The following is a 56,069-nucleotide window of genomic DNA, read 5'->3' on the forward strand; positions in this document are numbered from 1 at the left end:
ACAATCCGGGTGGTCAGAACTATCGGGAGGAGTGGGCCCACGGGATCATGCTTGATTACCGTTCCGGCTATACCCAGGGCACTGTGGGCTTGGGAGTCGACGCCTACGCGCAGTTGGGGCTCAAGCTCGATAGCGGCAGGGGCCGTACCGGCACCGGATTATTGCCGGTCGATTCCGATGGGCGCGCCGAGGATGAGTATTCCGAAGCGGGTGGTGCACTCAAGGCGCGGATCTCGAAGACCGAACTCAAATACGGCAACTTGACACCGCTCAACCCGGTGTTCGGCACCGGCTCGGCGCGCCTGTTCACGACCTACGCCAATGGTTTCCAGCTGACCAGCAGCGAGTTGAAAGGACTGCAACTCGATGTCGGGCACTTCACCTCGGGCAATGACAGTGCTTCGACCAACGACGATGGCGCCCTCAAGGCGCTGTATGCCGGGATGGAAACCCGTAGCGTCGATTATCTGGGCGGCAGTTATGCCCTGAGCGATCAATTGAGCGTCAGCCTGTACGGTTCGCAGTTCGCTGATATCTGGCGGCAGTACTACGCCAACGCCAACTACAGCTATGCCCTGAGCGAAAGCCAGTCACTGAACCTGGATTTCAACCTCTATCGCACCAACGACTCTGGCCAGAGCCTGGCCGGCAAGATCGACAACACCACCTGGTCGCTGGCCGCCGCTTATAAGGTGGGTGCGCACCGCTTGACCCTGGCTTACCAACGGGTCGATGGCAATGAACCGTTCGATTATCTCGGCTTCGATCAGCAGCCGGGCACCTCGATATTCCTTGCTAACTCGGTACAGATCCTCGATTTCAACGCGCCCAATGAACGCTCCTGGCAGCTGCGTTATGACCTGGACATGGCGCCTTTCGGCGTGCCGGGCCTGAGCTTCATGTCGCGCTATGTGAGCGGTGACCATATTGACGACAGCCACTACGACGGCGGCCCCAATGCTGCCTATGGACGTTACGGCAGTGACGGCAAGCGCTGGGAGCGCGACCTTGAAGCGCGCTACGTGGTGCAGGAGGGCAAGGCCAAGGACCTGTCGATACGTGTGCGTCAGGCCAGTGTGCGCTCCACCGGCCAGGTCGCCCGAGCGGACACCACCGACAACAATGAAGTCCGGGTGATCGTCGAGTATCCGCTGAATATTTTCTAATCCGGTAACCCCCAAAAGATTTGCTCTCTTCAAGAAAGACAATATTCAGAGGACAGAAAAATGACCGATAACGCCGGTTTTGAAAACATCTCCAAGCGTGAGCAGGGCCTCAGGCGCCAGCTCACCTCGGGTCAAATGAGCATGATCGCTATTGGCGGTGCGATTGGCACCGGGCTGTTCATGGGCAGTGCCTACGCCATTGGTTATGCAGGGCCGAGCGTGCTGCTCAGCTACGCCATTGGCGCGATCATCACCCTGCTGTTGATGGGCTGTCTGGCGGAAATGACGGTGGCCCATTCGACCTCCGGCTCGTTCGGCGCCTATGCCGAATTCTATGTCAGCCCATTGGCCGGGTTCCTGGTGCGCTATGCCTATTGGGCGGCGATTGTGCTGGCAGTGGGCACGGAAGTGACGGCGGTGGCGATGTACATGAAGTACTGGTTCGCCAACGTGCCTGAATGGATCTGGATTGTTTCGTTCTCGAGCATGTTGATCGTGCTCAACGCCATCAGCGTGAAAACCTTCGGCACCTTCGAGTACTGGTTCTCGACCATCAAGATCGGTGCGATTGTCGGCTTCATCATCCTCGCGGTGTATGTGGTGTTCGGTTCCGGCAACGCGGATTACGGCGTGCACAATTACACCGCCCACGGCGGCTTTTTTCCCAATGGTCTGCAAGGGATGTGGATTGCGGTGATCGTCTCTATCTTCAGTTATCTGAGCGTGGAAATGATCGCAGTGGCTGCCGGCGAGGCGCAGGACCCGGAGCGGGCGGTGAAGAAGGCCTTTCGCGCGACCATCGTGCGGCTGGTGGTGTTCTACCTGCTGACCCTGGCCCTGATGTTGGCGATTGTACCGTGGGTCCAGGCCGGTCAAGCGCAGAGCCCGTTCGTCACCGTCATGCAGACCATCGGTATTCCCGGCGCAACTGGCGTGATGAACTTCGTGATCCTGATTGCGGCGTTGTCGGCGATGAACAGTCAGCTCTACATCACCACCCGAATGATGTTCAGCCTGTCCCGCGGCGGTTACGCACCCAAGTCCATGGGGTTGTTGAGTAAGACCGGGATCCCGCTGAATGCCTTGTTGCTGTCGAGCTCGGGCATTGCCCTGGCAACGTTGCTCAATGTGCTGTACCCGGAAAGCTCCTTCACCTTGATGATGGCGATCTCGATGTTCGGCGCGATCTTCACCTGGTTCATGATCTTCCTGACCCACTACTGCTTCCGTCGCTACCACGAGCGCAACGGCGAACGGAAACTGTCTTTCCGCATGCGCCTGTTCCCGTACACCACGCTATTGGGGCTGCTGCTGATGGGCGCGGTGATGATCACCACCTACTTCACCGATGCCTTCAAAATGACCTTGGTATTCGGTGTGCCTTTCCTGCTGATCCTCACGGTTGTCTACTGGATCTTCTTCAGAAAACCCAGGGCAGCCGTGGCGTTGAATCCGCTGCCGAAGGTTTAGAGGGCGCAAACATGCAATCCCGACCGGCAGTTTTCATAGACTGCCGAGTCGGCATTGATCCTGGGCCGCTATCAGTCCAACTCACACCCCTTAAGCACCAACCGGATAATCGTCTGCGCCGCCGCTTCATAGTCGGCCTCATCCAGTTTGGCCTTGCCGGTAACCGCAGTGATCTGCCAGTCAAAGTCGGCGTAGGTCTGGGTCCCGGCCCAGATGCTGAACATCAGGTGGTTGGGGTCGATGGGGGCGATCTGGCCGCGGTCGATCCAGGTCTGGATGCAGTCGATGTTGTGCCGGGCCTGGCCGTTGAGCTGCTCGACCAGGTCGGGGCTCAGGTGCGGGGCGCCGTGCATGATTTCGCTGGCGAACACTTTGGAGGCGAAGGGCAGGTCACGGGAGATGCGGATTTTCGAGCGAATGTAGCCGCTCAGCACTTCGCTGGGCACGCCATCGGCGTTGAATGGCGTCGAGGCCTGCAGGATGGGCTCGATGATGCTTTCCAGAACCTCGCGGTAGAGATTTTCCTTGGATTTGAAGTAATAGTAGACGTTAGGCTTGGGGAGCCCGGCCTTGGCCGCGATGTCACTGGTTTTGGTCGCAGCGAAGCCCTTGTCGGCAAATTCTTCACTGGCGGCACGCAGGATCAGTTCTTTGTTGCGCTCGCGGATGGTGCTCATAAACCAAGGAGTTCCTTGCCTGTTCTGGCGGTTGCGCATGGTAGCACCGGCCTCGCGCGGCGCTCAAGAATGCCCCGTCTGGCCTCGGGTCGCGCTATGCTGCGCACCATTCATTCAAGAAGGAAACCTGATTCATGGCGGGAAGCAGTTTGCTGGTGCTGATCGACGACATCGCCACCGTACTGGACGATGTGGCGTTGATGACCAAAATGGCCGCGAAGAAGACCGCCGGCGTGCTTGGCGACGATCTGGCGCTCAACGCCCAGCAGGTTTCCGGCGTGCGTGCCGAACGGGAAATCCCGGTGGTGTGGGCGGTGGCCAAGGGTTCGTTCCTCAACAAACTGATCCTGGTGCCCTCGGCCTTGGCCATCAGTGCGTTCATTCCGTGGCTGGTCACGCCGTTGTTGATGGTCGGTGGCGCTTACCTGTGCTTTGAAGGCTTCGAGAAACTCGCCCACAAATTCCTCCACAGCAAAGCTGAAGATCAGGCCGAACACGCAGAACTGGTCGAGGCTGTGGCCAACCCGGCGGTCGATCTGGTGGCATTCGAAAAGGACAAGATCAAGGGCGCGATCCGTACCGACTTCATTCTCTCGGCAGAAATCATTGCCATCACCCTGGGCACCGTGGCTGACGCTTCGCTGACCCAGCAAGTGATCGTGCTCTCGGGCATCGCCATCGTCATGACCATCGGCGTCTACGGCCTGGTGGCCGGCATCGTCAAACTCGACGACCTCGGTCAGTGGCTGGCCCTCAAGCCCGGGCAAATGGCCAAAAGCATCGGCGGCGGAATTCTGCGTGCGGCACCGTACATGATGAAAAGCCTGTCGGTGATCGGCACCGCGGCGATGTTTTTGGTCGGCGGCGGGATTCTGACCCATGGCGTGCCGGTGGTTCATCACTGGATCGAGAGTGTCAGCGCGGGGGCTGGCAGTGGCGGGTTTATCGTGCCGACGTTGCTCAATGCCGTGGCCGGGATTGTGGCGGGTGCGGCGGTGTTGGTTGGGGTTATGCTCGTGAGCAAAATCTGGAAAACGCTGAAAAGATAAGAAACTCTCTGCGCCCACATCCCTATCAGACTGTTCCTACAGGAGTTTCTTGGGCGCTCTCGTAAAATCCGCTCCGCTATTTGGCCGGTAATGGTCCAAATAGATTTCTGGTCGCTAAAGGATTTTGGGATGAAGTGGTATTTGTACGCATTGAAAAAGTATGCAACGTTCAAGGGGCGTGCCAGCAGAAAAGAGTTCTGGATGTTTTTTCTTGTGGAAACTTGTTTCCAAGTTCTATTTTTCGCAGTAGGTTTCGCCACCGAATTGAACAAAGAACCCTATTTTTTACTGATACTTCCAATCTATGGAGTTCTGACCGCTTGCCCTCGGTTAGCGCTGATTTGGCGCAGGTATCACGACATGAACAAAAGCGGGGTTAATTTCTTCTGGGTGGCTGTACCCCTTGTTGGACCGTTCGTTCTTCTTATCATGTTGGCGGCTAGCGGCACCAAAGGAGAAAATGACTACGGCCCGGATCCATTGGAGTCGCAGGTTGTTCATGCTTGATCGTTTTTTAACGTGTAGCTGATGAGCGACAAAGAAAAAAAGGCCATTCGACCCAAATCGAATGGCCTTTTTTGTTGCCGTTGGAATTACTCGGCGACCTGCAGCTTGCGCGATTCGGTGTATACGTAACGCACTTTTTCATACTCGAACGGTGTGTTCAGCTGGCCGTAGCGGAAGCTGTTCTGATAGCGCCTGTCGATGGTGCGCAGTGCCAGGACTTCCGGATGGTTGGAGCTGACTTCGGCTACGTTCAGGAAGTTGATCGCCGACTCGCCGGTGTAATCCACCACCAGGCCTGCAGTGTCGCGCAGGTTCGATGGACCGAGGATCGGCAGCACGAAATAGGCGCCACCCGGTACGCCATAGAAGCCCAATGTCTGACCGAAGTCTTCGCTCTGGCGCGGCAGCCCCATGGCGGTAGCCGGATCCCACAGGCCGGCAACCCCGATGGTGGTGTTGAGCAACAGGCGCGCGGTGGTTTCCATCGAACGCTGCCCTTTGAATTGCAGCAGGCTGTTCATCAGGTTTGGCACATCGCCAACGTTGTTGAAGAAGTTGCTGACGCCGGTGCGCAGGAAGCTTGGGGTAATGTAGCGATAGCCGTTGACCACGGGCAGGAATACCCATTGATCGAAACGGTAGTTGAAGTGGTAGACGCGGCGGTTCCACTCTTCCAGCGGGTCGTAAACGTTCAATGCGTTGAGCGTCGAACGTTCGAACTCCCGTTGATCCAGCCCCGGGTTGAATTTGAGTTTGCTCAGCGGTTGCTTGAAGCCGTCACTATCGACCACCACAGGTGCATTGGCTTTGCTGTTGTCGGCGTTGGCGACGCCTGCACAGAGTAACGCTGCGATCAGCAGAAGGTATTTAGCCACGGAAAAACTCCAGCATGGCATCGCTGTTGACGCGATAGTTGAGGTTGCCGCAATGGCCGCCCAATGGATAAACAGTCAAACGGTCGCCGAAGGTGCGACGCAGAAACCCCAGGTCGCCAGGGCCGAGAATCACGTCGTCGGCATTGTGCATGACGGAGATTTTCGGGCTGTCGTGCAGATAATCCTTGAGTGCATACAGACTGACTTGATCAATCAGTTGCAGCAGGCTGCCGCCATCGGTGCGGGCGCGCCACATCGGGATGACCTGTTCGGTGAGGTAGCAATCGAAGTCGCATTGCAGTGCGCGTTTTAGGAACGGCGTAAGCGTGGTGCCTTCGGTGATCGGGTATTTCGGTGGCGTGATCAGGCCACGACGGTTGATCAGGTCCGAGGTGAAGGCGATGTCGGCCGCCGAGAAACGGAACGAAGTGCCAATCAGCATGGCCATCTGCTCGTTGCTCAAGTGCTGCTTGGACTGCTGGAAGTCATAGAGCAGGGCATCGTTGAGGTCGATGTAACCCTTCTGTTGGAAGTAGCGGGTCAGTTTGTCCAGCACCAGTTCATAGAAAGTGGTGGTGTTGGTGATGCCTTTCACCTCTGTCTGTACCAGCTTGTCCAGGTTGGTGACCGAGGTGTAAAGGTTGACCGGTGGGTTGAGCAGCAAGACTTTCTTGAAATTGAAACTGCGGCGGGTTTCATCCAGGTGCGCCACAAAAGCCGCATCCAGAGCACCGAGGCTGTAGCCGCTCAGGTAATACTCGGTGATCGGCAGTTTCGGGTTTTGCGCCCGCACCGCCTGCATCACCCGATACATGTCTTCGGCATCTTCCTTGGTCACGCCGGGGGTGGCGAAGCGCGAGGCGGCGGTCATGAAATCGAAGCTGGTGGGCGACGACAACTGGACCACGTGATAGCCGGCCTTGTAATAGAGCTTTTTCAGGTACTCATTGAGAGTGCTGTCATAGCGCGCACCTGTGCCGGAGATCAGGAAAATCAGTGGTGCGGGTTGATCCTGCGTGGCGATGCGGTAGGTGAGTTTCTTTACCGGCCAGAAGTTGTCCGGCAGGCTGAACTCACGCTCGGGGCGCAACGTGACGCTGCGATCCTCCTGATTGATGTCGTCGTCCAGCGGCAGTTCCGGGCGTAACTCCGGCGGTGTCGTGGCGATGGTTGCCTCGAACGGGTTGGTCAGGGGGTAGCCGTAACTGGCGGCATCAATGTCGGCCGCCAGGGCGGACGCACTTAAAATCAAGCCGCCAAACAAGGCGGCGCAGCGCAAGGAACGGAGCATGACTAGATCCCTTAGAGGAAGGTGCCGGATGAAGTTCGCAGGCTATGACCATCGGATGTGCGTCAAAGTGCCATGCGTCGGCACCAAACAGGCCTGATTTCGGAGCAATGGTAGCTGGACGATACACTTTGCAGCCATCCGATGAACAGTTATCTGTTGATGTCATTGATGACGGTTGATGTCACTTGCTTACTGCGGGCAGGGGATTAAGCTGGCCGCCGATTTCATTGATTGGAGTGCTTCATGTCCCGCCGTTTGCCTGTGATGCTGTTGCTCGTTCTTCTGCCATTGTGGCTGGCTGCCAGTTATGGCGCGCGTTATGGCTTCATGGAGGATGCGCAATGGGTCGGCATCTGCGCTGATGAAGCCAGTCGCTGGGAATGCGTGGTGCGCTCAAACCTCGGGCTGATGATTCATTTCAAGGTACTGGGCTGGACAGCGCTCGGCGCGGCGCTGATCGGCTTCATCCTGCCGGGACGGGCAGGGTGGTGGCTGGCGGTACTGGCGCTGGTGTTCGGGTTGCCGGCGCTGGCGTTGTACAACACTACCTTGGCGGTATTTGCGGTGGTGATTGCGGCTTTGCGTTTGGTCCGGGCATCTCGTAGCGCCTGATCGGCAGCCTTCGCGGGCAAGCCTTGCTCCTACAGTTTAGAGTCGTTCGCAACTATCACGGTCGACATCAATCTGTAGGAGCGAGGCTTGCCCGCGAAGAGACCGCAAGCACGCTGAAGATCAGCCCTTGCGAACCCGCAAGCTGCGCCACAACGCCGCCACCATCAACACACTCACCAGCGCCCAACCCCAGGCCTGCTGGTTGTGCACACCTTCTTGATACAGTTGCGGCGCAATGCCGGCGCCGATGATGAAGGTCAGCAGGGCAATTTCCCGGCGCGGCACACTGACCGGACGGCACAGGTACACCAACGCAGGCAGGATGAACGCGACACTCGGGAAGCTGCGATAACGCGGGTCGAACACCATTTCCAGCATCATCACCGCCGCGGCAAAACCTGCCGTTGCCAGCCACCAGCCGGCGCGACGCTCCAGTGCATTGAAGGCACGTCCACGCCAGCCGGTCCGGGCGCTCAAGGTCAGCGCGGCATGGGCCAGCACCAACAGATTCAACCCCGTCAGCAAAGCGACCCATAGCCATTCACTGGCGAACCGTGTGGTCACGCGCGCCAGATCTCCCCAGGCACCCATCGAACAGGCGGCCAGTGCGCCGAGCAGCGGCAACACCAGCGCCGCGCGGGTGCTGCGAACGCGACCGCCGAGGATCAGCGTACCGATGAAGATCAAGCCACCCACCGCCAGCCATTGCGGCCAGTACGGCACGTTCGAGACCGGCCCGGCAAGTACGCCTTTATCCTGGCGATCGGCGTCGAACAATCCCCAATAACCCCCGACCGCACCTTCGCTGGCGCGTTTCCAGGGCTGGTCGAACGCCTCGATCAGGTTGTAATGCCAGCCTTGCTGTTCGGCCATGCTCACAAAGCTGCGAATGAACCTGGCTTCGTTGACCCGGCTCGGCAAAGCGGTTTCGCGCTGACGGCCTTCGCTCGGCCAACCGGTTTCGCCAATCATTACGTCTTTGGGGGCGAATTTGTTGCCGAACACCTGACGCACTTCGGCCACATGCTGCAGCGCGGCGTCGATGTTCGACGGATCGTCTTCCCAGTACGGCAGCAAATGGATGGTCAGGAAGTCCACCGCCGGAGCGATTTCGGGATGCTGGAGCCAGAACTCCCAGACGTCGGCGTAGGTCACCGGTTGTTTAACCTGGCTTTTGACCTTGTTAATCAGCGTCGCCAACTGTGCCCCGGTGACTTCCTTGCGCAGCAGGGTTTCGTTACCTACGATCACTGAGGTCACTACATCGGCGTTGGCATTGGCCGAGGCGATCAGCAGGTCAACCTCTTTTGCGGTGTCCATCGGGTTGCTGTTGACCCAGGCGCCGATCATCAGCTTCAAGCCGTGCTTGCGTGCAAGGTCAGGCAGGGCTTCCAGGCCGGTCATGGAATAGGTGCGGATGCATTCGAAACGGGTTGCCAGCAAGGCGAGATCGGCGTCCATGCGCTCGGGGCGCAGTTTGAACGGCACATCGAACGGCGATTGGTCTTTGTCGAACGGGGTGTAGGAGGCGCATTGCAGCTTGTGCGTCGCGCTGGCCACGTCCGGCAGAGTCACCGGTTTGCCAAGTCCATACCAGAAGCCACCGAGGGCAAAAAGCCCCAGCAGGCAAGCAAATAAATAAGCAAAAAAAGGAAAGCGGGATGTCGCGGGCATGGTCAGGCCGTCTGGGAACAAAGCCGCGCATGTTACCTGCATTTGTTCCGCGCTTGGTGGCCCGCATAATTTTGACATGCAAAGTTCAGGCGGGTTGGCGGACGGATTTGCGCCGGTTGCAGTTAATGGCCTTCTGATGTCGTTTCTCGATGCCTTGAGGTCGCTGGCAGAGCAGGTCGCAGTGGGCGGGGGGTTGATTATCGACGCGTCAGTGCTCTCATATAAAATCGCGCTGATGGTCGGACGGTTTGCGGTGAGGCGTGATGGGGCGCTGTGCACCATAACAATACGTTGAGCGGCTCGGCATCCGTCGAGCGCAGCACTTTCGGGGAAGTAACGATGAAGATGCGACGACTCTTGGGCGCAGGTGCCGCTTTGGTGCTGGCGATCAGTTCTACGATGGCCAGTGCTGAAGGCAAGGCAGTGACGATCGGTTATGTAGACGGCTGGTCGGACAGCGTCGCCACGACCAACGTGGCCGCGGAAGTGATCAGACAGAAACTCGGTTATGACGTGAAGCTGCAAGCGGTTGCCACCGGGATCATGTGGCAAGGTGTAGCCACTGGCAAACTCGACGCCATGCTGTCGGCGTGGCTGCCCGTGACTCACGGTGAATACTGGACCAAGAACAAGGATCAGGTCGTCGATTACGGCCCGAACTTCAAGGATGCAAAAATCGGCCTGATCGTGCCGGAGTACGTCAAGGCCAAGTCTATTGCCGATCTGAAAACCGACGACAGCTTCAAAAATCGTATCGTCGGTATCGATGCCGGTTCAGGCGTCATGCTCAAAACCGATCAGGCCATCAAGGACTACGGTCTGGACAACTACACCCTCAAGGCCAGTTCTGGTGCCGGCATGATTGCCGAGTTGACCCGTGCCGAGAAGAAAAACGAATCCATTGCCGTCACTGGTTGGGTGCCACACTGGATGTTCGCCAAGTGGAAACTGCGTTTCCTGGAAGATCCGAAAGGCGTTTACGGTGCGGCTGAAACCGTCAATAACATCGGTAGCAAGGGCCTGGAAGCCAAGGCGCCTGAAGTCGCGAAGTTCCTGAAGAACTTCCAGTGGTCTTCGAAAGACGAAATCGGCGAAGTCATGCTGGCGATTCAGGAAGGTGCCAAGCCTGAAGCCGCAGCGAAGGATTGGGTAGCCAAACACCCGGATCGCGTTGCCGACTGGGTCAAATGATTTGATCTGAAACGTCTAGTCAGCACCTCCCAAGGCCCCTTGGCATTTTTGCCAAGGGGCCTTTTGCTTTTTCATGTGTTTGATACATGCAGGAGAAATGAAGACTCGGTCATGTCGTTCTAATACTAAGGTCGTCTGGAACCTGTCCGGCAGCCGCATAAAGTGGATCACGTTCCAACTTAATCTGTGCTGCGAGGATAAAAACAATGAACGACAGCATTTACCTCTCGATTCAAAACAGCTCGCGTTTCAAAGAGCTGGTCAGCAAGAGAGAACGATTCGCCTGGATTCTTTCAGCGATCATGCTTGGGCTGTACTCCGGATTCATTCTTTTGATTGCTTACGGACCGCATATCCTGGGCGCAAAAATCAGCCCCGAGTCCTCAATTACCTGGGGCATTCCAATCGGGGTCGGGCTGATCGTTTCGGCCTTTATCCTGACAGGCATCTACGTGCGACGTGCCAACGGCGAATTCGACGACTTGAACAATGCAATTCTCAAGGAGGCTCAGCAATGATCCGGCGTCTAATGGCTCTATTGAGCATCGCAGCCTTTGCACCTGGCGCCTGGGCGGCTGAAGCCCTGACGGGTGCGGTACAGAAACAACCCCTCAACGTTTCCGCGATCCTGATGTTCGTGGCATTCGTGGGTGCAACCCTGTGCATCACTTATTGGGCATCCAAGCGTAACAACTCGGCGGCCGACTACTATGCGGCGGGCGGCAAGATCACCGGTTTCCAGAACGGCTTGGCGATCGCCGGTGACTACATGTCCGCGGCGTCCTTCCTGGGTATTTCCGCGCTGGTGTTCACCTCCGGCTACGACGGCCTGATCTACTCGATCGGCTTCCTGGTGGGCTGGCCGATCATTCTGTTTCTGATCGCCGAGCGCCTGCGTAACCTGGGCAAGTACACCTTTGCCGACGTGGCGTCCTACCGCCTGGGGCAAACACAGATCCGCTCGCTGTCGGCCTGTGGTTCGCTGGTGGTGGTGGCGTTCTACCTGATTGCGCAAATGGTGGGTGCCGGCAAGCTGATTCAGCTGCTGTTTGGCCTGGACTACCACGTTGCGGTGATCCTGGTGGGGATCCTGATGTGCGCCTACGTGCTGTTCGGCGGCATGCTGGCGACCACCTGGGTACAGATCATCAAGGCGGTGCTGTTGCTGTCCGGTGCCTCGTTCATGGCGCTGATGGTAATGAAGCACGTCAACTTCGACTTCAATGCGCTGTTCTCCGAGGCGATCAAGGTTCACCCTAAAGGTGAGGCGATCATGAGCCCGGGCGGCTTGGTGAAGGATCCGATCTCGGCGTTCTCCCTCGGCCTGGCGCTGATGTTCGGTACCGCTGGCCTGCCGCACATCCTGATGCGCTTCTTCACCGTGAGCGACGCCAAAGAAGCGCGTAAAAGCGTGCTGTATGCAACTGGCTTCATTGGCTACTTCTACATCCTGACCTTCATCATCGGTTTCGGCGCGATCCTGCTGGTCAGCACCAACCCGGCCTTTAAAGATGCGGCTGGCGCGCTGATGGGCGGCAACAACATGGCGGCGGTGCACTTGGCCAACGCGGTGGGTGGCAGTGTGTTCCTGGGCTTCATCTCGGCGGTGGCGTTCGCAACCATCCTGGCGGTGGTGGCGGGTCTGACCCTGGCGGGTGCTTCGGCGGTGTCCCATGACCTGTACGCCAGTGTGATAAAGAAGGGCAAGGCCAATGAGAAGGACGAGATCCGCGTCTCGAAAATCACCACCATCGCTCTGGCGGTGCTGGCGATCGGCCTGGGCATTCTGTTCGAGAAGCAGAACATCGCGTTCATGGTGGGCCTGGCGTTCTCCATCGCGGCGAGCTGCAACTTCCCGGTGCTGCTGCTTTCCATGTACTGGAAGAAGCTGACGACGCGTGGTGCGATGGTCGGCGGCTGGCTGGGGCTGGTCAGTGCCGTTGGCTTGATGGTGTTGGGGCCAACCATCTGGGTGCAGATCCTGGGTCACGAGAAGGCGATCTTCCCGTATGAATACCCGGCGCTGTTTTCGATGATCATTGCCTTTGTCGGTATCTGGTTCTTCTCGATCACCGATAAGTCGGCCGAGGGTGTGAATGAACGCGCGCTGTTCTTCCCGCAGTTTGTCCGTTCGCAGACCGGGTTGGGGGCGAGCGGGGCGGTTTCGCACTAAGGCTTTGAGTTTCTATATATAAGCTGAGCCACACAAAATGCCCCGGTCGAGAGATTGGGGCATTTTTTATTGGGGGGGTATCGGGTTCTGATCGTGTACATATCCGTTTCTGCGGTAGCGCCGGCCGGCGGTTATCGCCCGCCCTTGTAGGAGCGAGGCTTGCCCGCGAAGGCGGCCTGATAGTCGACCAGGGTCTTTGATTGTGTACATACCCGTTTCTGCGGTAGCGACGGCTGGCGGTTTCGCTTTTACAGCGAGTCACTTTCGAAAAGCCTGCGCGGCCCGGCGGAAAGTAACCAAAGCGCTTTTGCCCCGCCATTCGGTGCCTCGCTTAGGCTCGGCATGCCCTCACTCCGGCATCCTTGCCGCGGTGCCCCCTGCGCGACGCCTGCGTTCGGCCTCTGGGAAAGGGGCAACAGATCAAAAGCCAAAGCCAAAGCCAAAGCCAAAGCCAAAGCCAAAGCAAGATCAAAAGCTTCGCGAGCAAGCCCGCTCCCACAGGGGGGGGCATCTGCAAGAGACTGGTCGGCTGTCAGGCCGCCTTCGCAGCGATGCGGCGACCCGACAAGCCAGTTCCCACAAAAAATCAGAGCGCATCCGCTGTGCTTTTCACCACTCAACAGGCCGAGCGTTAGCTCGCCTGCAGCTTTTGATGTTGACGCACCGCCCCCTCGAGAGGCCGAGTGGAGGTTCTGCGCAGTGGGCAACCCGGCATGGATGCCGGGTTAGCCGCGCACGGCCATGGATGGCCGATCGCGGCGGGCCCACGGAGCAGGACCGGAGCGAGGGCATGCCGAGCCTGGGCGAGGCACCGAACGAAAGGGGCAAGAGCGTTTTGGTTACTTTGGCGCTTTTCCAAAGTGACCCGCTGTAAGAGCGGAACCCTAAGCAGTCGTTACCGCAGAAAAGGATATGTACCCGACCAAAGAGCCAGTCGGCCCTCAGGCCGCTGCGTATACAACGTCAGGCACAAACAAAAACGGCCCCTATCCAATAGAGGCCGTTTCCGGTACAGCTCAAGACGTTATCGCAAGACAGCCCTTATCAGCGGTCTTCAAGCCGGGTGATATCACGCGACTCATAGCCAGTGTACAGCTGGCGCGGACGGCCAATCTTGTACGGGCTGGAGAGCATTTCCTTCCAGTGGGAAATCCAGCCGACAGTCCGCGCCAGGGCGAAGATCACGGTGAACATGCTGGTTGGAATGCCGATCGCCTTGAGGATGATCCCCGAATAGAAGTCGACGTTCGGGTACAGCGAGCGTTCGATGAAGTACGGGTCAGTCAGGGCGATCTCTTCCAGGCGCATGGCCAGTTCGAGTTGCGGATCGTTGGTGATGCCCAGTTCCTTCAGCACTTCGTCGCAGGTCTGCTTCATGACGGTGGCACGTGGGTCGCGGTTTTTGTAAACCCGGTGACCGAAGCCCATCAGTTTGAACGGATCGTTCTTGTCCTTGGCCTTGGCGATGTACTTGTCGATGTTCGAAACATCGCCAATCTCGTCAAGCATGGTCAGAACGGCTTCGTTCGCGCCGCCGTGGGCAGGGCCCCACAGTGCAGCGATGCCAGCGGCGATACAGGCGAACGGGTTGGCACCCGAGGAACCTGCCAGGCGTACGGTGGACGTCGATGCGTTCTGCTCGTGGTCGGCATGGAGGATGAAGATCCGGTCCATGGCCTTGGCGAGTACCGGGCTGATCGGTTTGATCTCGCACGGGGTGTTGAACATCATGTGCAGGAAGTTTTCCGCGTACGACAGGTCGTTGCGCGGGTACATCATGGGTTGGCCCATGGAGTACTTGTAAACCATTGCGGCCAGGGTCGGCATCTTGGCAACCAGGCGGATCGCGGAGATTTCACGATGCTGCGGGTTATTGATGTCGAGGGAGTCGTGGTAGAAGGCCGAGAGGGCGCCGACTACGCCGCACATGACAGCCATCGGGTGGGCGTCGCGACGGAAGCCGTTGAAGAAGGTCTTCAACTGTTCGTGAACCATGGTGTGGTTCTTCACGGTGCCGACGAACTGGGCCTTCTGTTCTGCGGTCGGCAATTCGCCGTTGAGCAGCAGATAGCAGGTTTCCAGGTAGTCCGACTTTTCAGCCAGCTGTTCGATCGGGTAGCCGCGGTGCAGCAGAATGCCGTTGTCGCCGTCGATATAGGTGATCTTCGACTCGCAGGAGGCAGTCGACATGAAGCCAGGGTCAAAGGTGAAACGGCCCGTGGCCGTCAGGCCCCGAACGTCGATAACATCGGGACCAACGGTGCCGGTTAAAATGGGCAGCTCGACGGGGGCTGCGCCCTCGATGATCAACTGCGCTTTTTTGTCAGCCATGTGGCCTCCTATTTATGCTTGAAATCATCAGACAGACCCCCCACGCAGGGCCCGCACCACTATAGTGAGATAAATTCGAATGTCAATTTGCCTAAAGTCTTGCTCCAGAAGGCTTTAACCGGACTTTTTCCTCGAAATTGACTGCCATTTACGCCTTTTATGTCACTTGTGCAATCAGCTATTAGGGGAAGGTGAACGCGTTGTCATTAGTAGCCTAACTGTCTATACTCGGCCACCGACCGCCAAGGGCTTTTGGGCCTGCTTTATTGGGGGTCGCATCCCTGGGTGGTGGTTACCTGACCAGTGCACTCCCCAACAACTTTGCCCTGATTGTTAGGGGCTCTTCAGTGTGAAAAAAAGCCGTGAAAAGCCAACGACCTGTAAACCTAGACCTAAGGACCATCAAACTCCCCATCACCGGCGTTACGTCGTTTCTTCACCGTGTTTCCGGCATCATCCTCTTTCTGGGCCTTGGCTTCATGCTTTATGCATTGGGCAAGTCTCTGGATTCCGAGGAAGGTTTTGCCGAGGTGAAGGCATGCTTGACCAGCCCGCTGGCCAAGTTCGTAGCATGGGGCCTCCTGTCCGCTCTTCTGTATCACCTGGTAGCCGGTGTGCGCCATCTGATTATGGATATGGGCATCGGTGAGACGCTGGAAGGCGGCAAGCTGGGCTCGCAAATCATTATCGCCGTATCTGCGGTGTTGATCGTTCTGGCGGGAGTTTGGATATGGTAACCAGCGTTACGAACCTGTCGCGTTCGGGCCTCTATGACTGGATGGCACAGCGTGTGTCTGCGGTCGTTCTCGCGGCTTATTTCATCTTCCTGATCGGATACCTCGTTGCGAATCCTGGCATTGGCTACACCCAATGGCACGAACTGTTCGCAAGCAACTGGATGCGTATCTTCAGTCTGCTGGCCCTTGTGGCCCTGGGCGCTCACGCCTGGGTCGGCATGTGGACCATCGCGACTGACTACCTGACGCCAATGGCGCTGGGCAAGTCCGCGACTGCAGTACGTTTCCTTTTCCAGGCAGTATGCGGCGTTGCGATGTTCGCTTACTTCGTCTGGGGTGTGCAGATTCTCTGGGGTATCTGATCCATGGCTAACATTCCAACGATTTCTTTCGACGCCATCATTATTGGTGGTGGCGGTGCCGGCATGCGCGCAGCGCTGCAACTGGCACAAGGCGGTCACAAGACTGCCGTGATCACCAAGGTTTTCCCGACCCGTTCGCACACCGTGTCGGCCCAGGGCGGCATCACTTGCGCCATCGCGTCCGCTGATCCTAACGATGACTGGCGCTGGCACATGTACGATACCGTCAAGGGTTCCGACTATATCGGTGACCAGGACGCTATCGAATACATGTGTCAGGAAGGTCCGGCTGCCGTTTTCGAGCTGGATCACATGGGGCTGCCGTTCTCCCGTACCGAACAGGGTCGCATCTACCAGCGTCCATTCGGCGGTCAGTCGAAGGATTACGGTAAAGGTGGCCAGGCCGCCCGTACCTGCGCCGCTTCCGACCGTACCGGTCACGCGCTGTTGCACACCCTTTATCAGGGCAACCTGAAAGCTGGCACCACGTTCCTTAACGAGTACTACGCTGTTGATCTGGTGAAGAACCAGGACGGCGCATTCGTCGGCGTGATTGCCATCTGCATCGAAACCGGCGAAACCACCTACATCCGCGCCAAGGCTACCGTACTGGCCACCGGCGGTGCAGGTCGTATCTACGCCTCGACCACCAACGCCCTGATCAATACCGGTGACGGCGTTGGTATGGCGCTGCGTGCCGGCGTACCGGTACAAGACATCGAAATGTGGCAGTTCCACCCGACCGGCATCGCCGGCGCCGGTGTACTGGTGACCGAAGGTTGCCGTGGTGAAGGTGGTTACCTGATCAACAAGCACGGCGAGCGTTTCATGGAGCGTTATGCTCCGAACGCCAAAGACCTTGCCGGTCGTGACGTTGTTGCCCGTTCGATGGTTAAGGAAATCATCGCCGGCAATGGTTGCGGTCCGAATGGCGACCACGTAATGCTCAAACTCGACCACCTGGGCGAGGAAGTGCTGCACAGCCGTCTGCCAGGCATCTGCGAACTGTCCAAGACTTTCGCACACGTTGACCCTGTTGTTGCTCCGGTTCCGGTCGTTCCGACCTGCCACTATATGATGGGCGGCGTTCCGACCAACATTCACGGCCAGGCCATCACCCAGAACGACGAAGGCGTCGACGAAATCATCCCTGGCCTGTTCGCAGTGGGTGAAGTGGCGTGCGTATCGGTTCACGGCGCCAACCGTCTGGGCGGCAACTCGCTGCTTGACCTGGTGGTATTCGGCCGTGCTGCCGGCCTGCACCTGGAAAAAGCGCTGAGCGACGGCATCGAATACGATGACGCCACCGACGCTGACATCAACGCAGCCCTGGCACGTCTGTCCGCTCTGAATGAGCGTACCGACGGTGAAGACGTGGCAACCCTGCGTCGTGAACTGCAAAGCTGCATGCAGAACTACTTCGGTGTGTTCCGTACCGGCGAATACATGCAGAAAGGTATTGCTCAGTTGGCTGATCTGCGCGTGCGTATCGCCAACGTCAAGATCAACGACAAGAGCCAGGCCTTCAACACCGCGCGTATCGAAGCGCTGGAACTGCAAAACCTGCTGGAAGTCGCCGAAGCCACTGCTATCGCTGCAGAAGTGCGCAAAGAGTCCCGCGGTGCTCACGCCCGTGAAGACTTCGAAGACCGTGACGATGAAAACTGGCTGTGCCACACACTGTACTTCCCGGGTGACAAGCGCGTTGCCAAGCGTGCCGTGAACTTCTCGCCGAAGACTGTTCCGACTTTTGAACCTAAGATTCGGACTTATTAAGGGTGGCCGCCATGTTGCAAGTCAGTGTTTATCGTTACAACCCTGATCAGGACGCTGCGCCGTTCATGCAGGAATTCCAGGTTGATACCGGTGGTAAAGACCTGATGGTGCTGGACGTGCTGGCCCTGATCAAAGAGCAGGACGAAGGTTTCTCCTATCGTCGCTCTTGCCGTGAAGGTGTTTGCGGTTCCGACGGCATGAACATCAACGGCAAAAACGGTCTGGCATGCATCACGCCGCTGTCTGCCGTCGTAAAACGTAACAAGCTGATCGTTCGTCCGTTGCCAGGTTTGCCGGTTATCCGTGACCTGGTCGTCGATATGAGCATCTTCTACAAGCAATACGAAAAGGTTAAGCCATACCTGCAGAACGACACGCCAGCTCCGGCCATCGAACGTCTGCAGTCTCCTGAAGAGCGTGAAAAGCTCGACGGTCTGTACGAGTGCATCCTGTGCGCTTGCTGCTCGACTTCGTGCCCGTCCTTCTGGTGGAACCCGGACAAGTTCCTGGGTCCGGCTGCTCTGCTGCAAGCCTATCGCTTCCTGGCAGACAGTCGCGACAACAAGACATCCGAGCGTCTGGCTTCGCTGGATGACCCGTTCAGCGTATTCCGCTGCCGGGGCATCATGAACTGCGTCAACGTTTGTCCGAAAGGCCTGAACCCGACTAAGGCCATCGGTCACATTCGTAACATGTTGCTGCAAAGCGGCGTGTGATTCAGCTGCTGTACCCGTAGAACCGCTGTACCCGTAGATGCTACGGCGCCGGCTTCAACCGGCGCCGTAGTTTTAACCTGAGCAGCAGCTTAAAAGGCTGCCGCTCTTATTTTGAAGAAATGAGACAAGCAGGGGCATCCGGGCTGGTACCCGGACTATCAGCGTGATCCTAAGTGGCTTGTTTTAGTCGCTGCATTCGGACTTCTGCAAGTTTGCTCGGTGTCGACGCCGGTGGTGTTCCCCTAACCGAGGGTGACCAAGCATGCAAGAAAGCGTGATGCAGCGCATGTGGAACAGCGCCTACCTATCCGGTAGTAACGCTGCCTATGTGGAAGAGCTTTACGAGCTCTACCTGCACGACCCTAACGCTGTGCCAGAAGAGTGGCGCACCTACTTCCAGAAGTTGCCTGCTGACGGCAACCCTGCCACCGATGTTTCGCACTCCACAATTCGCGATCATTTCGTCTTGCTGGCAAAGAACCAGCGCCGCGCCCAACCGGTTTCCGCCGGCAGCGTGAGCAGTGAGCACGAGAAGAAGCAAGTTGAAGTGCTGCGATTGATCCAGGCCTACCGTATGCGTGGCCACCAGGCAGCCCAGCTTGACCCGCTGGGGCTGTGGCAGCGTCCTGCACCTGCAGACCTGTCAATCAATCATTACGGCTTGACCAATGCCGATCTTGATACGACCTTCCGTGCCGGCGACCTGTTCATCGGCAAAGAGGAGGCGAGCCTACGCGAAATTCACGAAGCGTTGCAGCAGACATATTGCCGCACCATCGGCGCTGAATTTACGCATATCACCGATTCCGAGCAGCGCCAGTGGTTCCAGCAGCGTCTGGAAAGCGTGCGCGGTCGTCCGACATACTCCGCCGACATCAAGAGCCACCTGCTTGAGCGCGTCACCGCCGGCGAAGGCCTGGAAAAATACCTGGGGACCAAATACCCGGGTACCAAGCGTTTCGGTCTGGAAGGCGGCGAGAGCCTGATTCCGATGCTCGACGAGTTGATCCAGCGTTCCGGCTCCTACGGCACCAAGGAAATCGTGATCGGCATGGCCCACCGTGGTCGTCTGAACGTACTGGTCAATACCTTCGGCAAGAACCCGCGCGAGCTGTTCGACGAGTTCGAAGGCAAGAAAAAGGTCGAGCTGGGTTCCGGTGACGTTAAATATCACCAGGGCTTCTCGTCCAACGTGATGACCACCGGCGGTGAAGTTCACCTGGCCATGGCGTTCAACCCTTCCCACCTGGAAATCGTTTCCCCGGTGGTCGAGGGTTCGGTTCGCGCCCGTCAGGATCGTCGTAACGACCCTACCGGCGAGAAGGTTCTGCCAATTTCCATCCACGGTGACGCGGCTTTCGCCGGTCAAGGTGTGGTCATGGAAACCTTCCAGATGTCGCAGACCCGCGGTTTCAAGACCGGCGGCACCGTGCACATCGTGATCAACAACCAGGTCGGTTTCACCATCAGCAACCCGCTGGACTCGCGCTCCACCGAGTACGCGACCGACGTTGCGAAGATGATCCAGGCGCCGATCCTCCATGTGAATGGTGATGATCCGGAAGCCGTGTTGTTCGTGACCCAACTGGCCATCGACTACCGCATGCAGTTCAAGCGTGACGTGGTAATCGATATGGTCTGCTACCGTCGTCGTGGCCACAACGAGGCCGACGAGCCTAGCGGCACTCAGCCAATCATGTACCAGCAGATCACCAAACAGCGCACCACCCGGGAGCTGTATGCCGAACGTCTGACCCAAAGCGGTGTGCTGGACGCAGAGCGTGTTCAGGCGAAAGTCGACGAATACCGCAATGCGCTGGACAACGGTCTGCATGTTGTAAAAAGCCTGGTCAAAGAGCCGAACAAAGAGTTGTTCGTGGACTGGCGTCCGTATCTGGGCCACGCCTGGACCGCGCGTCACGACACTCGCTTCGATCTGAAAACCTTGCAGGAACTGTCCGCCAAGCTGCTGGAAATTCCGGAAGGCTTCGTGGTTCAGCGCCAGGTCTCGAAAATCTACGAAGACCGTCAGAAAATGCAAGCCGGCGGCCTGCCGATCAACTGGGGTTACGCCGAAACCATGGCGTACGCGACCCTGGCGTTCGAAGGTCACCCGATTCGCATGACGGGTCAGGACATCGGTCGCGGTACGTTCTCGCACCGTCACGCTGTCTTGCACAACCAGAAAGACGCGGGTACCTATATCCCGCTGCAAAACCTGTACAAGGGCCAGCCACGTTTCGACCTGTACGATTCGTTCCTGTCCGAAGAAGCCGTGCTGGCGTTTGAATACGGTTACTCGACCACCACGCCTGACGCGCTGGTGATCTGGGAAGCCCAGTTCGGCGACTTCGCCAACGGTGCCCAAGTGGTTATCGACCAGTTCATCACCAGTGGCGAGCACAAGTGGGGTCGTCTCTGCGGTCTGACCATGCTGCTGCCGCACGGTTATGAAGGTCAGGGGCCAGAGCACTCTTCGGCTCGTCTGGAGCGTTACCTGCAGCTGTGCGCCGAGCACAACATTCAGGTAGCCGTGCCGACTACGCCGGCTCAGATCTACCACTTGCTGCGTCGTCAGGTGATTCGCCCGCTGCGCAAGCCGTTGGTCGTTCTGACTCCGAAGTCGCTGCTGCGTCACAAACTGGCCATCTCGACCCTGGAAGATCTGGCCGAAGGTTCGTTCCAGACCGTTATCCCGGAAATCGATGCCCTGGATCCGAAAAAGATCGAGCGCGTCATTCTGTGTAGCGGCAAGGTCTACTACGACCTGCTGGAAAAACGCCGTGCCGAAGGTCGTGATGACATCGCCATCGTGCGTATCGAGCAGCTGTACCCATTCCCTGAGGACGACTTGAGCGAAGTCCTGGCTCCGTACGCCAACCTCAAACATATCGTTTGGTGTCAGGAAGAGCCGATGAACCAGGGTGCCTGGTACTGCAGCCAACACCACATGCGCCGCATCGTTGGCAATCACGACAAGTCGCTCGTACTCGAGTACGCGGGTCGTGATGCTTCTGCTGCGCCGGCTTGTGGTTATGCATCGATGCACGCTGAGCAGCAGGAACAACTGCTGCAAGACGCCTTTACTGTTTAACGCCTTCGCGCACCTGAAACCGAATTTAAGGACCCACAGATAATGGCTATCGAAATCAAAGCCCCCACTTTCCCGGAATCGGTTGCCGATGGCACCGTTGCCACCTGGCACAAAAAACCGGGCGACGCCGTCAAGCGCGATGATCTGATCGTCGACATCGAGACCGACAAAGTCGTACTGGAAGTGCTGGCCACCGCTGACGGCGTGCTGGGCGCTATCGTCAAGAACGAAGGCGACACCGTTCTGTCCGACGAAGTTCTGGGCTCCATCGGTGAGGGCAGTGCTGCTGCCGCGGCTCCAGCCGCCGCTGCTGCACCTGCTGCCGCTGCCGCTGCTCCTGCCGAAGCGGGCGAAGAGGACCCTGTTGCTGCACCGGCTGCTCGCAAGCTGGCTGAAGAAAACGGCATCAACATCGCTTCCGTTGCCGGTACCGGCAAAGGCGGTCGTGTGACCAAGGAAGACGTTGTTGCCGCTGTAGCTGCCAAAAAAGCCGCTCCGGCTGCCGCACCTGCCAAGGCTGCCGCGCCTGCCGCTGCTGCTCCTGTGTTCGCCGCCGGCGATCGCATCGAGAAGCGCGTACCGATGACCCGCGTTCGCGCCACCGTGGCCAAGCGTCTGGTTGAAGCTCAGTCGAACATGGCGATGCTGACCACTTTCAACGAAGTCGACATGACCGAAGTCATGGCGTTGCGTTCCAAGTACAAGGATCTCTTCGAGAAGAGCCATAACGGCGTGCGTTTGGGCTTCATGTCGTTCTTCGTCAAGGCTGCCACCGAAGCGCTGAAACGCTTCCCGGCTGTCAACGCTTCGATCGACGGCGGCGATATCGTTTACCACGGCTACGCTGACGTCGGCGTTGCAGTTTCCAGCGATCGCGGCCTGGTTGTTCCGGTTCTGCGTAACGCCGAACTGATGAGCCTGGCTGAAATCGAAGGCGGCATCGCCACCTTCGGCAAGAAGGCTCGTGACGGCAAGCTGTCGATGGACGAAATGACCGGTGGTACGTTCACCATCACCAACGGTGGCACCTTCGGTTCGATGATGTCGACGCCGATCGTCAACCCGCCACAAGCGGCCATCCTGGGCATGCACAACATTCTGCAGCGTCCTATGGCAATCAACGGTCAAGTCGTTATCCGTCCGATGATGTACCTGGCGCTGTCCTACGATCACCGTTTGATCGACGGCAAAGAAGCTGTGACCTTCCTGGTTACCATCAAGAACTTGCTGGAAGACCCGGCTCGTTTGCTGCTGGATATCTGATAGAAGCAGCTGCAGGCTTCAAGTTACAAGCTGCAGGAAAGGGCAGCTTGGCTTGACGCTTGCGGCTTCAAGCTTGCCGCAAAAAAGAGGATTTTTTGAATGTCGCAGAAATTTGACGTAGTAGTGATTGGCGCGGGCCCTGGCGGTTACGTGGCCGCCATCAAAGCAGCGCAATTGGGCCTTTCCACTGCCTGCATCGAGAAATACACCGACAAGGAAGGCAAACTGGCCCTCGGCGGTACCTGCCTGAACGTCGGCTGCATTCCATCCAAGGCGCTGCTGGACAGCTCCTGGAAGTTCCACGAAGCCCAAGACGGCTTCGCGATCCATGGTATCAACCACGCTGGCGTAACCATGGACGTGCCAGCAATGGTCGGCCGTAAAGCCAACATCGTCAAAGGCCTGACCTCGGGTGTTGCCACCCTGTTCAAGGCCAACGGCGTGACCTCGATCCAGGGCCACGGCAAACTGCTGGCCGGCAAGAAAGTCGAAGTCACCAAGCCTGACGGTTCGGTAGAAATCATTGAAGCCGAAAACGTGATTCTGGCTCCAGGTTCGCGTCCGATCGACATTCCGCCAGCTCCGGTTGACCAGAATGTGATCGTCGATTCGACTGGCGCGCTGGAATTCCAGTCCGTGCCAAAACGTCTGGGCGTGATCGGCGCTGGCGTGATCGGTCTGGAACTGGGTTCGGTCTGGTCGCGTCTGGGTGCAGAAGTGACTGTCCTGGAAGCCCTGGACACCTTCCTGATGGCAGCGGACACCGCTGTTTCCAAGGAAGCGCTGAAAACCCTGACCAAACAAGGTCTGGACATCAAGCTGGGTGCTCGCGTTACCGGTTCCAAAGTGAACGGTGACGAAGTCGTTGTGAACTACACCGATGCCAACGGCGAACAAAACATCACATTCGACAAGCTGATCGTAGCCGTTGGTCGCCGTCCGGTGACCACTGATTTGCTGGCTGCTGATTGCGGTGTGACCCTGGACGAGCGCGGTTTCGTGCACGTTGACGATCACTGCGCCACCACCGTACCGGGCGTTTACGCCATCGGTGACGTGGTTCGCGGCATGATGCTCGCACACAAGGCCTCGGAAGAGGGCATCATGGTCGTTGAGCGCATCAAGGGCCACAAAGCCCAGATGAACTATGACTTGATCCCGTCAGTTATTTATACTCACCCGGAAATCGCGTGGGTCGGCAAAACCGAGCAGACCTTGAAGGCTGAAGGCGTTGAAGTTAACGTTGGCACCTTCCCGTTCGCAGCCAGTGGCCGTGCCATGGCAGCCAACGACACCGGCGGTTTCGTGAAAGTCATTGCCGATGCCAAGACTGACCGCGTATTGGGCGTCCACGTGATTGGCCCGAGCGCTGCAGAACTGGTTCAGCAGGGCGCGATCGGTATGGAATTCGGCACCAGCGCTGAAGACCTGGGCATGATGGTTTTCTCCCATCCGACCCTGTCTGAAGCCTTGCATGAAGCAGCTTTGGCTGTGAATGGCGGCGCCATCCACATCGCCAACCGCAAGAAGCGTTAAGACAATAAGAAACCACGGCGGTACGGCCCGTCGTGAGCCTTGCGTGCAAGACTCACCGCGGAATGTCCGCTGGACGCAGTCTTGCGTAGCTGCACCGGGTGACCGGAAAGCTACGCAAGCAGCAGTCACAGGTGGTGCGGCACCAGAACGGTGCAGCACCGAATGCGCAGTACCTAACGAAGACGGTAATAAGCATGAATCTTCACGAGTATCAGGGTAAGCAGCTGTTCGCTGAATACGGCCTGCCAGTTTCCACCGGCTACGCAGTAGACACCCCGGAAGCAGCAGCAGAAGCTTGCGACAAAATCGGCGGCACCGAGTGGGTTGTCAAAGCCCAGGTCCACGCTGGTGGTCGCGGTAAAGCGGGCGGCGTAAAGCTGGTTCGCAGCAAAGAAGACGCCAAAGCATTCGCTCAACAGTGGTTGGGCAAGCGTCTGGTGACTTACCAGACTGATGCCAATGGCCAGCCAGTCACCAAGATCCTGGTTGAATCGTGCACTGATATCGCTAAAGAGCTGTACCTGGGCGCTGTCGTTGACCGTTCGAGCCGTCGCATCGTGTTCATGGCTTCCACCGAAGGTGGCGTGGACATCGAGAAAATCGCTCACGACACCCCTGAGAAAATCCTCAAGGCTACTATCGATCCACTGGTTGGCGCTCAGCCATTCCAGGGTCGCGAGCTGGCTTTCCAGCTGGGCCTGGAAGGCAAGCAAGTTGCTCAGTTCGCCAAGATCTTCGTAGGTCTGGCCAAGCTGTTCAAGGATCACGACCTGGCTCTGCTGGAAGTGAACCCGCTGGTGATCAAGGCTGACGGCGATCTGCATTGCCTCGACGCCAAGATCAACATCGACGCCAACGCCATGTACCGTCAGCCTAAGCTGAAGACTTTCCACGATCCGTCGCAAGACGATCCGCGCGAAGCGCACGCTGCCAAGTTCGAACTGAACTACGTAGCACTGGAAGGCAACATCGGTTGCATGGTCAACGGTGCTGGCCTGGCCATGGGTACCATGGACATCGTCAACCTGCATGGCGGCAAGCCAGCCAACTTCCTCGACGTGGGCGGCGGTGCTACCAAAGAACGCGTGACCGAAGCGTTCAAGATCATCCTGTCCGACACTAACGTCGCTGCAGTACTGGTCAACATCTTCGGCGGCATCGTTCGTTGCGACATGATTGCCGAAGGCATCATCGGCGCGGTGAAAGAAGTCGGCGTGAAAATCCCGGTTGTTGTTCGCCTTGAAGGCAACAACGCTGAGCTGGGCGCTAAAGTACTGGCAGAAAGCGGTTTGAACATCATCGCTGCTACCAGCCTGACCGACGCTGCTCAACAAGTTGTCAAAGCTGCGGAGGGCAAATAATGAGCGTCCTGATCAATAAAGACACCAAAGTTATCTGCCAGGGTATTACCGGTTCGCAAGGTAGTTTCCACACCCAGCAAGCCATCGAATACGGCACCCAGATGGTGGGTGGCGTAACGCCTGGCAAAGGCGGCACCGAGCACCTGGGTCTGCCAGTGTTCAACACCGTGAAAGACGCTGTAGCTGCCACTGGCGCCACTGCCAGCGTGATCTACGTTCCAGCTCCTTTCTGCAAGGACTCGATCCTGGAAGCGGCATTCGGCGGCATCAAGCTGATCGTGTGCATCACCGAAGGCATTCCTACCCTGGATATGCTGGACGCTAAAGTTAAGTGCGACGAGCTGGGCGTAGTCCTGATCGGCCCTAACTGCCCAGGCGTGATCACCCCAGGCGAATGCAAGATCGGCATCATGCCAGGTCACATTCATTTGCCAGGCAAGGTCGGTATCGTTTCCCGTTCCGGCACCCTGACTTACGAAGCCGTGAAGCAGACCACTGACGCCGGTTTCGGTCAGTCCACTTGCGTCGGCATCGGTGGTGACCCGATCCCAGGCTCCAACTTCATCGACATCCTGAAGCTGTTCCAGGAAGACCCGAAGACCGAAGCGATCGTGATGATCGGTGAGATCGGCGGTTCGGCTGAAGAAGAAGCGGCTGCCTACATCAAGGCTCACGTGACCAAGCCGGTTGTTTCCTACATCGCTGGTGTGACTGCTCCTCCGGGCAAGCGCATGGGCCATGCTGGCGCAATCATCTCTGGCGGCAAAGGCACTGCAGACGAGAAATTCGCTGCTCTGCAAGACGCAGGCGTAAAAACCGTGCGTTCGCTGGCAGACATCGGCAAGGCCCTGGCCGAGCTGACTGGCTGGGCTGTCAAGTAAGCCTCGCGCTTAACTGACGCTTCACCAAACAAAGGCCACCCTCGGGTGGCCTTTGTCATTTCCAAAGATCAAAAGATCGCAGCCTTCGGCAGCTCCTACAGTTGGAATGCGATCCCATGTAGGAGCTGCCGAAGGCTGCGATCTTTTGATCTTCAAGGAAAATTAGATATGTAAACGCGACATTGAAATGTCGTGTATCGGATAGTTCGCCCTGTAACAGTGCGTTTGTCGTGCGAATTCGTTAGGCTAGCAGCCATTTTTGCGTCCGCGGCCCACAAGGCAGCGACGCGCTAAACGGGTTAGTCCTATACGGGCCGACAGCATTTCCCTCACCCATAAGGGAAATCCCTCTCTAAATTCCGATTCAGTAGTGTGGTATTTCCTTAATGAAAGTGTTGAAAGGCCAGGACATCCTGGCACTGGGTTTTATGACATTTGCCCTGTTCGTCGGGGCTGGCAACATCATCTTCCCGCCTATCGTCGGTTTGCAGTCCGGGCCTAATGTCTGGATGGCGGCGCTGGGTTTTCTGGTCACAGCGGTCGGTTTGCCGGTGATCACCGTTGTCGCCCTGGCCAAGGTCGGTGGTGCAATGGATGCCTTGAGCAGCCCGATCGGTAAAATCGCCGGTGGCCTGCTGGCAGCGGCGTGCTACCTCGCCGTCGGCCCGTTGTTCGCGACGCCGCGCACTGCGACCGTGTCGTTCGAAGTGGGCCTGGCGCCACTGACTGGCGAGAGCCCGCTGGCGTTGTTTCTCTATAGCTCGGTGTACTTCCTGGTGGTGTTCTTCATTTCGCTCTACCCGGGCCGCCTGCTCGACACCGTCGGACGTTTCCTTGCACCGCTGAAGATCATCGCCCTGGCCGTTCTGGGCATCGCCGCGTTTGCGTTGCCGGCTGGTGATATTGGCGTGGCCACCCCTGAATATGTCACAGCACCGTTCTCCCAGGGCTTTATCAATGGTTACCTGACCATGGATACCCTGGGTGCGCTGGTATTTGGCATCGTTATTGTCAATGCGATCCGCTCCCGTGGCGTGGAATCACCGGCCTTGATCACCCGTTACGCGATCATCGCCGGTCTGATTGCCGGCGTGGGCCTGGCGCTGGTTTATGTCAGTCTGTTCCGTCTCGGCTCGGGCAGCCATGAAGTGGCGGCCGGTGCTGCCAATGGCGCGGCGGTACTGCACGCGTATGTCCAGCACACGTTTGGTTCGTTGGGCAGCGGTTTCCTTGCGGTGCTGATTTCCCTGGCCTGCCTGGTGACGGCAGTCGGTCTGACGTGCGCTTGTGCCGAATACTTCAGCCGTGTACTGCCACTGTCCTACAAGACGCTGGTGATCATCCTGGCTGCGTTTTCCCTGTTGGTGTCCAACCTGGGCCTCACCAAACTGATCGCGTTCTCGATCCCGGTACTGACCGCCATCTATCCGCCGTGCATTGCCCTGGTAGCGCTGAGCTTCTGCAAGGATTTCTGGCATGAGCAAGGCCGCATCGTCGGTCCGGTGATGCTGGTGTCGTTCATCTTCGGTCTGATCGATGCCCTCAAGGGTGCCGGTCTGGCCGATTGGATGCCGTCCCAGCTGACACACCTGCCACTGAGCGAGCAGGGTCTGGCGTGGCTGGTGCCGGCGGTCATGACTCTGGTGGTCGCGGTGGTTTGCGATCGTCTGCTGGGCAAGCGCGCCGAAGCGCTGGCCTAAGCTTCATGGCCCGCCACAAGCGGGCCTCGAACTGCTTTCCTGGCAAAAATGAAAATGCCCCGTATCAATCGATACGGGGCATTTTTTATGCGTGTGATGCAGTGTCTTTTTCCTTGAGCTAACGTCGAAGCATTGCCAAATCTAATGTGGGAGCGAGCCCACTCGCAATGGCGGCTTTACATTCAATAGATGCGTTGGCTGATCTACCGCCATCGCGAGCAGGCTCGCTCCCACAGGTTTCAGTTCTCCGAAAACGCACCACAAGGACCTGCATGTCGTTCATCCACGCCAATCTGATCCACATCCTCGCCGCGCTCTGGTTTGTTATCTGCTGGGGTGGCTACACCCGTTACGCAACATGGAAAGGCCGCGACACTGCATGCCTGGCCAGTGTGTTGCATCTGTATCGCGAAGACTGGATGCGCCGCATGCTGTTGCGCGACAACCGCATTGCTGATGCCAGCGTGATCGGTAACCTGGAGCGCAATGCCTCGTTCTTCGCGTCCAGTACGTTGATTATCCTGGCCGGTATTCTCACGGTATTAGGGGCGTCCGATAGAGCCGTGTCGTTGCTGGCGGATATCCCGATGGTGCAACAGGCTTCCCAGGGCATGTCGGAGATTAAGTTGTTATGCCTGGCGCTGGTGTTTGTCTATGCGTTCTTTACGTTCAGCTGGTGCATGCGTCAGTACAACTTTGCGGCCATTCTCGTGGGGTCGGCACCCATGATCGGCGAGCGCCATGTGTCCGAGCAAGAGCGTAAAGCCTTCGCTTCCCGTGCCGCCCGTGTCATCTCCATGGCGGCCAACCAGTTCAACTTCGGTCTGCGTTCCTATTACTTCGGTATGACCATGCTGGCGTGGTTCGTCAGCCCCTGGTTGTTCATGTTGATGAGTGCCGGCGTCGTGCTGGTGTTGTATCGCCGCGAGTTTCACTCCGACGTTCTCGATGTGATGGTCTATACCCCCACAGAGGCGCCATTGCCTGAAGTTAACAAGGAGGCTGCTTGATGAGTATTCCGTTCTGGTGTGTGTTTATCAGCGCATTATTGATTTTCCTGGCAAAGATCCCGGTGGCCAAAGCCATGAACGAGCAGGGTGGTTACAACAATCACCTGCCGCGTCAACAACAGGCGCAACTTACAGGCTTCGGTGCCCGTGCATTGGCAGCCCATCAAAACAGTTTCGAGGCGTTCATGATCTTTGCGGTGGGGGTGTTGATGGCGCACACCACGCAGACGGCGGGATGGCTGATCGATGCGCTGGCGATCATCTTTGTGATCGCACGTATCTTTTACCTGTTGTGCTATTGGGTGGATCTGGCCTGGCAGCGCAGTCTGGTGTGGTTTGTCGGCTTAGTGTCTTCGTTGCTGCTGATGATTAGTCCGACTTTTAGGGCGATTTTGCTCTAAGGCTGCACGCCAAACAAAAGCCGCAGACAAAAGAAAACCCGCACTTGGCGGGTTTTCTTTTATCACTAAAAACGTTGTTAGTTTTTAGGAGCTTCTGGCGCGGCTTCTTTTGTCGCTGCTGCGTTCGATTCGGCCTGAGCTTTGGCAGCTTCGGCGTTTTCTTTTGCTGCCTCGTTCACTTTATCCTGAGCTTCACCCATTTTTTCCTGAGCTTGCTCAGCATGTTTGGTGGCTTCTTGAGCTTTGTCCTCGGATTTTTTATCGCAGGCAGCGAGACCGAGGGAAGCGGTCAACATCAAGGCAATAGCTAAAGTCTTACGCATGGGGTGTTTCTCCTGATGGAAAGTATCTACTGGCCTTTCGAACGCAGCGATCAGGGTTAAGTTCCTTAATTCGCACAGATATATAAGTTTGTTTTTCTACGGAACTTTTACCCATTAGCCTGCTACTTTTCCGGGGCACTAAGAAGAGTTTAATCCAATGGCCGAAAACCCCGTTTTTGAGCGTGCGACGCGATTCCTGTCGGCATTGCGGCATTGTCAGGTACTCGGTTTGCGCGTTCACAGCGCCAGCAGCGAAGGATTGACGGTGATTCTGCCGTACAGCCCGCAAATCGTCGGCAATCGGCAAACCGGGGTGATCCATGGCGCAGCGTTGACCTCACTGATGGACACCGCCTGCGGCATGGCTACCCTTTGTGTGTTGCCCGAATTCGAAGTCTGTCCGACGCTCGACTTGCGCATCGACTACATGCACGCCGCCGAGCCGCACAAGGACGTGTACGGCTTCGCCCAATGCTACCGAGTGACCACCGATGTCATCTTCGCGCGCGGTTTTGCTTATCAAGATGACCCCGAACAGCCCATCGCCCATGTGGTGGGTACCTTCATGCGCATGGGCAAGGGCGTCAAAGGCACCAAAGGCTTTGCCGGTGCCATTGCGGGAGGTGCGAAATGACCGACGCGTTCAACGAGCAGCTTCAAAAGGCCCATGCGCAGGGGGACTACGCCTCGCTGCTGGACCTGATTCCCTATGCCAGACTGATTGGCGTCGAATGTTCGCGGGTGGGTGATGAACTGCTGTTCCGTCTGCCGGCGAACAAAGACAACATTGGTAATCCTTTATTGCCAGCAATTCACGGCGGGGTGATTGCCGGGTTCATGGAGCTCTCGGCGGCATTGCACCTGCTGATCTTCACCGGCTCGTCCAGTGTGCCGAAGATTATCGACTTCTCCATCGATTACCTGCGCGCGGGGCAATTTCGCGATACCTGGGCCAAATGCCAGGTGTGCCGACAGGGGCGCCGGGTGGCAAACGTGGCGATTACCGCCTGGCAAAGCACTGAAGCCGAGCCCATTGCGACGGCCCGCGCTCATTTCAAAATAGAACAGCCCTTGAAATCCTGATCACAGCCCCCAACTCTGAGGACAACCCGCCGTCGACCCTCAAGGTCGCGGCTTATGCCATCTGATTGGAGTTTGATGACCATGAGTGTGGAAACTCAAAAGGAAACCCTGGGCTTCCAGACCGAGGTGAAGCAACTGCTGCACCTCATGATCCATTCGCTGTATTCCAACAAGGAAATTTTCCTTCGCGAATTGATCTCGAACGCCTCTGACGCTGTCGACAAATTACGCTTTGAAGCGCTGGCCAAGCCTGACTTGCTGGAAGGCGGCGCGGAACTGAAAATCCGTGTGAGCTTCGACAAAGACGCTAAAACCGTCACCCTCGAAGACAACGGCATCGGCATGAGCCGTGAAGACGCGGTGACCCACCTGGGCACTATCGCCAAGTCCGGCACTGCCGATTTCATGAAACACCTGTCTGGCGATCAGAAAAAAGACTCGCACCTGATCGGTCAATTCGGGGTCGGTTTTTACTCGGCCTTCATCGTCGCCGATAAAGTTGACGTATTCAGCCGCCGTGCCGGCCTCGCTGCCAGCGAAGGTGTGCACTGGTCATCCAAAGGCGAAGGCGAATTCGAAATCGCCACCGTCGAGAAGGCTGACCGCGGTACGCGCATTGTCCTGCACCTGAAATCCGGTGAAGACGAGTTCGCCGATGGTTGGCGTCTGCGCAACATCATCAAGAAGTACTCCGACCATATCGCCTTGCCGATCGAGTTGCCCAAAGAAGTGGCGGCCGTCGAAGGCGAAGACAAGCCTGCCGTTGAATGGGAAACCGTCAACCGCGCCAGCGCTCTGTGGACTCGCCCTCGTACTGAAATCAAGGACGAGGAATACCAGGAGTTCTACAAACACGTCGCTCATGATTTCGAAAACCCGCTGAGCTGGAGCCACAACAAGGTCGAAGGCAAGCTGGAGTACACCTCGCTGCTTTATGTGCCGACCCGTGCTCCGTTCGACCTGTACCAGCGTGAAGCGTCGAAAGGTCTGAAGCTGTACGTGCAGCGTGTGTTCGTCATGGATCAGGCTGAGTCGTTCCTGCCGCTGTACCTGCGCTTCATCAAAGGTGTGGTCGACTCCAACGATCTGTCGCTGAACGTGTCGCGGGAAATCCTGCAGAAAGACCCGATCATCGATTCGATGAAGTCGGCGCTGACCAAGCGCGTCCTGGACATGCTGGAAAAACTGGCGAAGAACGAGCCTGAGCAATACAAAGGCTTCTGGAAGAACTTCGGTCAGGTCATGAAAGAAGGCCCGGCAGAAGATTTCGCCAACAAAGAAAAAATTGCTGGCCTGCTGCGTTTCGCGTCCACTCAGGGCGACGACGGCGAGCAAGTTGTAGGTCTGGCCGACTACCTGGCCCGCGCCAAGGAAGGTCAGGACAAGATTTACTACCTGACTGGCGAAACCTACGCGCAAGTCAAAAACAGCCCGCACCTGGAAGTCTTCCGCAAGAAAGGCATTGAAGTGCTGCTGCTGACCGACCGCATCGACGAGTGGCTGATGAGCTACCTCACCGACTTCGACGGCAAGAGCTTTGTCGACGTGGCACGCGGTGACCTGGACCTCGGTAACCTGGATTCGGAAGAAGACAAGAAAGCCGCAGAAGAAGTCGCCAAGTCCAAAGAAGGCCTGGTTGAGCGTCTGAAGACGGCATTGGGCGACTCCGTTGCTGAAGTGCGGGTGTCCCATCGTCTGACCGATTCCCCGGCGATTCTGGCCATCGGCGAGCAGGACCTGGGCCTGCAAATGCGTCAGATCCTGGAAGCCAGCGGTCAGAAGGTTCCGGATTCGAAGCCGATCTTCGAATTCAACCCGGCGCACCCGCTGATCGAGAAGCTCGACAACGAGCAGAGCGACGAGCGCTTCGGCGACCTGTCGCACATTCTGTTCGATCAGGCGGCCTTGGCGGCCGGCGACAGCTTGAAAGACCCGGCCGCTTATGTGCGCCGTCTGAACAAGCTGCTGGTTGAACTGTCGGTTTAACCGCGTTGTAAAAAAACCCGCTTCGGCGGGTTTTTTGATCGTTCCCACGCTCTGCGTGGGAATGCCTCTGGGGACGCTCCGCGTCCAGTGACGCGGAGCGTCACGGGCTGCAACCACGCAGAGCATGGGAACGATCAGCCGATCAATTACAGGGGCGTTGGCGGGCTTCGGTGTTTCGGCAGTTCGATCCGCTCGCTTTCCCCTGGCACTGTCGGCCAGTCCCCGGCCGCCCAACGCCGACGTGCTTCATCGATCAATGCCGGATCACTGGCCACGAAATTCCAGTTGATCCGCCGTGGCCCATCCAGCGGCGCACCGCCAAACAGCACGGCATGGCAGTCGCTTTCAGCGAACAGTGCCATCTCTTCACCGGCCGGCAATACCACCAGCGAGTGAGGTTCAATCAGCTCGCCATCCAGTTGCGCCTCGCCGCTCAACACATACAGTGCCCGTTCTTCATGCTCGGTGGGAATCAGCAATGTGGTTGCCGTTTGCAGGTTCAATTCGGCATACAGCGTAGGAGAAAGCACTGGGACGGGCGATTCCAGGCAAAAGCCTGACCCGGCGATCATCCGAATCTTCACGCCCAAATTATCGCTGACGGGCAGCGTAGCAGCCGGATGGTGGCTGTAATGTCCCGGACCGTGTTCATGATCCTGGGGCGACGCCAGCCATATCTGCAAGCCGTGCATCGTAAAGCCGCTTTCCTTCAATGCTTCGGGCGTGCGTTCGACGTGGGCGATTGCACTGCCGGCGATCATCCAGCTGACATCACCGGCATTTACCACCTGATCGGAGCCAAGACTGTCCTTGTGCTGGATTTGCCCTTCGAACAGGTAGGTGAGGGTGGACAGGCCAATGTGCGGGTGCTGACGGATATTCATGCCTTTACCCGCCGGGTAACGGGTTTCGAGCATGTGGTCGAAAAACACGAAAGGTCCGACGTTGCGGCATTTGGCTGACGGCAACGGGCGAAGAATCGGCTGGCCTTCGACATCTTCGGCGCGAGGGCGTATCACGAGTGGCGTGTTCATGGTGCATTCCAGGCTGAGCGGGTGACGCACGGAGCATAACCCGCTTGCGTAGCCCTTGCCGCTATTGGCTGAACGCACCTTCGGACAGATGGGTTTCGATGCTGACTTCGGAGGTGGTCATCAGCTTATGTACCGGGCAGCGGTCAGCCACGCGATGCAGTTCGTCGCGCTGGGCATCGGTGAGCACGCCTTTTAGCGTGAGTTCGACGTGCAAGGCGTATTTGCCTTTCTGCTCTTCACTGTTGTCGCGCTTGACCTCAACCTCGACGCCCGTCAGCGGGATGTTCTTTTTCCTGGCGTAGATTTTCAGCGTCAGGGCCTTACAGGCACCGAGGGCTGCATCGAAGTAGTCGTGGGGTTCAGGCGCGGAGCCTTCGCCGCCAGAGGTTTTCGGCACGTCGGCAAAGAGTTCGTGGTCATCGATCTGGACGCTGTGACGAAAACCTTCGGCGGAGACGGTATTGACGGTAACAGTCATAAGAAACCTCGCAGACAATGGGAAAAGTCATTCGATCAAAAAAGACCCTGAAGTTATAGAGCATCCCTTCAAATTCGCGTTCCACTTTCTTGCCTGGCGATCCTGCCTGGTGTTGTCGCGAAGTGACCACAATCCCGTGGCGAGGGGGCTCGCCCCCGTTCGGCTGCGAAGCAGTCGTAAATCCGGACAACTCAATCTGTCTGAAAAGGTACAGGGGGCCGCTTTGCGACCCAACGGGGGCAAGCCCCCTCGCCACAGGCAAGCCCCTCCCCACGGGATTGTGCTGAACCCAAGGTTGTCATCGTCCTGTCACCCCGGCGTCATACCCTCGCGCTCATCTCAATCAAGGAGCGCACTATGCACCTCACCCGCTTAATCGCCCTGGCCACAATGATGTTCATCAGTGGCCTGGCCAATGCCGAAGTCCGCGTCGAAGGCCCGGTGGAATACGGCGTGTTCGCTGGCCCGAAAGCCGAACTGCAATCGGGCGAGCGAGTGTTGCGTCGCAGCAATGAACAGATCCGGCAGACCGAAATCGTTCCCGCCAAACTCGGCACCAAATTCGGTATGCGTTACCAGTTGGCTGGCAAGGTCGCCGAAGACCAGCCGTTGACCTTGCTCTATTTCACCCCGGGCATCCGAACTCCGGATGGCGTGCGTCACGACAAACTGGAAGTCACTCAAAAACTGGTGCCCGGTGCTCCCCAAGACGTGATGGCCTTCGAGTTCACCGAAAGCCACGAAGTCGTTCCCGGCGAGTGGCGGTTCATGGTGTTCCAGGGCGATCGTCTGCTGGCCCAGCAGCGTTTTACCGTGCGCTGATCGTTCTCTCGACCAACCAAACGCCAGACGAAAAAAAGCCCCGCGTTTGCGGGGCTTTCATGTGGGTGCGGATCAGCTGCCTTTGACCGGCTTGCCATTGACCGTGCCGTCGAGGAGCATGATGTTGTACTCCTTGCCATCGGTTTCGACCTGTTGCAGACGGACCAGCAGGTAATCCCAATCCTTGGCGAACCACAGCACCGTGATGCGCTTGCTTTGGGTCGGGTCGCGCACTCGCTCGACTTTGATCGCATCGATCTGGCCGGCCTTGGTGTCGACTTTTTCCGAACCCAGCACGCGGAAGTCATAGGTATCGACTTCGCCGTCATCGACGACCTGATAGCTCATGCTTTTCTTGCCGGCGGCCACATCATGCTGCAGCGCCAGTTGATAGGTGGACTTGTCGACCATGCCGCGATTGAGCGGCAGCTTGACGGCGTCACCGCGATCGGTGCCGGTGACCATCTTGTTGGTCCAGTCGAAGTCCAGATCGACCTTCTTGGCTTTGCCCAGGCCGCCACGTTCGAAGCGGTAGGACTGCGGCAGCAGAGCGTCCTTGTCCAGGGTCAGGGTGCTTTCTTCGGTCAGGCTGGCGATCATCATCGACGCCTTGAAGCTGAGTGTCCAGACACCGTTGGCGCCCTTGGTCAGGCTGCGCTCGGCGGTGCCGCTCATGGGCAGTTGCTTCCAGTCGGCGGTGTAGCTGGCGGAGAAGGGTTGAAGGTCTGCGGCCTGCGCAAACGGCAGGGCGAGCAGAGCGCAAGCGAAGAGCAGGGCGCGACGCATAAAATCTCCTAGGTTCGAATCAAGTGGCCGCTGGCCGCGAGTAACTGTCCGTCCAGTAAAGCACCTTGTTCACCCAGTGATAAACGACCTTCGGCAAACCAGCGTACGGCCATCGGGTAGATCAGGTGTTCCTGGGTATGGACTCGCTGCGCCAGACTCTGCGGCGAATCGTGCAACTCTACCGGTATTACTGCCTGTACGACCAGTGGTCCGCCATCGAGTTCCTCGGTGACGAAGTGCACCGAACAGCCATGTTCAGTGTCGCCGGCCTCCAGCGCGCGCTGATGGGTGTGTAACCCTTTGTATTTTGGCAGCAGCGAGGGGTGGATATTGAGCAGGCGACCCTGATAGTGGCGCACGAAACCAGCGCTTAGAATGCGCATGAAACCGGCCAGTACCACGAGTTTGGGATTGAAGGCGTCGATCAGTTCGATCAGCGCGGCATCGAAGGCCTCGCGACCTTCGAAAGCCTTGTGATCCAGGGTGCGGGTATCGATACCCGCGTCCCTGGCGCGTTGCAGGCCGTAGGCGTCGGCGCGGTTGGAGATCACCGCAGCGATGCGAACCGGGCTGTCGCCGGTCCGCGTGCTGTCGATCAAGGCCTGCAAGTTACTGCCAGTGCCGGACAACAGCACCACCACATCACAGGTGTGGGACATCCGCTCTTGCATCAGTGTGCCTTGAGGTTTTTCAGTTCGACCTGGGCCGCGCCTTCGGCAGCGGTGGCGATCTGACCGATGACCCATGGTTGCTCGCCGGCTTCACGCAATACGTTCAACGCGGTTTCAACATGCTCTTGCGCAACGCAGATAACCATGCCGACGCCGCAGTTCAGCACGCGGTGCATTTCGTTCTCGTCGACGTTGCCTTTCTCTTGCAGCCAGTCGAACACGGCAGGGCGGGTCCAGCTTGCAACGTCAACTACCGCTTGGGCGCCTTTTGGCAGAACGCGCGGGATGTTGTCCAGCAGGCCACCACCGGTGATGTGGGCCATGGCTTTGACGGCGCCGGTTTCTTTGATCAGCTTGAGCAGCGGCTTCACGTAGATGCGGGTCGGGGCCATCAGCAGGTCGGTCAGCGGTTTGCCATCCAGCTGGATGTTTTCGATGTCTGCACCGGACACTTCGATGATCTTGCGGATCAGCGAGTAGCCGTTGGAGTGCGGACCGGAAGACGGCAGGGCGAGCAGGGCATCGCCAGCAGCGACTTTGGAACCGTCGATGATTTCGGATTTTTCCACGACGCCGACGCAGAAGCCGGCCAGGTCGTAGTCTTCACCTTCGTACATGCCAGGCATTTCCGCGGTTTCGCCGCCGACCAGGGAGCAACCCGACAGTTCACAGCCAGCGCCGATGCCGGTTACAACCTGAGCGGCGGTGTCGACGTTCAGTTTGCCGGTGGCATAGTAATCGAGGAAGAACAGCGGCTCGGCGCCGCAGACCACTAGATCGTTCACGCACATGGCAACCAGGTCGATGCCGATGCTGTCGTGTTTGTTCAGGTTCAGCGCCAGGCGCAGCTTGGTGCCGACGCCGTCAGTGCCCGAAACCAGTACCGGTTGCTTGTAGCCGGCCGGGATTTCGCAGAGGGCGCCGAAACCGCCCAGGCCGCCCATGACTTCCGGGCGCGCAGTGCGCTTGGCGACGCTCTTGATGCGTTCGACCAATGCTTCACCGGCGTCGATGTCTACACCGGCGTCCTTGTAGCTCAGGGAGGGTTGCTTGCTCATGATCCAGGCCTTTAGGGGGGATTCAGGGGTAACGACCGAGTCCAGTGGGGCCACTGAAGCTGGCGAAGGGCAATTGCCGTACGCGAATTTCAGGGCGCCCGGCTGTTGCCGGTCTGCGAAGGCGCGCGATTTTATCAGGCTTGAGGGGCAGCGGCCATCCTCGTGCCGACGGGCAGGGGCATATCGCGTTAAAAAAACCCATATTGCCCGTGTTGGTGGCGTCACGGATGGCTGTATAAGGTATCGACGCTAACCGTCTATCGTTATGACAGTGCGAAAACTTACCGGGGTCGGGTGAATGTTTTGCTTGAGCCTGTGGTCAACAGACCCTTGGTTCAATCATCTTCACGCGGTCTGTTTCCAGCCGCTCTTGTCGTCAGGAATCTTTTTATGCGTTTTCTTAAATTCTTGTTCGTGGGCTGTTTGACCATGGTCAGCCTGACCGGTCATGCCGAAACCGTCAAAGGCCTCTATCAAGTGCGCGAGCCTGTCAGTAGCCAGACGCCGCAGGAGCGCGATGAGGCGACTCAGCGGGCGCTGGATACGTTGGTGTTACGCCTGACCGGCGACCCCAAGGCGGCGCAGAGCCCGGGGCTGGCGACCGTGCGTAAAGATCCTCAGCAGATCATCAGTCAGTTCGGATATGACGCCGGCCCACCTCAAGTGCTGAAAGTCGATTTCGACCCGGCCACCACTGAACAGGCCTTGCGGCGTGCCGGGTTGGCCGTGTGGGGGGCGAACCGGCCGTCGATTCTCGGTTGGTGGCTGAATGATTCCGCCGAAGGTTCGAACCTGGTCGGCGATGGCCAGGCCAGTGCCACGCCACTGCTTCGAGCAGCGCAACATCGTGGGCTGCCGCTGCGTTTGCCGCTGGCGGACCTGGATGAGCAGATTGTCGCCACTGCACCGAATCTGGAAAGTGCAGATCCGGCATCGCTGCGGGACGCATCCGACCGCTACAATGCCGACGCCTTGCTGGCGGTGCATGCCCGTGAAGAAGGTGGCCAATGGCAAGCCAAGTGGCGTTTGTGGTTGGGCGATCAGAAAGAAGCCGGTAGCGCGCAGGGCGCCGATACAGCCGCGCTGGCCGATGCGGTGATGCTGGCGGTCAGCCAACGCCTGGCGCCGCGTTTTGCCGCCAAACCGGGTGCTTCCAGCGAGCAGTTGCTGGAAGTGCAGGGGATGAGCCTGGAGCGTTATGCGGCGCTCGGGCGATTGCTGGAACCTTTTGGCGCACGCTTGCAAAGCGTTGATGGCGATCGCGTGCTTTATCGGGTCAACGGCAGTCCCGATCAGCTGCGGGCGCAGTTGTCCTTGGGCAGGTTGCAGGAAATCCCGGCCGGTGAGGCGCCGGCTCCGACCGTGCCGGTTCAGCCTGTTGCAGCGGGCTCGGCACCGGCCGTAGCGCCAACTGCGGCACCGACGCCGCAGTTACGTTTTCGCTGGTAGTTTTCCTTTATATAGAAGCAGGAGTGGTGCATGGCCGATACACGGCGTTGGTTCTGGCTCGGTGGGGTGGTCCTGCTTTGCGTGTTTGTTTACCTGTTGCACCCGATCCTGACGCCTTTCCTGGTGGCGCTGTTGTTGGCGTATCTGTTCGACCCGCTGGTGGATCGGCTGGAAAAGCATGGGCTTTCGCGGACCTGGGGCGTGGTGGCGGTGTTTGCCTTGTTCACATTGCTCGTTACCGCGTTGTTGTTGGTGCTGGTACCGATGCTCGCCAAACAGCTGTTTCGCTTGTATGAGCTGACGCCGCAAATGCTCGACTGGTTGCAGCACACTGCCGTGCCGTGGGCGCAATCGAAGATGGGGTTGTCGGACGGCTTCTGGAAATTCGACAAGCTCAAGGCGGCATTCAGCGAGCACATGGGCCAGACCACCGATGTGGTCGGCGTGGTGCTGAGTCAGGCGACGGCTTCAGGTCTTGCGCTGATTGGCCTGCTGGCCAATCTGGTGCTGATTCCGGTGGTGAGTTTTTATCTGCTGCGCGACTGGGACCTGATGATGGCCAAGGTCCGCAGCCTGCTGCCCCGTGATCGTGAAGAGCGCGTCATGTCTTTGACGGGAGAGTGCCATGAAGTGCTAGGGGCTTTCGTGCGCGGGCAGTTGCTGGTGATGCTGGCGCTGGGTGTGATTTACGCCGCAGGCTTGATGATCGTCGGGTTGGAACTGGGGCTGTTGATCGGGCTGATTGCCGGTCTGGCGGCGATTGTGCCGTACATGGGGTTCGTCATCGGCATTGGTGCGGCATTGATTGCCGGCCTGTTCCAGTTCGGTGGCGATTTATATCCCTTGATCGGTATTGTCGCGGTATTCATGGTCGGCCAGGCGCTGGAAGGCATGGTCCTGACACCGTTGCTGGTCGGCGACCGGATCGGCCTGCATCCGGTGGCGGTGATCTTCGCCATCCTGGCTGGCGGCGAGCTGTTTGGTTTTACCGGTGTGTTGCTGGCATTGCCGGTAGCCGCGGTGATCATGGTCCTCCTGCGTCACGTACATGATTTGTACAAGGATTCGGATATCTACGGTGGTGTCGACGAATCCGCGCTGTAAGGGTTTTTGATCGTTCATGGTGGGCAGCCTGGTTTCGTGCCAGGTGTGCCCGTATCCCTCGTGCGGCTGTCACATGCGCCGCCAAAGAAACTGTCATAAAACCAGTGTGTTATCGCAAACCTTTGATTTTGCTTGTGGTCTGTCGCATTGTGCGGTCAGCCTCACGGGTATAAACTTCGCAAACTTTACACAGAGGCCACTAACGGTTCCTTGGGAACTGTTCAGTCAGCATGAAACCGATTCAGCTGCCCCTAGGTGTGCGTCTGCGTGATGACGCTACCTTTATCAATTACTACCCAGGCGCCAATGCCGCTGCACTCGGCTATGTCGAGCGGCTCTGCGAAGCCGACGCCGGCTGGACGGAAAGCCTGATTTACCTCTGGGGCAAGGACGGGGTCGGGCGCACGCATTTGTTGCAGGCGGCGTGTCTGCGCTTCGAACAACTGGGGGAGCGGGCGGTGTATCTGCCGTTGGCCGAATTGCTGGACCGCGGCATCGAAATCCTCGATCACCTTGAACAATACGAACTGGTCTGCCTGGACGATCTGCAGGCAGTCGCCGGCAAGGCGGATTGGGAAGAGGCGCTGTTCCATCTATTCAATCGCTTGCGTGACAGCGGCCGGCGTCTGTTGATTGCTGCCTCGACGTCCCCGCGTGAATTGCCGGTGAAGCTGGCGGACCTCAAATCGCGGCTGACCCTGGCACTCATCTTCCAGATGCGCCCACTTTCTGACGAAGACAAATTACGTGCCTTGCAGTTACGCGCATCCCGCCGTGGCCTGCACCTGACCGATGAAGTCGGGCATTTTATCTTGACCCGTGGTACCCGCAGCATGAGTGCGCTTTTCGAGCTGCTTGAGCGTCTCGATCAGGCTTCTCTTCAAGCTCAGCGCAAGCTGACAATCCCGTTCCTGAAAGAAACCCTGGGCTGGTAATCACCTGATCAACCCCAGGGTTTACCAGGGTTTCGGCATATTCCAGGCGTCAACGAATCCGCTTTCCTGCAAGAGGGCAGGCTGCGCAAAGGTTCAAAACGGGCTTAAGCGCTTAGATGTAAACGAGAAACGGATAAGTCACAAAAAGATCGATTGAATTTGCAAATGAGTTTGATAGCGGGCATAGTCGCGGCTTCTTTAGAAACTATCAGCCACGGTCGTGCCCATGCTAAAGCGCTTCGCACCCCTCGTGCCTCTCGCACTCGTCACCCTGTTGTTCGGTTGCGCTGCCCACTCTCCAGTGTCCCAGCAAGAGCCAAAACCTCAGGTTTCAAATTCAGTTACCGCGCAATCTTCTTCCGTTCTTTTCCAGGAAGAGCTAGCTACCGATAAAGAACTGGCAGACTTCGCCGACGGCAAGTCGTACCAGCTTCCTGTTCTCGCCGACAGCATCCTCGAACGTGGCATGTCCCTGATCGGTACCCGTTACCGTTTCGGCGGCACCTCTGAAGCCGGTTTCGACTGCAGTGGCTTCATCGGTTACCTGTTTCGTGAAGAGGCCGGCATGAACCTGCCGCGCTCCACCCGCGAAATGATCAACGTTGACGCTCCTCTGGTTGCTCGCAGCGCCCTCAAGCCCGGTGACCTGCTGTTCTTCGCCACCAATGGTCGTCGCGGTCGTGTCAGTCACGCCGGGATCTACCTGGGTGACAACCAGTTTATCCACTCCAGCAGCCGCAAAAGCGGTGGTGTCCGGATTGACAGTCTGGGCGACAGCTACTGGAGCAAAACCTTTATCGAAGCCAAGCGCGCACTCGCGATGGCGCCGACTGCGGCCCCGGCTATCGTCACGGCACGCAAGTAAGCGGACAGTTTGTAAGGCGAACTTAAAGTCTTACTTGAAGTTTGCCGCGTAGCCGCTAGAATCCTGATCTATTATTGATGGCAAACCGCCTGCGTCCTGCGCAGGCGGTTTTCTTTTCTGCCTTTTGGGTGGAAAAAGCCGCAGCCAGATCAGGATGTTCTGTTTATGACGATGTCGGCCCGCCTCGCACTCATGTTTTTCGCAGCGCTGCTCAGCGCCTGCGCCAGCCGTACACCGCCACCTGCGCCGGTGGTTCGCGCTCCCATTGTTTTCGGTCCTTCCCAAGCCTTTTCCCCTGCGGCAGAAGACGTGCTGTTTCGCGCGCTGGGCCTGGTGGGAACACCTTATCGCTGGGGCGGCAACACGCCCGATTCCGGGTTCGATTGCAGCGGGCTGATCGGTTACGTTTATCGCGATGTCGCCGGCATTTCCTTACCGCGCTCTACCCGCGAGATGATCGGCATGCAAGCCCCCAGTGTTGGCAAGGAAGGCCTGCAAACCGGTGACCTGATTTTCTTCGCCACCAATGGCGGCTCCCAGGTCAGTCACGCCGGGATCTACGTCGGCGAAGGCCGCTTCGTCCACGCACCCGCCACGGGCGGCACGGTCAAGCTGGACAGCTTGTCCAAGGCCTATTGGCAGAAAGCCTATCTGAGCGCCAAGCGCGTCTTGCAACCTGAGCATTTGGCACATAATCCGTAGTTGTCATGAGCGCGCTTGAAGGATGACTCGCGCTGGGTGATAGGTTGGCGCTGTGCAAAGCTGTAGGAGCGAGGCTTTCCCGCGAAAGCGGTGTGTCAGTCGATATCAATGTTGACTGTGCTGCCGCCTTCGCGGGCAAGCCTCGCTCCTACGATCAGAGCTGATTACTTAGCCGCGGACACGCGCCACACCTTGTTCCCCACATCATCCGCCACCAGCAAGCCTCCTTGCTGATCGATCACAACACCCACCGGCCGCCCCATCGCTTTTTCGTCGTCAGTGAGGAAGCCAGTAAGCACATCCACCGGCTGCCCGGTCGGTTTGCCGGCATTGAACGGCACGAAAATCACTTTATAGCCGCTGTGTGGCTTGCGGTTCCACGAGCCGTGTTGGCCGATGAAGGCGCCTTGGGTGAACGGTGCGGGCAACTTGCTGCCTTCGGCGAACGTCAGGCCCAGTGATGCGGTATGTGGCCCTACCGCGTAGTCCGGCGCAATCGCCTTGGCCACCAGATCGGGGTTTTGTGGCTCGACGCGAATGTCGACGTGCTGGCCGTAATAACTGTAAGGCCAGCCGTAGAACCCGCCATCCTTCACGGAGGTGATGTAGTCCGGCACCAGATCGCTGCCGATTTCGTCGCGCTCGTTGACGGCGGTCCACAGGGCGCCGCTTTGCGGTTCCCAGGCCAGGCCGTTTGGATTGCGAATCCCTGAAGCGAAAATGCGATGGTTGCCGGTGGCACGGTCCACCTCCCAGATCGCCGCGCGGCCTTGCTCCTGATCCATGCCGTTTTCACCGATGTTGCTGTTCGAACCCACAGTGACGTATAGCTTGCTGCCATCCTTGCTGGCGATGACGTTTTTGGTCCAATGGTGATTCAGTGTGCCGCCCGGCAGATCGACCACCTTGATGGGCTGTGACTTGATCGCCGTCTCACCGTTTTCATAGTGGAAGCGCAGCAGACGATCAGTGTCGGCGACGTACAGGTCCTTGCCGACCAGGGTCATGCCGAAGGGCGAATTAAGGTTTTCCAGGAAGACCGTGCGGGTTTCGGCCACGCCATCGTGGTCCTTGTCCCGCAGCAGGGTGATGCGGTTCGGGCTAGGGACGCCGGCACCGGCGCGGCCCATGACCTTGCCCATGACCCAGCCGCGAATGCCTCGGCCAGGTTTGGGCGGTGCGTTGGTTTCGGCTACCAGTACATCGCCGTTGGGCAGCACGTACAGCCAGCGCGGGTGCTCGAGGCCTTCGGCAAACGCTGCCACTTGAGTCCCTGGTGCGGCGACAGGTTTCTTGCCTTCAGGCCAGCCGATCGCCGGGGCGATGTTCACCGTCGGGATCAGTGTTTTATTCGGTTCTGGCAGCTTGGGCGAAGGGCCTGTGCCGTCCGAGACTTGCAGGCTGGAGGTGTCACCACAGGCGGCGAGCCCTCCGGCGAGCGCGATAACGAAAGCGAGCTGGGATTTGCGCATTACTGATCTTCCCTATGAATGCATTGAAGTAATCATAGAGAAGCGTAGACGCCCGATGGTTCAACCGGTCAGCCGCGGGCTTCCTTGAGCACAATAGCGATGCCCGGATGGTAGTTGCCGGCTTCATTGCGCAACTTGCGGTAGGCGTAAGGGAAATACCAGGCCACGGCGCAGGTGTGTTCCTTTTGCAGGTCATCGACCATGTCCTGGAGTTCCTCCGGGGTGGCGCTGTGCTGGGCTTTTTGTGGCGCGACAAACAGACAGCCGAGTTTCAGATCGCTGGCGTAGCTGATTCGCTTCGCATCACTGGTGATGTCCGCCAGCGCCTGGGTCAGGTTCAGGCTATTGACCCGTGGCCAGCGCTGGGTGGCCTGCAGATACGCGCGCTCTTCGCTGCTGGCGATAAACAGATCGGCCCGGGCGTTGCGTTCGCCTTCTTCGATCTGTTTGCGGGTCGACGTTTGTGTCAGCGTGACCATTTCTGCCATCCAGGCTGCGGCGGAAAGCAGGCCGAGGTTGGCGTTTTCGTCGTGCCAGTAAGGCGTATCGTTATCGCCGCGCACGGCGTTGTAGCGGTCGATACAGTCAAACCAGCGTTCCAGCACAGGCCGCAGGAATTCCAGCTTCGGATTGCTGATGATCATGCCTTGCATGTGGCTCACCCTTGTTATTGTGTTGTCAGGTTGTGGCTCTTTGATATCACTGCTGACAGTGTGGCACAAGATTGGCGTCAGTTAATTGATCGATGGCAGTTATTCGCTCAGCGGTGTCCCGGCTTTAATTGACGCTCCACCCCCAACCCTCTAACCTTCGCGGCTTGTTTCAGGTGCTCTGTGACCTTGGTCGACAGAGTGAAACAGGGAAGCCGGTGAGTGAATTTCTTCCAGCGAAGAATGATCACGATCCCGGCGCTGCCCCCGCAACGGTAAATGAGTAAAAGCTGCGCGAGGGCCTGATGACAGGCCCTAGCCACTGTGTCGACTGTCGACATGGGAAGGCGCGCAGTCAGGCGCAAGCCGCTCATGAGCCCGGAGACCGGCCTGATTCATCCAACGGCATCACGGTGGGCGATGCCAGGCTTCTTGCCGTCTATTCTTGTGCCTGCCCGCCGTTATCCAGCCTCAACGGAGAGCTCCCCCATGACTGATACTCCCGATCGTGACGAACGCCATCTGGCGCGCATGCTGCGCAAAAAAGCGGTGATCGACGAACGCATCGCCAATTCGCCGAATGAATGCGGTTTGCTGCTGGTGCTCTCCGGCAACGGCAAAGGCAAGAGCAGTTCGGCGTTCGGCATGCTTGCGCGGGCCATGGGCCACGGCATGCAGTGCGGCGTGGTGCAGTTCATCAAGGGGCGCAACAGCACCGGCGAGGAGCTGTTCTTCCGGCGCTTTGCGGAGCAGGTGCGTTTTCATGTGATGGGCGAAGGCTTCACCTGGGAAACCCAGGATCGCCAGCGTGACATCGCCGCCGCCGAAGCCGCTTGGGCGGTGTCCCGCGAACTGCTGCGCGATCCGGCCATTGGCCTGGTGGTGCTCGATGAATTGAACATTGCCCTCAAGCACGGCTACCTGGATCTCGATCAGGTGCTCAGCGATTTGCAGGCGCGTCCGCCGATGCAGCACGTGGTGGTCACGGGTCGTGGCGCCAAACCGGAGATGATCGATCTGGCCGACACCGTCACTGAAATGGGCATGATCAAACACGCCTTCCAGGCCGGAATCAAAGCGCAAAAAGGCGTCGAGTTGTGAACTGCACTTTATGAATAGCCATCGTCAATGCCCGGCGGTCCTGATCGCCGCGCCGGCCTCCGGTCAGGGCAAGACCACCGTCACCGCCGCGCTCGCCCGTTTGCATCGTAATCAGGGGCGCAAGGTTCGCGTGTTCAAATGCGGCCCGGACTTTCTCGACCCGATGATTCTCGAGCGCGCCAGCGGCGCGCCGGTCTATCAACTCGACATGTGGATGGTCGGCGAACAGGAAAGCCGGCGTCTGTTGTGGGAAGCCGCTGGCGAAGCCGACCTGATCCTCATCGAAGGCGTCATGGGGCTGTTCGACGGTACGCCGTCCAGTGCCGACCTGGCGCGGCACTTCGGCGTGCCGGTGCTCGGCGTGATCGACGGCACCGCCATGGCCCAGACCTTTGGCGCGCTGGCCCTGGGCCTTGCGCGTTATCAGCCGGATTTGCCGTTTGCCGGTGTGCTGGCCAATCGGGTCGGCACCGTGCGCCATGCGCAATTGCTCGAAGGCAGCCTGACTGAAGGTTTGCGCTGGTACGGCGCGCTGTCCCGGGAGACCGGGATCGAATTGCCGAGTCGGCATCTCGGCCTGGTTCAGGCCAGTGAATTGAATGATCTCGACCTGCGTCTCGATGCGGCGGCCGACTCATTAGCCAGCAGTTGCGACGTGGCGCTGCCGCCAGCCGTGGAATTCGCCGCGCCTGAAATGATCGCCGCCGAACCGTTGCTGGCCGGTGTGCGGATTGCCGTGGCGCGGGACGAAGCGTTCGCGTTTACCTACGGCGCGAGCCTGGATTTGCTGCGGGCCATGGGCGCCGAATTGACGTTCTTTTCGCCGATCCGCGACAGCGAGTTACCTGAGGCAGACAGCCTCTATCTGCCGGGCGGCTATCCCGAATTGCACCATGTGGCGTTGTCACAAAACACGTCGATGCTGACCGCGATCCGCGCGCACCACGCGGCGGGCAAACCGTTGCTGGCCGAGTGTGGCGGCATGCTGTATTTGCTGGATTCCTTGACCGATGTCGAGGGCACTCGCGCTGAACTGGTTGGCTTGCTGGCCGGTGAAGCAGTGATGCAGAAGCGTCTTGCCGCGTTGGCCTTGCAGGCGGTCGAATTGCCGGAAGGTTTGTTGCGTGGCCACACCTATCACCACTCGCTGACCAGCACCGGGCTTGAGCCGATTGCCCGAGGTTTGAGCCCCAATGGCGGGCGAGGGGCGGAAGCGGTTTATCGTGAGGGGCGGATGACGGCTTCTTATGTGCACTTTTATTTCCCGTCCAATCCATCGGCGATTGCCGCGCTGTTTGTGCCTGACCTTAAGACCGCCATCGCGGGCAAGCCCGCTCCCACAGGGGAATGCAATTCAAATGTGGGAGCGAGCCTGCTCGCGAAGAGGCCATGACCGACAACACATTTTCCGAAGCCGAACGCGCAGCCGTTTACCGAGCCATCGCCGAGCGCCGCGACATGCGGCACTTCAGCGGCGGCTCGGTCGAACCCGAGTTATTGAGGCGTCTGCTCGAAGCCGCGCACCAGGCGCCGAGTGTCGGCCTGATGCAGCCCTGGCGTTTCATCCGCATCAGCGACCGGGCCCTGCGCGGCAAGATCCAGCAACTGGTGGAAGAGGAACGCATCCGCACTGCCGACGCCCTCGGCGAGCGCTCCGACGAATTCATGAAGCTCAAGGTCGAAGGCATCAGCGACTGCGCCGAGGTGCTGGTCGCTGCAATGATGGACGATCGTGAACGGCACATTTTCGGCCGTCGTACATTGCCTGAAATGGACATCGCGTCGCTGTCCTGCGCCATCCAGAACCTTTGGCTCGCATCCCGCGCCGAAGGCCTGGGCATGGGCTGGGTGTCATTGTTCGAGCCACAAGCGCTGGCGGATTTGCTGGGGTTGCCGATCGGGGCCAAGCCTTTGGCCGTTCTTTGCCTGGGGCCGGTCAAGGAATTCTACCCAGCGCCCATGCTGGTACTCGAAGGCTGGGCGCAGACGCGTCCACTCAGCGAGTTGTTGTATGAAAATTACTGGGGAGAGAGTCAATGAGTGTGGCGTTGTTGAGTGTCGCCGCGGTCGCGCTGGATGCGCTGCTGGGTGAACCCAAACGCTGGCATCCGCTGGTGGCGTTCGGTCGTTTTGCCGATCGCATCGAGCAACGTTTCAACTCCGGTGGCCGTGGCTGGCGCAGTCACGGCGTCACGGCCTGGGTGATGGCGGTCGTGCCGCTGACTTTGCTGGCCACCGCACTTTCCTGGGCACCTTATATCGGTTGGATCGTCGAGATTCTCCTGCTCTATTGCGCTCTTGGCATGCGCAGCCTTGGTGAGCACGTTGAGCCGGTGGCCAAGGCCCTGCGCGGCGATGATCTGGGGGAGGCGCGCAAACGCGTCAGCTATCTGGTCAGCCGTCAGACCAGCGAACTGGATGAAACCGACGTCGCCCGCGCCGCCACCGAATCGGTGCTGGAGAACGGCAGCGATGCGGTGTTCGCCGCGTTGTTCTGGTTTGCCGTGGCGGGTGCGCCCGGCGTGGTGCTCTATCGCCTGAGCAACACCCTCGATGCGATGTGGGGTTATCGCAACGATCGCTTCGAACGCTTCGGTTGGGCCGCGGCGAAAATCGATGATGTTCTGAACTACATTCCCGCACGCCTGGTGGCATTGACCTACGCGCTGCTGGGCAAAACCCGACTGGCGTTGAAATGCTGGCGTACCCAGGGCCCGACCTGGGACAGCCCGAATGCCGGGCCGGTGATGGCGGCCGGTGCAGGTGCGCTGGGTGTCGAGTTGGGCGGGGCGGCGATTTATCACGGTGAACTGCATCAGCGTCCGCCGTTGGGCGAAGGTGTGCCGGCGGACGCCGATTCCATCGAGCGTGGCTGGCAATTGGTCCAGCGCGGGGTATGGTTATGGCTGCTGATTCTTTGTGTGGGGGCGCAGTTTTATGCTTGAGCACGGTGGTCGCTTGCGCAAGGCGGCGCTTGAATACGGCATTGCCGAAGCCGATTGGCTCGACCTGTCCAGTGGCCTCGCGCCTTGGCCATTCCCGGTCCCGGACATCCCGCTGCGGGCCTGGGCGCGGTTACCGGAAACCGATGACGGTCTGGAGCAGGCTGCCTGCGACTATTACGGTGCGGCTCAGGTATTGCCGGTGGCCGGTTCGCAAATGGCGATCCAGTTGCTGCCGCGATTGCGCCGGCCCGGCAAGGTCGGCGTGCTGGCGCCGTGTTACGCCGAACACGCCGAAGCCTGGCGTCGCAATGGTTATATCGTGCGCGAAGTGCTGGTGTCGGAAGTCGATTTCTTTCTCGACAGCCTCGACGTGCTGGTGGTGGTCAACCCGAACAATCCCACAGGGTTGAGCCTGACCCCGGCTCGCCTGCTGGATTGGCATGCGCGGCTGGCCCAGCGTGGTGGCTGGCTGGTGGTGGACGAGGCGTTCATGGATAACACGCCGCATTTGAGCCTGGCGCCGTTTACCCATCAGACCGGATTGATCGTGCTGCGCTCCTTCGGCAAATTCTTCGGCCTGGCCGGTGTGCGACTGGGGTTTGTGCTGGCCGAGCGCAAGTTGCTCAAACTGCTGGCCGAACAGGTCGGGCCCTGGGCGGTCAGCGGTCCGACACGAGTGCTGGGCCAGGCGTGCCTGACGGATACGCACGGGCACACTCGACAGCGCATTCGTACGGACGAGGCTGGCGAGCGTCTGGCGTTGCTGCTTGAACAGTACGGTTTCAAACCCCAGGGCGGCTGCGCATTATTTCAATGGCTGATCACTGAATCTGCCCAAGCGCTGCACGAATTCATGGCCCGGCGCGGCATTCTGCTGCGGTTGTTCACCCACAACAGCAGCGTGCGGTTCGGCTTGCCCGCCGATGAAGCGGATTGGCTGCGTCTTGAGCAAGCGCTCGAAGCCTACGTCAAGGACGCGCAATGACTACGTTAATGGAGCAGGGCGCGACTTTGATGGTGCAGGGCACGACTTTGATGGTGCAAGGCACTACATCGGACGCCGGTAAAAGCACACTGGTGACGGCGCTGTGTCGCTGGGTGACGCGTCAGGGCGTGAGCGTCGTGCCGTTCAAGCCACAGAATATGGCCCTCAATAGCGCGGTGACCGCCGACGGGGGCGAGATTGGCCGTGCTCAAGCGGTGCAGGCTCAGGCGGCCAACCTCGAACCGCACACCGACATGAATCCGGTGCTGCTCAAACCCAATAGTGATACCGGTGCTCAAGTGATCATTCATGGCCGTGCAGTCACGACGATGAACGCGGTCGCCTATCACGACTACAAAGCCATCGCCATGCAAGCGGTGCTGGCCTCCCATGAGCGTTTGTGTGCGGCGTATCCGGTGGTGATGGTCGAAGGGGCGGGTTCGCCGGCAGAGATCAATTTGCGCGCCGGCGACATCGCCAACATGGGGTTTGCCGAGGCGGTGGACTGCCCGGTGGTGCTGATTGCCGACATCAATCGCGGTGGGGTTTTCGCGCATTTGGTCGGTACGTTGGAGTTGCTGTCGCCCAGCGAACAGGCGCGGGTCAAAGGCTTCATCATCAACCGGTTTCGCGGCGACATCGCCTTGCTGCAACCAGGCCTCGATTGGCTGGAGGCGCGCACTGGCAAACCGGTGATCGGGGTTTTGCCCTATGTGATGGACCTGCACCTTGAGGCCGAGGACGGCATCGATCAGCGCCAGGCCGACAAGGCCGAGCAAGTGCTCAACGTGGTGGTGCCGGTACTGCCGCGCATCAGCAACCACACCGATTTCGATCCGCTGCGCCTGCATCCGCAAGTGGACCTGCAATTCATCGGCCCCGGTCAGGCGATTCCGCCGGCCGACCTGATTATTCTTCCCGGCTCGAAAAGCGTGCGCAGCGACCTCGCATACTTGCAGGCCAATGGTTGGGACACGGCCATCTCGCGACACTTGCGCTACGGCGGAAAAGTACTGGGGATCTGCGGTGGTCTGCAAATGCTCGGCGAGCAGGTGCACGACCCGCTGGGCCTCGAAGGCGCGCCGGGTTCCAGTGCCGGTTTGGGCTTGCTGGCGTTCCAAACCCAGCTCGAAGAAGAGAAGCAGTTACGCAATGTGCGTGGACGCCTGGCGCTGGAAGATGCGCCGGTCAGTGGCTATGAAATTCATGCCGGCGTGACCTGCGGGCCGGCGCTGGAAAACGCAGCGGTGCACCTCGATGATGGTCGCTGCGACGGCGCACAAAGTGCCGATGGGCAGATTTTCGGCACCTATCTGCATGGGCTGTTCGAATCACCGGCGGCGTGCGGTGCGCTGTTGCGCTGGGCCGGGCTGCAGGCTGTGCAGGAAGTGGATTACCACGCCTTGCGCGAGCGCGATATCGAACGGTTGGCAGATTTGGTGGAGAAGCATCTGGATACTTCGCTGTTGCGTGAACTCTGTGGGATTTGAGGTGGTTTTGAGGGCGCCTTCGCGGGCAAGCCTCGCTCCTACAGGTTGTGTGTCGTTCACATTATTACGATTCGACGCTAATCCGTAGGAGCGAGGCTTGCCCGCGAAGAGGCCTGCCCCGACACCGCACATCTTAAGGAATAAACATGCTGCAACTGATCCTCGGCGGCGCCCGTTCCGGTAAAAGCCGCCTGGCTGAAAAACTGGCGACAGAGAGTCAGCTCCACGTCACTTACATCGCCACCAGCCAACCCCTGGACGGTGAGATGAACGAACGGGTGGCCCATCACCGCGCCCGTCGTCCAGCCGAATGGGCACTGATCGAAGAACCGCTGGAACTCGCCCGTGTGCTGCGCGAAAACGCCAGTGCCGATCGTTGCTTGCTGGTGGATTGTCTGACGCTGTGGCTGACCAATCTGCTGATGCTCGACAATGCCGAGCGCTTGTCGGCCGAGCGCGAAGCCCTGCTGGACTGCCTGGCGTCATTGCCAGGTGAAATCATTTTTGTCAGTAACGAGACCGGCATGGGTGTCGTGCCGTTGGGCGAATTGACTCGCCGTTATGTCGATGAAGCCGGTTGGCTGCATCAAGCCTTGGCCGAGCGCTGTCAGCGAGTCGTCCTGACCGTCGCCGGCCTGCCCCTGACTTTGAAAGGAACTGCGTTATGACTCACGCCTGGTGGCTGAACCCGTGCAAACCCATCGATGCGCAAGCGGTCGAACAGGCGCAGGCGCGTCAACAGCAACTGACCAAACCCGCGGGCTCACTCGGTCGGCTCGAATCGGTGGTGGTGCAACTGGCCGGGTTGCAGGGGCAGGTCAAGCCGGCGCTGGATCAGCTGTGGATTGCGATTTTTGCCGGTGACCATGGTGTGGTTGCTGAAGGCGTGTCGGCGTTTCCCCAGGAAGTCACTGGGCAGATGCTGCTCAACTTTGTCAGCGGTGGCGCGGCGATCAGCGTGTTGGCGCGGCAGTTGGGGGCTTGCCTGGAAGTGGTCGATCTCGGCACTGTCACGCCGTCGTTGAATCTGCCAGGCGTGCGTCACCTGAACCTTGGTCCGGGCACGGCGAATTTCGTCCAGGGGCCGGCGATGACCCAGGTCCAAGGTGAACTCGCCTTGCAGGCCGGCCGGGACAGTGTGCAGCGCGCCATCGCAGCCGACGCGCAGTTGTTCATCGGTGGCGAAATGGGCATCGGCAACACCACGGCGGCCAGCGCATTGGCCTGTGCGTTGCTCGATTGCCCGGTGGTGCATCTGGCCGGACCGGGCACCGGATTGAATGCAGCGGGTGTCAGCCATAAAGCCCAAGTCATTGAACGCGCCTTGGCGTTGCATGGCGCTCAGCGTAGCGATGCGCTGCAAACGTTGTTCAACCTCGGCGGTTTCGAAATCGCTGCGCTGGTCGGCGCGTACCTGGCCTGCGCTCAGGAAGGTGTCGCGGTGTTGGTCGACGGGTTTATTTGCAGCGTCGCTGCGTTGGTGGCGGTGCGTTTGAATCCGGCCTGCCGTGAGTGGCTGCTGTTCGGTCATCGCGGCGCCGAGCCGGGTCATCGCCATGTGCTCGAAACCCTGAACGCCGAACCCTTGCTGGAGCTCGGCCTGCGACTGGGCGAGGGCAGTGGTGCGGCATTGGCCGTGCCATTGTTGCGCCTGGCCTGCGACCTGCACGGGCAAATGGCGACGTTCGCCGAAGCCGCAGTGGCGGATCGTCCGGCATGACCTTGCGCCTGGACCTGTTGCGCCATGGCGAAACCGAGCTCGGCGGCGGTTTGCGCGGCAGCCTCGACGATGCACTGACCAGCAAGGGTTGGGCGCAGATGCGCGCCGCGGTGCTTGAGCAGGGGCCCTGGGATCGACTGGTCAGTTCGCCGTTACAGCGTTGTGCACGCTTTGCTGACGAGCTGGGGGCGCAACTCGGGTTGCCAGTGCAGTTGGATAAGGATCTGCAAGAGCTGCACTTCGGCGCTTGGGAAGGGCAGAGCGCGGCGGCGCTGATGGAAACCAGCGCCGAGGCGTTGGGCATGTTCTGGGCCGATCCGTATTCGTTTACGCCGCCAGACGGTGAACCGGTGACGGACTTTTCTGCGCGGGTGTTGGCGGCCATCGAACGGCTGCACACGGCCTATGCCGGTGAGCGGGTCTTGCTGATCAGCCATGGCGGCGTCATGCGTTTGTTGCTGGCGCAAGCGCGCGGATTGCCGCGTGAGCAGTTGCTCAACGTTGAAGTCGGCCACGGCGCGTTGTTTTCGTTGTCGGTCGAACCCGGCGTTTTGTTAAGGGAAGCGATCTGACCATGTTGCCGTTCTGGATCGCCCTGCAATTCTTGAGCAGCCTGCCGATTCGTTTATCGGGTATGCCGACGCCCGAGGAATTGGGTCGATCGCTGCTGTTTTACCCACTGGTCGGTTTGCTGTTCGGCTTGATTCTGTGGGGGCTGAACTGGCTGTTGCTGGGCGCGCCATTATTGCTTCACGCCGCTTTGCTGCTGAGCGTTTGGGTCGTGCTCAGCGGCGCGTTGCACCTGGATGGCCTGGCCGATAGCGCTGATGCGTGGCTCGGCGGTTACGGCGACCGTGAACGCACCTTGACCATCATGAAAGACCCTCGCAGCGGGCCCATCGCGGTGGTGACGCTGGTCGTGGTATTGCTGCTTAAGTTTGCTGCGTTGCTGGCGTTGCTCGAGCAGCAGCACAGCGTGATCCTGATCATCGTTCCACTGCTTGGCCGCAGCGCATTACTGGGCTTATTCCTCACCACACCTTACGTGCGCCCCGGTGGATTGGGGCAAGCGCTGGCCGATCATCTGCCGCGTTTGGGCGGCAAACAGGTAGTGGCGATCAGTGCGATGGCCTGTGTGCTGATGGCTGGCCTTAGCGGCGTATGGGCGCTTGTGTTGGCGGCCGTGATGTTTGTCTGGCTGCGGCAAGTGATGGTGCGCCGATTGGGCGGGACGACGGGCGATACGGCGGGAGCATTGCTGGAATTGCTGGAAGTGACGATGCTGGTGGGGCTTGCATTGCTCTGAACCCCTTGCTCTGAACCCCTGTAGGAGCGAGGCTTGCCCGCGAAGGCGGCGGCTCAGTCAACATTGATATCGGCTGATACACCGCCTTCGCGGGCAAGGCTCCAACGGTAAGATGTATCAAAAAATTTGCATTCATTTAACTGCGGGTATATACACGCACTATGCTTCCTTCTCAATGTTTGTGCACTAACCTGCGTCGCGCCGCTCGTGGCGTCAGCAGGCATTACGACGGCGCCCTCGACGGTTTCGGGATCAACGTTGCCCAGTATTCTCTGCTGTGCAATCTGCAGCGTCTGGATCAGCCAAGCATCTCGTCCCTGGCCGAAGCCATGGGCCTGGATCGCAGCACGCTGGGGCGTAATCTGCGGGTGCTGGAGGGCGAAGGTCTGGTAACGCTGACCGAAGGCGAGGACATGCGCAATCGCATCGTCCTGCTCACCGAGACAGGGCGCGAACGCCTGGCGGCGGCGTTGCCAGCCTGGGAAGCGGCGCAGCAGCGGTTGATCGATCGCCTGGGTGCCGAGAAGCGTGAGATTTTGCTGAAACTGCTGGATGAACTGGCTTGAGGCCAGTTTGTTCGATCTTAAGCGGGTATATACCCGCTACCGGAGAACAACAATGACATCGATGTGGCGTACGTGCGGTTGGGTGCTGTTGGGGAGTGCGCTGATTCTGGCGTTGTCATTGGGAGTGCGACACGGCTTCGGGCTGTTTCTGGCACCCATGAGTGCCGAGTTCGGCTGGGGCCGCGAAGTGTTTGCCTTCGCGATTGCTTTACAGAACCTGATCTGGGGCCTGGCCCAGCCATTCACCGGCGCATTGGCCGACCGCTTTGGCGCTGCGAAGGTGGTGTTGATCGGGGGTGTTCTGTACGCCTTGGGTCTGGCGTTCATGGGGCTGTCCGATTCGGCGGTAACCTTGTCCTTGAGCGCGGGGCTGTTGATCGGTATCGGCCTGTCGGGCACCTCGTTTTCGGTAATCCTTGGCGTGGTCGGCCGTGCGGTGCCACCGGAAAAGCGCAGCATGGGCATGGGGATCGCCAGCGCTGCCGGTTCTTTCGGTCAATTCGCCATGTTGCCCGGCACGCTGGGGTTGATCGGCTGGCTTGGCTGGTCCGCGGCGTTGCTGGTGTTGGGGCTGGTGGTGGCGCTGATCGTGCCGCTGGTGAGTATGCTCAAAGACAATCCGCTGCCGGTGCTCGGGCACGAGCAAACCCTCTCTGAAGCGTTACGCGAAGCCTGCTCCCATTCA

54 protein-coding genes and 1 riboswitch (2 of these 55 cut by a window edge) are annotated in these 56,069 nt (G+C 58.8%); of the genes, 41 read left to right on the forward strand and 13 right to left on the reverse strand.

Annotated elements, in window-relative coordinates:
* Together BZL43_RS23590 and BZL43_RS23595 are read left to right on the forward strand one after the other, a co-directional pair.
* Positions 1–1,166, forward strand: the 3' portion of a protein-coding gene (locus tag BZL43_RS23590) for an OprD family porin (protein ID WP_095634515.1). Its footprint begins 148 nt before the window's first position; only the last 1,166 of its 1,314 coding nucleotides appear in the window; its start codon lies off the left edge, out of view; the stop codon is at positions 1,164–1,166.
* A gap of 60 nt (positions 1,167–1,226) precedes the next feature.
* Positions 1,227–2,636, forward strand: a complete 1,410-nt coding sequence (locus BZL43_RS23595; RefSeq protein WP_095634516.1) for an amino acid permease — start codon at positions 1,227–1,229, stop codon at positions 2,634–2,636.
* 71 nt (positions 2,637–2,707) lie between these two features.
* On the opposite strand, the gene BZL43_RS23600 is transcribed toward BZL43_RS23595, so the two are convergent.
* Complete coding sequence (locus BZL43_RS23600) at positions 2,708–3,313, reverse strand: TetR/AcrR family transcriptional regulator (protein WP_095634517.1); 606 nt, start codon at positions 3,311–3,313, stop codon at positions 2,708–2,710.
* Between the two features lie 134 nt (positions 3,314–3,447).
* Here BZL43_RS23600 and BZL43_RS23605 point away from each other — a divergent pair, with 134 nt between their 5' ends.
* Together BZL43_RS23605 and BZL43_RS23610 are read left to right on the forward strand one after the other, a co-directional pair.
* Positions 3,448–4,362 (forward strand): DUF808 domain-containing protein, encoded by a 915-nt coding sequence (locus tag BZL43_RS23605; RefSeq protein WP_095634518.1) that lies wholly within the window; start codon positions 3,448–3,450, stop codon positions 4,360–4,362.
* 129 nt (positions 4,363–4,491) lie between these two features.
* Positions 4,492–4,869: a DUF805 domain-containing protein gene (locus BZL43_RS23610; protein WP_168185138.1), complete on the forward strand. Its 378-nt coding sequence runs from the start codon at positions 4,492–4,494 to the stop codon at positions 4,867–4,869.
* A gap of 86 nt (positions 4,870–4,955) precedes the next feature.
* Here BZL43_RS23610 and BZL43_RS23615 read toward each other — a convergent pair whose 3' ends face one another.
* Together BZL43_RS23615 and BZL43_RS23620 are read right to left on the reverse strand one after the other, a co-directional pair.
* Complete coding sequence (locus tag BZL43_RS23615) at positions 4,956–5,744, reverse strand: VacJ family lipoprotein (protein ID WP_095634520.1); 789 nt, start codon at positions 5,742–5,744, stop codon at positions 4,956–4,958.
* Positions 5,737–7,035 (reverse strand): serine/threonine protein kinase, encoded by a 1,299-nt coding sequence (locus BZL43_RS23620; RefSeq protein WP_095634521.1) that lies wholly within the window; start codon positions 7,033–7,035, stop codon positions 5,737–5,739. Before BZL43_RS23620 ends, BZL43_RS23615 begins: the two co-directional genes overlap by 8 nt.
* Positions 7,036–7,278: 243 nt before the next feature.
* Between BZL43_RS23620 and BZL43_RS23625 the strand changes: the two genes are divergently transcribed.
* Positions 7,279–7,647, forward strand: coding sequence for a hypothetical protein (locus tag BZL43_RS23625; protein ID WP_095634522.1), 369 nt, complete (start codon positions 7,279–7,281; stop codon positions 7,645–7,647).
* Positions 7,648–7,767: 120 nt separating this feature from the next.
* Here the strand turns inward: BZL43_RS23625 and BZL43_RS23630 are convergent, their stop codons facing one another.
* Complete coding sequence (locus tag BZL43_RS23630) at positions 7,768–9,363, reverse strand: beta (1-6) glucans synthase (RefSeq protein ID WP_095634523.1); 1,596 nt, start codon at positions 9,361–9,363, stop codon at positions 7,768–7,770.
* A gap of 297 nt (positions 9,364–9,660) precedes the next feature.
* Between BZL43_RS23630 and BZL43_RS23640 the strand changes: the two genes are divergently transcribed.
* The 3 genes from BZL43_RS23640 (at position 9,661) to BZL43_RS23650 (ending at position 12,685) form a co-directional block, all read left to right on the forward strand.
* Entirely contained in the window at positions 9,661–10,512 is an 852-nt protein-coding gene (locus BZL43_RS23640) for a glycine betaine ABC transporter substrate-binding protein (protein WP_095634524.1), read from the forward strand.
* Positions 10,513–10,718: 206 nt separating this feature from the next.
* Positions 10,719–11,030 (forward strand): DUF485 domain-containing protein, encoded by a 312-nt coding sequence (locus BZL43_RS23645; protein WP_007894282.1) that lies wholly within the window; start codon positions 10,719–10,721, stop codon positions 11,028–11,030.
* Positions 11,027–12,685: a cation acetate symporter gene (locus BZL43_RS23650; protein ID WP_095634525.1), complete on the forward strand. Its 1,659-nt coding sequence runs from the start codon at positions 11,027–11,029 to the stop codon at positions 12,683–12,685. The genes BZL43_RS23645 and BZL43_RS23650 overlap by 4 nt, the downstream gene beginning before the upstream one ends.
* Before the next feature lie 1,044 nt (positions 12,686–13,729).
* Here the strand turns inward: BZL43_RS23650 and gltA are convergent.
* Positions 13,730–15,016 (reverse strand): citrate synthase, encoded by a 1,287-nt coding sequence (gltA, locus tag BZL43_RS23660; RefSeq protein WP_008071464.1) that lies wholly within the window; start codon positions 15,014–15,016, stop codon positions 13,730–13,732.
* A gap of 362 nt (positions 15,017–15,378) precedes the next feature.
* Between gltA and sdhC the strand changes: the two genes are divergently transcribed.
* From sdhC to BZL43_RS23720, 12 genes are all read left to right on the forward strand, one after another.
* Positions 15,379–15,753, forward strand: coding sequence for a succinate dehydrogenase, cytochrome b556 subunit (sdhC, locus tag BZL43_RS23665; RefSeq protein WP_095634526.1), 375 nt, complete (start codon positions 15,379–15,381; stop codon positions 15,751–15,753).
* Positions 15,747–16,115 carry a succinate dehydrogenase, hydrophobic membrane anchor protein gene (gene sdhD / locus BZL43_RS23670; RefSeq protein WP_052967227.1) on the forward strand — a complete coding sequence of 123 codons (369 nt, stop codon included), beginning with the start codon at positions 15,747–15,749 and terminating at the stop codon, positions 16,113–16,115. The genes sdhC and sdhD overlap by 7 nt, the downstream gene beginning before the upstream one ends.
* A gap of 3 nt (positions 16,116–16,118) precedes the next feature.
* The gene (gene sdhA, locus BZL43_RS23675; RefSeq protein WP_095634527.1) at positions 16,119–17,891 is read left to right on the forward strand and encodes a succinate dehydrogenase flavoprotein subunit; all 1,773 of its coding nucleotides are present in this window, start codon (positions 16,119–16,121) and stop codon (positions 17,889–17,891) included.
* 11 nt (positions 17,892–17,902) lie between these two features.
* Positions 17,903–18,607 carry a succinate dehydrogenase iron-sulfur subunit gene (locus BZL43_RS23680; protein WP_007898989.1) on the forward strand — a complete coding sequence of 235 codons (705 nt, stop codon included), beginning with the start codon at positions 17,903–17,905 and terminating at the stop codon, positions 18,605–18,607.
* A 262-nt stretch (positions 18,608–18,869) separates the two neighbouring features.
* Entirely contained in the window at positions 18,870–21,701 is a 2,832-nt protein-coding gene (locus BZL43_RS23685; protein ID WP_095634528.1) for a 2-oxoglutarate dehydrogenase E1 component, read from the forward strand.
* 42 nt (positions 21,702–21,743) lie between these two features.
* Positions 21,744–22,964 carry a 2-oxoglutarate dehydrogenase complex dihydrolipoyllysine-residue succinyltransferase gene (gene odhB / locus BZL43_RS23690; RefSeq protein ID WP_095634529.1) on the forward strand — a complete coding sequence of 407 codons (1,221 nt, stop codon included), beginning with the start codon at positions 21,744–21,746 and terminating at the stop codon, positions 22,962–22,964.
* A gap of 99 nt (positions 22,965–23,063) precedes the next feature.
* A complete protein-coding gene (gene lpdA / locus BZL43_RS23695; protein ID WP_095634530.1) occupies positions 23,064–24,500 on the forward strand; it encodes a dihydrolipoyl dehydrogenase in 1,437 nt (478 codons plus the stop codon).
* A 194-nt stretch (positions 24,501–24,694) separates the two neighbouring features.
* Positions 24,695–25,861 carry an ADP-forming succinate--CoA ligase subunit beta gene (sucC, locus tag BZL43_RS23700; RefSeq protein WP_007898980.1) on the forward strand — a complete coding sequence of 389 codons (1,167 nt, stop codon included), beginning with the start codon at positions 24,695–24,697 and terminating at the stop codon, positions 25,859–25,861.
* A complete protein-coding gene (sucD, locus tag BZL43_RS23705) occupies positions 25,861–26,742 on the forward strand; it encodes a succinate--CoA ligase subunit alpha (protein ID WP_095191616.1) in 882 nt (293 codons plus the stop codon). The genes sucC and sucD overlap by 1 nt, the downstream gene beginning before the upstream one ends.
* Positions 26,743–27,128: 386 nt before the next feature.
* Positions 27,129–28,442, forward strand: coding sequence for a branched-chain amino acid transport system II carrier protein (gene brnQ, locus BZL43_RS23710; protein ID WP_095634531.1), 1,314 nt, complete (start codon positions 27,129–27,131; stop codon positions 28,440–28,442).
* A 272-nt stretch (positions 28,443–28,714) separates the two neighbouring features.
* Positions 28,715–29,452: a DUF599 domain-containing protein gene (locus BZL43_RS23715; protein ID WP_095634532.1), complete on the forward strand. Its 738-nt coding sequence runs from the start codon at positions 28,715–28,717 to the stop codon at positions 29,450–29,452.
* A complete protein-coding gene (locus BZL43_RS23720; protein ID WP_095634533.1) occupies positions 29,452–29,853 on the forward strand; it encodes an MAPEG family protein in 402 nt (133 codons plus the stop codon). The genes BZL43_RS23715 and BZL43_RS23720 overlap by 1 nt, the downstream gene beginning before the upstream one ends.
* Before the next feature lie 77 nt (positions 29,854–29,930).
* Here BZL43_RS23720 and BZL43_RS23725 read toward each other — a convergent pair whose 3' ends face one another.
* Positions 29,931–30,176 carry a hypothetical protein gene (locus BZL43_RS23725; protein ID WP_008071487.1) on the reverse strand — a complete coding sequence of 82 codons (246 nt, stop codon included), beginning with the start codon at positions 30,174–30,176 and terminating at the stop codon, positions 29,931–29,933.
* Between the two features lie 157 nt (positions 30,177–30,333).
* On the opposite strand from BZL43_RS23725, the gene BZL43_RS23730 reads away from it, so the two are divergent.
* The 3 genes from BZL43_RS23730 to htpG all read left to right on the forward strand — a co-directional run bounded on the left by BZL43_RS23730 (position 30,334) and on the right by htpG (position 33,245).
* Positions 30,334–30,810, forward strand: coding sequence for a PaaI family thioesterase (locus BZL43_RS23730; protein WP_095634534.1), 477 nt, complete (start codon positions 30,334–30,336; stop codon positions 30,808–30,810).
* Positions 30,807–31,259 carry a PaaI family thioesterase gene (locus BZL43_RS23735; protein WP_095634535.1) on the forward strand — a complete coding sequence of 151 codons (453 nt, stop codon included), beginning with the start codon at positions 30,807–30,809 and terminating at the stop codon, positions 31,257–31,259. Before BZL43_RS23730 ends, BZL43_RS23735 begins: the two co-directional genes overlap by 4 nt.
* An 81-nt stretch (positions 31,260–31,340) precedes the next feature.
* The gene (htpG, locus tag BZL43_RS23740) at positions 31,341–33,245 is read left to right on the forward strand and encodes a molecular chaperone HtpG (protein ID WP_095634572.1); all 1,905 of its coding nucleotides are present in this window, start codon (positions 31,341–31,343) and stop codon (positions 33,243–33,245) included.
* A gap of 146 nt (positions 33,246–33,391) precedes the next feature.
* On the opposite strand, the gene BZL43_RS23745 is transcribed toward htpG, so the two are convergent.
* On the reverse strand, positions 33,392–34,279 hold the full coding sequence (locus BZL43_RS23745; protein WP_095634536.1) for a pirin family protein: 888 nt from the start codon (positions 34,277–34,279) through the stop codon (positions 33,392–33,394).
* Between the two features lie 61 nt (positions 34,280–34,340).
* Positions 34,341–34,757 (reverse strand): OsmC family protein, encoded by a 417-nt coding sequence (locus BZL43_RS23750; protein WP_095634537.1) that lies wholly within the window; start codon positions 34,755–34,757, stop codon positions 34,341–34,343.
* A gap of 357 nt (positions 34,758–35,114) precedes the next feature.
* Here BZL43_RS23750 and BZL43_RS23760 point away from each other — a divergent pair, with 357 nt between their 5' ends.
* Positions 35,115–35,579, forward strand: a complete 465-nt coding sequence (locus BZL43_RS23760) for a DUF3859 domain-containing protein (protein WP_095634539.1) — start codon at positions 35,115–35,117, stop codon at positions 35,577–35,579.
* Positions 35,580–35,651: 72 nt separating this feature from the next.
* Here the strand turns inward: BZL43_RS23760 and BZL43_RS23765 are convergent, their stop codons facing one another.
* From BZL43_RS23765 to purM, 3 genes are read right to left on the reverse strand one after another with little or no spacing between them, the layout of a single operon-like run.
* Positions 35,652–36,365, reverse strand: a complete 714-nt coding sequence (locus tag BZL43_RS23765) for a DUF3108 domain-containing protein (RefSeq protein ID WP_095634540.1) — start codon at positions 36,363–36,365, stop codon at positions 35,652–35,654.
* 8 nt (positions 36,366–36,373) lie between these two features.
* Complete coding sequence (gene purN, locus BZL43_RS23770; RefSeq protein ID WP_095634573.1) at positions 36,374–37,024, reverse strand: phosphoribosylglycinamide formyltransferase; 651 nt, start codon at positions 37,022–37,024, stop codon at positions 36,374–36,376.
* A gap of 11 nt (positions 37,025–37,035) precedes the next feature.
* Complete coding sequence (gene purM, locus BZL43_RS23775; RefSeq protein ID WP_095634541.1) at positions 37,036–38,094, reverse strand: phosphoribosylformylglycinamidine cyclo-ligase; 1,059 nt, start codon at positions 38,092–38,094, stop codon at positions 37,036–37,038.
* A 390-nt stretch (positions 38,095–38,484) separates the two neighbouring features.
* Between purM and BZL43_RS23780 the strand changes: the two genes are divergently transcribed.
* From BZL43_RS23780 to BZL43_RS23800, 5 genes are all read left to right on the forward strand, one after another.
* On the forward strand, positions 38,485–39,543 hold the full coding sequence (locus tag BZL43_RS23780) for a DUF2066 domain-containing protein (protein WP_095634542.1): 1,059 nt from the start codon (positions 38,485–38,487) through the stop codon (positions 39,541–39,543).
* A 30-nt stretch (positions 39,544–39,573) separates the two neighbouring features.
* Positions 39,574–40,647 carry an AI-2E family transporter gene (locus BZL43_RS23785; protein WP_095634543.1) on the forward strand — a complete coding sequence of 358 codons (1,074 nt, stop codon included), beginning with the start codon at positions 39,574–39,576 and terminating at the stop codon, positions 40,645–40,647.
* Between the two features lie 230 nt (positions 40,648–40,877).
* The gene (gene hda / locus BZL43_RS23790; protein WP_095634544.1) at positions 40,878–41,582 is read left to right on the forward strand and encodes a DnaA regulatory inactivator Hda; all 705 of its coding nucleotides are present in this window, start codon (positions 40,878–40,880) and stop codon (positions 41,580–41,582) included.
* Positions 41,583–41,808: 226 nt separating this feature from the next.
* Complete coding sequence (locus BZL43_RS23795; protein WP_095634545.1) at positions 41,809–42,447, forward strand: C40 family peptidase; 639 nt, start codon at positions 41,809–41,811, stop codon at positions 42,445–42,447.
* A gap of 165 nt (positions 42,448–42,612) precedes the next feature.
* A complete protein-coding gene (locus BZL43_RS23800; protein WP_007898942.1) occupies positions 42,613–43,149 on the forward strand; it encodes a C40 family peptidase in 537 nt (178 codons plus the stop codon).
* A gap of 164 nt (positions 43,150–43,313) precedes the next feature.
* Here the strand turns inward: BZL43_RS23800 and BZL43_RS23805 are convergent, their stop codons facing one another.
* Positions 43,314–44,621: a sorbosone dehydrogenase family protein gene (locus BZL43_RS23805; RefSeq protein ID WP_095634546.1), complete on the reverse strand. Its 1,308-nt coding sequence runs from the start codon at positions 44,619–44,621 to the stop codon at positions 43,314–43,316.
* 68 nt (positions 44,622–44,689) lie between these two features.
* A complete protein-coding gene (locus tag BZL43_RS23810) occupies positions 44,690–45,274 on the reverse strand; it encodes a hypothetical protein (protein WP_095634547.1) in 585 nt (194 codons plus the stop codon).
* 154 nt (positions 45,275–45,428) lie between these two features.
* Positions 45,429–45,680, forward strand: a riboswitch (cobalamin riboswitch).
* Between the two features lie 80 nt (positions 45,681–45,760).
* Here BZL43_RS23810 and cobO point away from each other — a divergent pair.
* The 12 genes from cobO to BZL43_RS23870 all read left to right on the forward strand — a co-directional run.
* Positions 45,761–46,372, forward strand: a complete 612-nt coding sequence (cobO, locus tag BZL43_RS23815) for a cob(I)yrinic acid a,c-diamide adenosyltransferase (protein WP_095634548.1) — start codon at positions 45,761–45,763, stop codon at positions 46,370–46,372.
* A gap of 10 nt (positions 46,373–46,382) precedes the next feature.
* On the forward strand, positions 46,383–47,765 hold the full coding sequence (locus BZL43_RS23820) for a cobyrinate a,c-diamide synthase (RefSeq protein WP_095634549.1): 1,383 nt from the start codon (positions 46,383–46,385) through the stop codon (positions 47,763–47,765).
* Positions 47,762–48,412 (forward strand): 5,6-dimethylbenzimidazole synthase, encoded by a 651-nt coding sequence (gene bluB, locus BZL43_RS23825; protein ID WP_095634550.1) that lies wholly within the window; start codon positions 47,762–47,764, stop codon positions 48,410–48,412. The genes BZL43_RS23820 and bluB overlap by 4 nt, the downstream gene beginning before the upstream one ends.
* Positions 48,409–49,317, forward strand: coding sequence for an adenosylcobinamide-phosphate synthase CbiB (gene cbiB, locus BZL43_RS23830; RefSeq protein WP_095634551.1), 909 nt, complete (start codon positions 48,409–48,411; stop codon positions 49,315–49,317). Before bluB ends, cbiB begins: the two co-directional genes overlap by 4 nt.
* Positions 49,310–50,302 (forward strand): threonine-phosphate decarboxylase CobD, encoded by a 993-nt coding sequence (gene cobD / locus BZL43_RS23835; protein ID WP_095634552.1) that lies wholly within the window; start codon positions 49,310–49,312, stop codon positions 50,300–50,302. The genes cbiB and cobD overlap by 8 nt, the downstream gene beginning before the upstream one ends.
* Positions 50,303–50,331: 29 nt before the next feature.
* Complete coding sequence (locus BZL43_RS23840) at positions 50,332–51,792, forward strand: cobyric acid synthase (RefSeq protein ID WP_095634574.1); 1,461 nt, start codon at positions 50,332–50,334, stop codon at positions 51,790–51,792.
* Positions 51,793–51,938: 146 nt separating this feature from the next.
* On the forward strand, positions 51,939–52,460 hold the full coding sequence (gene cobU / locus BZL43_RS23845; protein ID WP_095634553.1) for a bifunctional adenosylcobinamide kinase/adenosylcobinamide-phosphate guanylyltransferase: 522 nt from the start codon (positions 51,939–51,941) through the stop codon (positions 52,458–52,460).
* Complete coding sequence (gene cobT / locus BZL43_RS23850; protein WP_095634554.1) at positions 52,457–53,512, forward strand: nicotinate-nucleotide--dimethylbenzimidazole phosphoribosyltransferase; 1,056 nt, start codon at positions 52,457–52,459, stop codon at positions 53,510–53,512. The genes cobU and cobT overlap by 4 nt, the downstream gene beginning before the upstream one ends.
* Positions 53,509–54,084, forward strand: a complete 576-nt coding sequence (cobC, locus tag BZL43_RS23855) for an alpha-ribazole phosphatase family protein (RefSeq protein ID WP_095634555.1) — start codon at positions 53,509–53,511, stop codon at positions 54,082–54,084. Before cobT ends, cobC begins: the two co-directional genes overlap by 4 nt.
* A 2-nt stretch (positions 54,085–54,086) precedes the next feature.
* Complete coding sequence (locus BZL43_RS23860) at positions 54,087–54,818, forward strand: adenosylcobinamide-GDP ribazoletransferase (protein WP_095634556.1); 732 nt, start codon at positions 54,087–54,089, stop codon at positions 54,816–54,818.
* A 161-nt stretch (positions 54,819–54,979) separates the two neighbouring features.
* Positions 54,980–55,384: a MarR family winged helix-turn-helix transcriptional regulator gene (locus BZL43_RS23865; protein ID WP_095634557.1), complete on the forward strand. Its 405-nt coding sequence runs from the start codon at positions 54,980–54,982 to the stop codon at positions 55,382–55,384.
* Between the two features lie 52 nt (positions 55,385–55,436).
* On the forward strand, positions 55,437–56,069 hold the 5' portion of the coding sequence (locus BZL43_RS23870) for an MFS transporter (RefSeq protein ID WP_095634558.1). 576 nt of this gene lie beyond the right edge of the window; only the first 633 of its 1,209 coding nucleotides appear in the window; the start codon lies at positions 55,437–55,439; its stop codon lies beyond the right edge, outside the window.

Origin of the sequence: Pseudomonas sp. PICF141 (assembly GCF_002286815.1) — a bacterium.
GTDB lineage: Bacteria > Pseudomonadota > Gammaproteobacteria > Pseudomonadales > Pseudomonadaceae > Aquipseudomonas.

Bases quoted from the DNA above. Each gene is read 5' to 3' on its own strand.
- BZL43_RS23620 (WP_095634521.1), bottom strand. From the start codon at position 7,035: ATGCTCCGTTCCTTGCGCTGCGCCGCCTTGTTTGGCGGCTTGATTTTA.
- BZL43_RS23800 (WP_007898942.1), top strand. From the start codon at position 42,613: ATGACGATGTCGGCCCGCCTCGCACTCATGTTTTTCGCAGCGCTGCTC.
- brnQ (WP_095634531.1), top strand. From the start codon at position 27,129: ATGAAAGTGTTGAAAGGCCAGGACATCCTGGCACTGGGTTTTATGACA.
- BZL43_RS23760 (WP_095634539.1), top strand. From the start codon at position 35,115: ATGCACCTCACCCGCTTAATCGCCCTGGCCACAATGATGTTCATCAGT.
- lpdA (WP_095634530.1), top strand. From the start codon at position 23,064: ATGTCGCAGAAATTTGACGTAGTAGTGATTGGCGCGGGCCCTGGCGGT.
- odhB (WP_095634529.1), top strand. From the start codon at position 21,744: ATGGCTATCGAAATCAAAGCCCCCACTTTCCCGGAATCGGTTGCCGAT.
- cobO (WP_095634548.1), top strand. From the start codon at position 45,761: ATGACTGATACTCCCGATCGTGACGAACGCCATCTGGCGCGCATGCTG.
- BZL43_RS23765 (WP_095634540.1), bottom strand. From the start codon at position 36,365: ATGCGTCGCGCCCTGCTCTTCGCTTGCGCTCTGCTCGCCCTGCCGTTT.
- BZL43_RS23785 (WP_095634543.1), top strand. From the start codon at position 39,574: ATGGCCGATACACGGCGTTGGTTCTGGCTCGGTGGGGTGGTCCTGCTT.
- BZL43_RS23810 (WP_095634547.1), bottom strand. From the start codon at position 45,274: ATGCAAGGCATGATCATCAGCAATCCGAAGCTGGAATTCCTGCGGCCT.
- cobC (WP_095634555.1), top strand. From the start codon at position 53,509: ATGACCTTGCGCCTGGACCTGTTGCGCCATGGCGAAACCGAGCTCGGC.
- BZL43_RS23610 (WP_168185138.1), top strand. From the start codon at position 4,492: ATGAAGTGGTATTTGTACGCATTGAAAAAGTATGCAACGTTCAAGGGG.
- BZL43_RS23750 (WP_095634537.1), bottom strand. From the start codon at position 34,757: ATGACTGTTACCGTCAATACCGTCTCCGCCGAAGGTTTTCGTCACAGC.
- BZL43_RS23745 (WP_095634536.1), bottom strand. From the start codon at position 34,279: ATGAACACGCCACTCGTGATACGCCCTCGCGCCGAAGATGTCGAAGGC.
- BZL43_RS23645 (WP_007894282.1), top strand. From the start codon at position 10,719: ATGAACGACAGCATTTACCTCTCGATTCAAAACAGCTCGCGTTTCAAA.
- BZL43_RS23795 (WP_095634545.1), top strand. From the start codon at position 41,809: ATGCTAAAGCGCTTCGCACCCCTCGTGCCTCTCGCACTCGTCACCCTG.
- sdhA (WP_095634527.1), top strand. From the start codon at position 16,119: ATGGCTAACATTCCAACGATTTCTTTCGACGCCATCATTATTGGTGGT.
- sucC (WP_007898980.1), top strand. From the start codon at position 24,695: ATGAATCTTCACGAGTATCAGGGTAAGCAGCTGTTCGCTGAATACGGC.
- cobU (WP_095634553.1), top strand. From the start codon at position 51,939: ATGCTGCAACTGATCCTCGGCGGCGCCCGTTCCGGTAAAAGCCGCCTG.
- BZL43_RS23605 (WP_095634518.1), top strand. From the start codon at position 3,448: ATGGCGGGAAGCAGTTTGCTGGTGCTGATCGACGACATCGCCACCGTA.
- BZL43_RS23840 (WP_095634574.1), top strand. From the start codon at position 50,332: ATGGTGCAGGGCACGACTTTGATGGTGCAAGGCACTACATCGGACGCC.
- BZL43_RS23720 (WP_095634533.1), top strand. From the start codon at position 29,452: ATGAGTATTCCGTTCTGGTGTGTGTTTATCAGCGCATTATTGATTTTC.
- BZL43_RS23865 (WP_095634557.1), top strand. From the start codon at position 54,980: ATGCTTCCTTCTCAATGTTTGTGCACTAACCTGCGTCGCGCCGCTCGT.
- htpG (WP_095634572.1), top strand. From the start codon at position 31,341: ATGAGTGTGGAAACTCAAAAGGAAACCCTGGGCTTCCAGACCGAGGTG.
- BZL43_RS23630 (WP_095634523.1), bottom strand. From the start codon at position 9,363: ATGCAGGTAACATGCGCGGCTTTGTTCCCAGACGGCCTGACCATGCCC.
- purM (WP_095634541.1), bottom strand. From the start codon at position 38,094: ATGAGCAAGCAACCCTCCCTGAGCTACAAGGACGCCGGTGTAGACATC.
- BZL43_RS23735 (WP_095634535.1), top strand. From the start codon at position 30,807: ATGACCGACGCGTTCAACGAGCAGCTTCAAAAGGCCCATGCGCAGGGG.
- BZL43_RS23650 (WP_095634525.1), top strand. From the start codon at position 11,027: ATGATCCGGCGTCTAATGGCTCTATTGAGCATCGCAGCCTTTGCACCT.
- sucD (WP_095191616.1), top strand. From the start codon at position 25,861: ATGAGCGTCCTGATCAATAAAGACACCAAAGTTATCTGCCAGGGTATT.
- BZL43_RS23685 (WP_095634528.1), top strand. From the start codon at position 18,870: ATGCAAGAAAGCGTGATGCAGCGCATGTGGAACAGCGCCTACCTATCC.
- cobD (WP_095634552.1), top strand. From the start codon at position 49,310: ATGCTTGAGCACGGTGGTCGCTTGCGCAAGGCGGCGCTTGAATACGGC.
- cobT (WP_095634554.1), top strand. From the start codon at position 52,457: ATGACTCACGCCTGGTGGCTGAACCCGTGCAAACCCATCGATGCGCAA.
- BZL43_RS23820 (WP_095634549.1), top strand. From the start codon at position 46,383: ATGAATAGCCATCGTCAATGCCCGGCGGTCCTGATCGCCGCGCCGGCC.
- BZL43_RS23600 (WP_095634517.1), bottom strand. From the start codon at position 3,313: ATGAGCACCATCCGCGAGCGCAACAAAGAACTGATCCTGCGTGCCGCC.
- BZL43_RS23725 (WP_008071487.1), bottom strand. From the start codon at position 30,176: ATGCGTAAGACTTTAGCTATTGCCTTGATGTTGACCGCTTCCCTCGGT.
- BZL43_RS23780 (WP_095634542.1), top strand. From the start codon at position 38,485: ATGCGTTTTCTTAAATTCTTGTTCGTGGGCTGTTTGACCATGGTCAGC.
- BZL43_RS23680 (WP_007898989.1), top strand. From the start codon at position 17,903: ATGTTGCAAGTCAGTGTTTATCGTTACAACCCTGATCAGGACGCTGCG.
- cbiB (WP_095634551.1), top strand. From the start codon at position 48,409: ATGAGTGTGGCGTTGTTGAGTGTCGCCGCGGTCGCGCTGGATGCGCTG.
- bluB (WP_095634550.1), top strand. From the start codon at position 47,762: ATGACCGACAACACATTTTCCGAAGCCGAACGCGCAGCCGTTTACCGA.
- BZL43_RS23805 (WP_095634546.1), bottom strand. From the start codon at position 44,621: ATGCGCAAATCCCAGCTCGCTTTCGTTATCGCGCTCGCCGGAGGGCTC.
- BZL43_RS23595 (WP_095634516.1), top strand. From the start codon at position 1,227: ATGACCGATAACGCCGGTTTTGAAAACATCTCCAAGCGTGAGCAGGGC.
- BZL43_RS23625 (WP_095634522.1), top strand. From the start codon at position 7,279: ATGTCCCGCCGTTTGCCTGTGATGCTGTTGCTCGTTCTTCTGCCATTG.
- BZL43_RS23860 (WP_095634556.1), top strand. From the start codon at position 54,087: ATGTTGCCGTTCTGGATCGCCCTGCAATTCTTGAGCAGCCTGCCGATT.
- BZL43_RS23730 (WP_095634534.1), top strand. From the start codon at position 30,334: ATGGCCGAAAACCCCGTTTTTGAGCGTGCGACGCGATTCCTGTCGGCA.
- purN (WP_095634573.1), bottom strand. From the start codon at position 37,024: ATGTCCCACACCTGTGATGTGGTGGTGCTGTTGTCCGGCACTGGCAGT.
- gltA (WP_008071464.1), bottom strand. From the start codon at position 15,016: ATGGCTGACAAAAAAGCGCAGTTGATCATCGAGGGCGCAGCCCCCGTC.
- BZL43_RS23640 (WP_095634524.1), top strand. From the start codon at position 9,661: ATGAAGATGCGACGACTCTTGGGCGCAGGTGCCGCTTTGGTGCTGGCG.
- hda (WP_095634544.1), top strand. From the start codon at position 40,878: ATGAAACCGATTCAGCTGCCCCTAGGTGTGCGTCTGCGTGATGACGCT.
- BZL43_RS23715 (WP_095634532.1), top strand. From the start codon at position 28,715: ATGTCGTTCATCCACGCCAATCTGATCCACATCCTCGCCGCGCTCTGG.
- sdhD (WP_052967227.1), top strand. From the start codon at position 15,747: ATGGTAACCAGCGTTACGAACCTGTCGCGTTCGGGCCTCTATGACTGG.